Here is a 57,671-nt window from a genome sequence, read left to right as displayed (position 1 = left end):
CGAGAAGCGGAGAGGCTCTTGGTCCCGCTGGTTTCGGAAGCATCCGGCGGCATCGGTGGCTGCTGTCTTTTTCGTCGTGATGATGGGCAGCTTCCTAACCATGTGGGATAATGACCAAGAGCTGATCGTGAAGGGAACAGATCTGCAATCCGTTGTCATTCAAGGGGATACGGTATATGTTCCGGCAGGTAAGACCGTTGCAGGGAATTTGACGGTCGAGAACGGAAAGCTGGAAGTAGAGGGAGACATTCGTGGGGACATCACAGTGATTGACGGAAGAATGAATCTGGCCTCGACGGCTCATATCTCCGGACAAGTAACCCAGATCGACGAAGCCTTCAGCTGGCTGTGGTTCAAGACGGGGCAATTGATTACTCAACTTTCCCAAACGAAATAGGTCGAGCGACCCAATTTTCATAAACTCTCCCTAAACTATGGTAGAAAGGGAGGGTTTTTTGTTGCATTTATGGTATGATGAAGGGAGCACTTTCGAAAGATAGAGAAAATACACCGCGAAATGCTGGGGGCGGCGCGATGGACTGGCTGACGGAAATACGAATTACCGATATCATCGATATAATAATTGTTAGTTACGTGATATATAAGATGATTTTACTGGTCCGCGGAACGCGGGCTATCCAATTGCTGAAAGGCATCTTGGTCGTTGTAGTGACATGGGCCTTGAGCTCCTGGTTTAAGCTGAACACGCTGCAATGGATGATGAACCAAATGTTCACGTTCGGGCTGGTTGGGGTATTTATTATATTTCAGCCTGAGCTTCGACGGGCGCTGGAGCAGCTTGGCCGCGGCACGCTGTTCAGCCGAACCACAGTAGAAGAGGATCAGGAAATCAACCGCCGCATCAATGAGGTGCTGAAGGCGGTAAATTATATGTCCCGTCGTAAGATCGGAGCTCTAATGGTGTTCGAACGCGAAACCGGACTTACGGATTACATCGAATCAGGGATTTCCATTGAATCTCACATTAGCTCGGAGCTGCTCATCAATATTTTCATCCCGAATACGCCGCTTCATGATGGTGCGGTCATTATGAGGAAGCATCAGCTGATGGCGGCGGGATGTTACTTACCGCTGTCGGAGAATCCTTTTATCAGCAAAGAGCTGGGGACACGGCATCGCGCGGCGATCGGGATGAGCGAGGTGTCCGATGCCCTGTGTGTGATTGTGTCGGAAGAAACGGGACAAGTATCGCTGGCGCTGAACGGACACATCCTCCGTGATGTGAAAGAGGATACGCTGCTGGCTAAGTTGTTTGAAGAGCTGAAGCCGAAGGTGAAATCAAAAGAAAAAAGCTCCATTTGGAAATGGAGGCTGCGCTAAATGGATCGTTGGCTCCGCAATACGAATGTCGTTAAGGTGATTGCATTAATTATCGGGATTCTGCTATGGGCTGTTCTGCGGATGGATGGCTCTACCTTGTCGGGCTCGAATAATACAGGTATTAAGGATGAGACGATCTCTAACGTAACGGTAACGCCTATTTATGATGCGAACGAGTTTTTCGTGCAATCAATCGAGCCTGCTCAAGTGTCGGTGACGCTGTCAGGGCGGGATTCGGTGCTGAAGAAAGTGCTCAATACCGCGGAATATTCTGTGGAAGTGAATTTAACCAAGGTAGGCAAGGGTGAGCATATACTGGCTGTAACACCGGTTAATTTCCCTTCGAATGTCACGGTCAAGGTAAATCCGGGAACGGTGAAGGTTGTTGTCGATAAGAAGGAAAACAAATCGATGCCGGTTACTGTGAATGTAACGGGTATTCCGGGTGTTGGACTAAAGGCCGGGCAGCCCGTTGCTAAGCCGAACCGGGTGACGGTAACGGTTCCTAGCGACAGTGCGGACACAGTGGAATCGGTACGGGCCGATATCAGTGTGGAGAAGGCTACTACGCCGGTTTCGAACAAGGTGCGTCTTGTAGCATACGATAAAGACGGGAAGCCGATGGACAAGGCCGTCATCAGTCCGGCTGTCGTTGATGTCGAGGTGCCGATTACAAGTCCGTTTACCCTTGTGCCGCTGCAGCTGAAGCTTGTTGGGGAGCCTCCTCCGGGGTTTGCCGTCGGATCGCTGCGCCAAAGCGTAGATAAGGTAACCGTCTATGGACCGCAGAGCGTGCTGGATCGTCTGGAATTCTACGAAGGACCACAGGTGAACTTAGCGGAGCTTAAGGAGGATAAGGAATTTACTCTCGATATCCCGCTGCGCAACAAAGCAACCCAGCTCGATCCCGGAAAGGTTACGGTTACGGTGGACATTGTTCCTTCCGTTACGAAGACGCTGGCTGGAATTCCAGTTTCGATTATCGGTCAAAACGATGGGTTTAATACAACTGTGATTTCGCCGCAGCAGGGCCAACTGAACCTTACGGTGGAAGGTGCGCCGGATATTCTAGGCATGCTGAAGCCGCAGGATATTCAGGCGATTCTAGATGTGAGCAACCTGCCTCCCGGAAGGCATGAGGTTCCAGTAACGTGGAATCTTCCGACCTTCGTGAAGAAAGGAACGCAGCAGGAGCTTAAGGCTACCGTAGAAATCAGCGAGAAGCAGCCTAAGGCGGCTGCAACTCCGGCGCAATAATGTGTGTTGACGAGCACGTTTTGAAGAGAGGATAATAAGGTAATATATGCTCAGCGGGTTCTTGGAGCCTAGCTGAGCATCATTATGATAGATGGTTAGCATCTAGGGGAGAGGGAAACATGGGGAAGTATTTTGGAACGGACGGGGTACGCGGCGTTGCCAACGCCGGTCTGACACCTGAGCTGGCATATAAAATCGGCCGCTGCGGCGGTTATGTATTAGCAGGGCAAGTAGAGAAGCCGGTAGTTATTATCGGTCGGGACACCCGTATTTCGGGTCCGATGCTGGAAGCGTCGCTGGTGGCGGGCCTCTTGTCGATCGGAGCCAACGTGGTTCGAGTGGGTGTCGTATCTACTCCGGCGGTTGCTTATTTGACGCGTAAGCTGAAGGCGGATGCCGGTGTTATGATCTCTGCAAGCCACAATCCGGTGGAAGACAACGGCATTAAGTTCTTCGCGGGTGACGGCTATAAATTGTCGGATGAGACAGAGCTTGAAATTGAGCGGCTGATGGATGCGGAAACTGATGAGCTGCCTCGTCCGGTTGGCGGGGACATCGGAACCGTTACGGATGATGAAGAAGCAAAGCAGCTCTACTTAGACTATATCCAATCGACGGTGAAGTCGTCTTTTGAAGGCATGAAGGTGGTTCTGGATTGTGCGAACGGTTCGGCTTATGAGCTTGCTCCGAAGGTATTCCGCGCACTAGGCGCTGAGGTTGTGGAGATAGGGTCGGAGCCGAACGGCCGCAATATTAACGACCACTGCGGATCGACGCATCCTGAGAAGCTGCAGCAAAAGGTGCTTGAAGTGAAGGCGCAGCTGGGCCTTGCCTTTGACGGGGACGCGGACCGATTGATTGCCATTGATGAAAAAGGCGAGGAAGTCGACGGCGATTACATTCTGAGCATTTGCGGACACGCGATGAATCAAGCAGGTCAGCTGAACCATTCGACGATTGTAACGACGGTCATGAGTAATATCGGCTTTTTCAAGGGAATTGAGAAGGTAGGACTCAAGGCTGCTAAGACAGCCGTGGGCGACCGGTATGTAATGGAAGAAATGCGTAAGGGCGGCTACAATCTCGGCGGCGAGCAGTCGGGGCATGTTATTTTCCTCGATTATAATACGACGGGGGACGGCATCCTGACGGCGCTGCAGCTGGTGGATACTTTGGTGCAGGCCGGGAAGAGCTTGAGCGAGCTGAAGCAGATCATGCGCAAATATCCGCAAACGCTGGTTAACGTTCGTGTAGTGGATAAGAGCAAGCTGAACGGTAATGCTGCAGTGGAGGAAGCCATTCGCAAGGTGGAGGAAGAGCTGGGCGACAACGGTCGTGTACTGGTGCGTCCGTCAGGTACGGAATCTCTCATTCGGGTTATGGCCGAAGGTCCGGACAAGGAGCAGGTTGAGGCTTATGTTCGGGATATCGCAGCAGTGATTGAACGCGAGCTGGTATAGCAAATACAGATAAATCCCTCAGAACCTGAGCCGGTTTTGGGGGATTTTGCATTCATGGCAGAGATTGTCTGAAAATATCATGAAAATATCAGTTGCACTCGATAGGCAAAATGAATAAGATGGTTATATGTCAAAATGAAACGAAAGGTGGGAAGAGGTTCGAAAATCACGACTAGCGCCAGAACTTGAAGGTTTATGCTTTGAAGTTGACGGTGAATGCCGATTCGGTCTATAGGTCCTATGTGGGTAGCTTGTGCTGCTGGACCTCACTTTATTCCCTAGACACGGTGCTCATGGAAAACGATAGCTGATCTTGAAGTTGACGAGGTGAAGGTGTTCGAAATATTCGGCGGGGACCTTCCGGTATGATCCGTACCGTAAATTCGAAAATCAAAACGTCCGGGTGACTGGGCCGACAAGTTTTCGAGTGGGGTTAGCTTTGTGCTGCACTTTTTTCAACTTGTGCTATTCGATTTACATTTCATTCAAACATTCGGAGGTATTTATATATGTGTGGTATCGTTGGTTATATTGGGAAGCAAAACTCCCAGAAGATTCTGATTGAAGGCTTGAAGAAGCTTGAATATCGCGGTTACGATTCTGCCGGTGTAGCTGTCTACACACAGGAAGGCTTGCAGGTGAAGAAGTCGAAAGGGCGCCTGGCGGTTCTGGAATCGAAGCTGGAGGAGCAGCCGCTGCAAGGTACGGCAGGGATTGGTCACACTCGTTGGGCGACTCATGGTAAGCCATCTGATGTGAACTCTCACCCGCACACGGATAACTCGCAGAAGTTCTCTGTCGTTCACAATGGGATCATCGAGAACTATATTAGTCTGAAGGAAGAGCTGGCGGAGCAAGGGCATGTCTTCGTATCGGAAACAGACACAGAGGTAATCTCGCACCTGGTAGCGAGCTTGTATGAGGGCGATATTGTTAAGGCCGTACAGAAGGCTGTACAACGTATGAAAGGCGCATTTGCTCTGGGGGTACTGACGGAGTATGAACCGGATCGTCTGGTAGCGGTACGTTACTTCAGTCCGCTGATCATCGGTGTTGGCGAAGGTGAGAATTTCATCGGTTCGGATATTCCGGCAATTCTCGAATATACTCGCAATGTGTATATTCTTAACGATGGCGAGATGGCTGTTCTGACGCGAGAAGGCGTGGAGCTTATGACTTTGGAAGGGAATTTTATTTCCCGGGAATTATTCCATGTCGATTGGGATATTATTACGGCAGAAAAAGCCGGATTTGATCACTTTATGCTGAAAGAAATTCATGAGCAGCCAAAGGCTTACCGCGATACGATGGGAAGTCGGATTGATGACTCCGGTCGCCGTGTTGTATTGAACGAAGTGGGCATGACACCGGAGCAAATCAAAGGCATACGCAATGTTCACATTGTTGCTTGTGGTACAGCGTATCACGCGGGTCTTGTTGGGAAGGCTGTTATTGAGAAGCTGGCTCGCATTCCGGTAGAAACGGACGTGGCTTCCGAATATCGCTACCGTTCCCCGATCATTACTCCGGAGACGCTGGTTATCGTGGTGAGCCAATCCGGTGAGACTGCGGATACACTTGCCGCTCTGCGTGAAGCGAAGCGCTGCGGCGCACGTGTCGTTGCGATAACGAACGTAGTCGGCAGCTCTGTAGCCCGTGAGGCGGATGATGTCATCACGACTTGGGCAGGTCCGGAAATTGCCGTAGCTTCAACGAAGGCATATACTTCGCAGCTAATCGCATTCTATCTGTTCGGACTGTATCTGGCACAAACGTTGGGTACGCAAGAAGAGGCATATATTGCCGAAGTGATTGCTGACCTGCAAGCTTTGCCTGAGAAGGTGGAGCAAATTCTGGAGCAAGCGGAAGTTATTAAGGATGTTGCGGAGCAGGTATCAACGCACGACAACCTGTTCTTCATCGGCCGCGGCTTGGATTATGCGGTTGTGATGGAAGGCTCGCTGAAGCTGAAGGAAATCTCGTATATTCACTCGGAGGCGTATGCAGCAGGAGAGCTGAAGCACGGCACGTTGGCTCTGATTGAAGAGGGAATTCCTGTGATTGCGTTGGCTACCCAGGACGACCTGTTCGAAAAGACGGTGAGCAACATTAAAGAAGTCAAAGCGCGTGGGGCACATGTGTTCGGTATCCATGCGGAGGGTGAGACGGAGCTTGCGAAGGTCGTTGACTACACGTTCGCGATCCCGGCTACCCATCAGTTGCTGACGCCTGCGCTGTCCGTAGTGCCGCTGCAGCTGCTGAGCTACTACGCTTCGCTGGCTCGTGGTAACGATGTTGATAAGCCGCGGAACCTCGCGAAGAGCGTGACGGTGGAATAAGGAGAGGGCGAAAGCCCTCTTTTTTGAAGGATGATAAAAAAGTCTGGAACCAGTAAAGAAACTGTGGAACCAGCAAAAAATGTATGGAACCACTAGAATAGTCCCGATGATGCTTAGTTAGGTCATCGGGATTTCTTTTCCGGGAAGGGGTTTTGGGTAATGTTAGGGGACCGAATTAAGGAAATTAGAAAAAAGAATCGATTGAGCCAAATTCAATTTTCGAACATGATTGGAGTTTCACAAGGAACCCTTAGTGAACTTGAACAAAACAAATATAATCCCTCGTTAGAAACGATTCTTGCCATCATTGAAGGGTTTAACGTAAACGTAACTTGGTTTTTGTTAGGGAATTCCAATATAGGTAGTTTCGGGGAAAACGAGGAGCTTAGTCAGATGGAAAGTACTCTGATTATGGAATTTAGAAAGTTATCTACATATGGCCAAAGTGAGATTCTAGATATTATCGGTTTGAAAAATAAAAGAAATGTTAGACGTTAGAATAACATGATTATATTAACAATTCTCAGACCGTCGATTCCTTCGACGGTCTTTTTGTTGATCGAATGAACTAGCACAGAAACGGATGGTTTCTAACAAGATCCCCCAGTTAGGAACCCTCCGCCAAAAAAGGCTAGTTCATGAAATACTTTATACCATCCCTCTATAGGGCCGCCTCCTCCATTGCCTAGACCCGGACGATTTACGAAATGCTTTGATTTATTTGTGTGAGAGATACAACCATTTTACTTACGATTCTCCCAGGTTTCTTCAAACCGATCTAATTCAAGTAGTGCCGCTTCTTCCGTCACCGCCGGTATCGATTTACACGGTAATAAAGACGTATTCGGCATTTGGATTGGAGAAAACGAATCGGCGAAGTTTAATTATGGCTGGGGACTCCTTACCGGAGAGAGAATATTCAAAGGTTGTTTCGATTTAGGCGTACAATTTCAACTATTTCGTTTTTATGGTAATCATCAAGACCTCTAAACACATTTATCAAATTTTTCTTGATCTCATCCTCAGCAGTCAGGGAAAGATTACAAGATGTAGCCTTTATCTGGCAAAGGTAGGTTGGTTAAACCAACAGTCTTTGTCAGAGCGAGACCGGTCGGGTCATAATAGCCTTATTTTGCTCATATGTATTGACAGTCGATATATCGTTTGTTAGTATATCGTCATACGATATAATTAAAAAGAACGGAGACAGCCCGATGGAGAAGACTAGGGATATGCTGCCTTTGACCGAAGCATTTTATTACATTTTGGTTTCGCTGTATGCTTCTTCTGCGCATGGATACGGCATGATGCAGGATGTGGAGAGGATGAGCGGAGGCCGCGTCAAAATCGGGGCGGGAACATTGTACACTGCGCTCAACAATCTGATGAAAAAAGGACTGATCGTCCCTTCGGACGAAGTTGAAGCGGATTCGCGCCGCAAAACCTATGCAATTACTCCGCTTGGTAAGCAAGTCGTGATGGCGGAAATGGAGCGAATGGAAGAACTGTTGCGTAACGGCCGAAAGGTCACACAACTTTAGGGAGGAATGATCCACATGAGAAAGGATGCTGGGAGCGCCAAATCAGTATACAAAAGCCGATATTCTTTCGTTTGGAACTATAAGAACGATGAAGTTTGGTTGACCGACTTGTCGACGGGCGGGCTGCATCTGAGCTGTCCGGGATTTATTCGTTACCGCTTCGATTACGATCCGAGTGTCCGGTACGAGTATCGGATGGATTACCAAGACACGATGAACTCCAAGCAACTGGAAGATTATTGCGATTTGTATGCGGATGCCGGCTGGGAGTATGTAGGGACTTGTGTCAACTGGCGATACTTCCGGAGGCCTTATCTAGAAGGGGAGACGACCGAACTATATAGCGACAAGGAATCGATTCGATCGTTTTATCGGAAAGTCCAGAAGATGCTTGGAGTCGTAGCTTTGGCAAACCTGGCGATATTGCTAGGGAATTCCACACACTGGATCAGCGGCTGGTCGGGGGAAGGCCGAATTTCAACTTTCATAGGCGCATTGAATGTGATCCAATTGCTCTGCACGTTGCTGCTCGGCTATGGGGTGCTGAGATTTCAGAAACTTATCAAGCTGCATACCGACTAAGACGATCATATAAGACTTCAAATCGCTGAAATAACGGAAGAACTATAGCTAAAGACATGAAGGCAGCCGCTTCAGAAAGTTCGGCTGCCTTCGTTGCGCTAAATGGTCGTTTAAGATCTTTCGCGCTGAACCATATCATAAGTAACGGCAAGTTATCAATTATCAGGACTATCGGATGAACTTTCTGTCGCCCGTGAAACTCTTATATAGGAGCGAGGTGAAGAGATGAGGGTTGCCCTAAGGGTCAAGCAAGCACAAAGAGGGAACAAAGAAGCGCTTCTTCAATTGATTCTGGCCGAGAAGGATGTTTATTACAGGCTTGCTCTTGCTTACATGGGGCAAGAGCACGATGCGATGGATGCGCTGGAGGAAATGATCGTCATCTTATACGAGAAGATCGGTCAGCTGAAGAAACCGGATTCGTTCTACAGTTGGAGCCGAACCATTCTGGTAAATCATTGCAAGGCCGTGCTGAAGAGGCGAAACAAGGTGATTCTAATAGAAGATTGGGAGAACAGCAATGGCATGGAGCCCGAGACTGTCGTAGTAAGCGATCCTTACGAACAACTGGACCGGCACATGGACATTCGAAGTTCGCTCGAACGGGTCAACCCGGATCAGAAGGAAGCTATCGAATTGAAGTATTTTCACGATCTCGATTACGAATCAATCGCGAGAATTATGAATGTATCGGTTGGAACCGCAAAATCGAGAGTATTTAATGGGTTAAAAAAACTCAAGGAATGGTACGGGGGGGAATAGGATGAAACGAGTTGAGCGGTTACTAACGGACGAAAGAGAGAGGATAGGTTCCATAACCGCGCCCGATGGCTTGGAAGAGAGGCTTCGGCATGCATTAGCTCGAACACCGGACAAGCGGAAGCGCAGTAGAGCTCCGAAGCTGACTGTCGCCGCGATGGCATTGGCCCTACTGGTATCCACCGTTGGTTACAATTATGAAGGCTTCGCTTACTACGGTCAGAGAATCCTCGGGTTTGACGAAGTTATGACAGGCACTTTAAAAGAGTTAAACGCCGCCGGCCTAGGGCAAACGGTCAACCGGCATGCGATCCTGCAAGACGGAACAGAACTCATCGTCAGTGGTGTGATAGCCGATGCGAACCAGATCATACTTTACTATGCGCTTCGTAATCCGGAAGGGATCAATGAGCGGACTCAGCAGTTTTTTCGATTATCCCGCCTCACGGGCTTCTGGACGAATTCTTTCGCCGATTGGGGAACGACGACGATGAATGATGAGCAGACGGAATTGGTCGGCACCGTGAGCTTTGAATCGGTAAGTCCTTTTGCCAAGAAGCTTACGCTGCATTTCTCTGAGCAGACGGAAGATCATCGTGTAATCGAGGGCAGCCTGACTTTCCCTTATCATCCGGATGAGGCGATCCAGGCGCAGATTAGGCAATCTCTTAAGAAAGAAATTGCTGTGGACCAAGGGACGATCACGTTCGGTTCTATTACCGCAACTCCTCTCTCCACCGTGATTAAAGGAACCTGGAATGTCAATGATCTGGATCGGATTCGTTTGCCGTTCGACGGCATCGAACTGATCGCCAATGGCAAGTCTGTCTTGATGGAAGGGAGCGGGTTCGAACACTCGATGAAAGGTAAAAGGTTTGAGCTTCGATATGACGCGTTGCCCAAAGAGTTGGAGTCTCTGCAATTGGCCGTTAGAGAGTTCCCAGGTTATGAGAAGCTGGCCGAGAAGGTGAGTTTGAAGCTTGTCTCTCCAACGGAGACAATATCTTTGGCAGGCAGGGAGCTATGGATCCGGGATGTCAAGACGAACGGAAAAAGCGCCGAGATTACCCTTGCGACGGATGTTGATGTTCTTCTTGACGGGGTGTCGCTGGAGACGACGTTGGGAACGACCGAATTGCGCACGACCATAGGCCAGAAGGAGAAGAAGCGGGAGGATGGCCGAATTCTTAAGGAACGAACGCTGTTGTTCGATTCGACCGGGCAGCCGGAGTATTTGCAAATCCAAGGGATTCATTATAAGAAGACGTATGATAAGTTCGTGGAGATCCCGCTGGATTGAGCAACAATAAGGGGGGAACCAGGTTAAACAGAGATCGCCAAAACCGTACAAAGAAAACCACACCCAACAAGGAGTGGTTTCTTCGCATTCTAGCACAGCATTCGGTGAAAAAAGCTATAAGCGGGTAGGCGTATTACAATCCGTTATTCGATGGGAAGCCTTTATGATTACTGCCCCAGTCTCGCGCGCGGCAGTGTACGTACTCTTGTCATTTCCGCGCAATGATTTCGAGAATAACGTGGGTTCGACCGACCGCCTCTCCGAACTGAAACGCGTTTGGGAGTCATGCGCGTTCAAAAATATTCCTTCATGGATCAGTGGAAATTGCAAGGCGACGATGGATAAATCTAGGTCAAAAGGCTCTCCGATGAAAGTGACTCCTGTTGAATCCGAATACTCAATCGCTTCATCTACGTTGTTCACGGTCATGCAGAGGTGGCGATAACCGGCTTACCGACCTCTCAATCCACAATAATCTCAAAGTAAAAGATGTCATCATGTGTCGGAGCGACATAAGCAAGTTTTAAGTCTCCGGAGAACCAATCTGTATGAAGATAGCAGAGATAAAACAGGAAATGACTGTACTTACCTGCTCGCACCTTACCTTGCAATACGCCTGCATTTTCCTAACCGCGGGACTCTTTTTAACGCTTGGTGTCTATTAATGTCCTATCATCTGAAAAGAGAGAAGGCTGCCGGCGAACGGCAGCCTATCCTTCCAACTAATCAGTAATATTCCGTGTATAGTATTCGATGATATCTTTGCGGCGAATAATCCCGAGGAACACCCGATCAGCGTCTACGACCGGAACGAAGTTCTGGTCGGCCGCCAACGTCAACATATCGTCCAGATCGGCGCCGATTGCGACGCATTCGACTTTCATCCGTCTTTTTATGGATACGACAGGAATTTCGTGCATTGTATCGAAGTCAAGGCCGGGCGTAGCTTTAAGCTTCCATAATAAATCTCCCTCGGATAGCGTGCCGTAATATAAACCATCATCGTCTAAGATCGGAATGGCCGTATAATTGCTCGCTTCCAATTTATCCATGGCTTCTTTCATAGTAGAGGACGTCAGAAGATAAGAAACCTCTTTTTTGGGATATAAAAACGATTTGATGTCCATCGAATCACGCTCCTTTGGTATATTAAAGCATATTTTTTCACGAGGCGCATGTGGGAGTAAATGGGACATTCGTCGTTCTTGGTCACCAAACCGAGTTGGTTACTGCTTTAATAATAATGATTCTATACTTGGCACTATGTCAAATGGTTCTGTCGTCGATTCGAATCGATTGCATACATTGCCATTTCGGTCGACCAAAAACTTGGAAAAATTCCATTTGACCCCGTCACCGGCGTAGATGTCCGGATACTTTGTTTGCAGAAACTCCTTCATCTGTTTACCACTCGAGGTCTGAGTATCGAAACCTTGAAAGGGTGCTTGCTGGGTGAGATATTGATATAAAGGGTGAATAGCCGGTCCCCTAACCTCCAGTTTTTCAAATAAAGGGAACTTCACTCCAAAGTGGCTTTCGCAATATTCATGTATATCCCGGTTACTCCCCGGCTCCTTCTCGTTGAATTGATTGCAAGGAAAGCCGAGTATTTCCAACCCCTTCTCACGGTGACTTTCGTAAAGCTTTTGGAGATCGGCGAATTGGCGAGAATAGCTGCATCTGCTGGCAGTGTTGACAATAAGGAGAACTTTCCCACGATATATTGATAGTTCAACAAGCTTGCCGCTAATTGATTTGACTTGTATATCGTAGATAGACATCGGATTAGCCCTCCTCGTTCTTGTAATAAATACATAATATGAATACAGATCATTATTTGTCTAATATATAATAAACATAATAGTCATAGGTTAAAACAATGAGTAAGCGGGATCGATACGGGGGCCTCGCTCGAAACGAGCCGATAGTTTTTATATAAGGAAAACTTTACATTTTGGAAAATAGTGAACACATATAGAATGGAGTGAATACAATTCCATGCCAAAGTAGGATGATATGTGGATTATCGCGAAGATGGAAGTGCCGTATGGGAAAGAATTGTAAGGAAGCTGCGAGCTGCCGGTTGTGTTTTTGCCGAGGAAGAGGCCCGGTTGCTTATGGCTTCTTCACGGAATGATAGCGAACTGGCACAGCTGGTGGATCGCAGAGTTGCCGGTTATCCCCTGGAACACATTGTCGGATGGGCGGATTTCTGTGGGATACGAATTGAATTGGATCCAGGTGTTTTCGTGCCTCGGCAACGAACCGAGTTTTTAGTTCGCCAGGCTGTTGCCCTCACTCGACCGGGCGACGTGGTAGTTGATCTGTGCTGCGGTTCCGGAGCTTTGGGCGCGGCCTTAGCCGCTTTGGTGGGGCGTATTGAATTACACTCGGTTGATATCGACCCTGCAGCAGTACAATGCGCCCGTCGTAATATTCGCTTTGACAAAGGCTTGGTGTATGAGGGGGATCTGTACGATCCCCTGCCTGTGCAGCTTTATAACCGGGTCCATGTTATGATAGCCAATGCTCCCTATGTGCCTACGGGGGCCATTCCATTCATGCCAACGGAAGCCCGCGACCACGAGGCGAGGATTGCGCTTGATGGAGGAACGGATGGACTTGACGTCCAACGAAGAATTGTAGCGGAAGCTCCACATTGGCTGGCAAAAGGGGGCGTTCTACTAGTCGAAACTAGCGAAAAGCAGGCGCCGCTGACTGCCGATCTTTTTACTCAATTCGGATTGATTCCCAAATGGGTTCGTTCCGAGGAACTGGACGCCAACGTTATCATCGGAGTTCGAATTGATTCATAGACGTGTTTCTCTTAGCTGGTGCCATTCCGTTTGACTACAACAACAATTTGATTGACAATGTTCGTGAGGATGTCATTTAGTATGTAAAGCGCAAATAAGGAGTCGAAAATCACAGATGCCCAAAGTATCCGTATGTAATCGAATATTTGATGCCGAAGAAGGTACAAAATTAGTTCTGGCTCTCGAGGATCACGGTGTAGATATTATGCATATGTGTGGAGGTCATGCGCAGTGCGGGACCTGCAGGGTAGAAGTGCTCGAGGGCGTTCTGCCGGCTGTTTCAGCACTGGAAACGAGATTGTTCCAGAACAAAGGAATCGAACCGGACGGGCATATTCGGTTATCCTGCCAAATACGGGTAACCTCCGACCTGGAAGTGAAACCGGTACTAACCGTAACTGAAGCGGGGATGGGACCCGGCCCAAGACCAAGAGAGTAAGTAGGGATGATACCATGGATGCTAAGAAGATAGCAGGAGAACAAGCAGCTGAATTCGTGAAGGATGGAATGACCGTAGGACTTGGTACAGGATCAACAGCCTACTGGGCCATCATGAAGGTTGGGCAGCTGGTCAAGGATGGATTGCGAATTCAGGCCGTCTGTACTTCAAGCAATACGGAACAATTGGCAGCTCAGCTCGGAATTCCGATCATGGATATCAACGAAGTCGACAGGGTTGATCTAACAATAGACGGGGCCGATGAAGTCGATCCTCAGTATCAATTAATCAAAGGGGGCGGCGGAGCGTTATTTCGTGAAAAGCTGGTAGCATCAATATCCTCCCAGTTTATTGTTATTGTGGATGAATCCAAGTGTGTCTCCAGCTTAGGCCGGTTTCCTTTGCCCGTCGAGGTGGCTCCGTTCGGGTGGAACATCACAAACAAGCAGCTGATCCAGCTTGGTTGTCAAACCCAATTGCGCCGCGCGGAGCAATCGCCGTACATAACAGACAATGGAAATTATATTATCGATTGCCGCTTCGGAGTCATCTCCAATCCGGAGGAGCTATCCATAAGGCTGAATGGAATCCCGGGCGTTGTAGAAAACGGCTTATTCGTAAATATGACGGATATACTCATCGTGGGGAGTCAAAGTGGCGTGGTTCGGACGAAAATGAAATGAGGATGATGAAAGAACCGAGGGGAGTCCGGAGACTTCCCTCGGTTCTTTAATTCGGCCGGTCCAGCTCAAACAGGTCGCCCAGCTTAGCATAGCTGCTGCCGGCTAAGCGGCTTACCGCCAGTAATTTATTAGCATGTATGCGCCCATTTTCATACAAATCCTCTGCGATATGTAAGTAAACGACCTTACCGATGATCAAATCACAAGCAGGGGCTGTGGGCGTTCCCCCAAGCTCTATTGCTTTTTCTAAAACACACTCCATACGGATTTTTGCTTCTGCAACCCCCGGTACGCCTATTTTTTCGCTGGGAACCGGGGTAAGCTTGGCAAGAAAGACTTCACTTTCTTCCGGCGGAAGATTGGCTGCCGTTTGATTGATGGCTTCGATGTTTGTTTCATCCGAAGCATGAACGACAAAAGAACCGGTTTCCAGTATGTTTCGAGTGGTGTCCTTGTATAGTCCGTTCTTCCGTTGAATCGAGATGGAAATCAGCGGTGGATTTGCGGTAACAATATTGAAATAACTGAAAGGCGCCGCATTCAATACCCCATTACGGGAAAGGGTTGTGATAAAGGCAATAGGCCTTGGCACAATGCTTCCCGTGAGCAGCTTATAGATGTCCCTTTCGCTTTGTAACTCCGGATCAATTCTTAGCATCGTCCGTTCACCTCGATCCCCAATGACTCTGGAACCAAGCGGCCGCGGTGTTCACTTCGGAATGGGTTAAGCGGTGCCCGAATGACTCCCAGGAAACCGTTATGTCGCCCCCGGCGTCGCGAAGGAGCTGCTCCAATTCCTCCGTCTCCTGCGGGGTACAGATCGGATCATTCGTTCCTGCACCGATAAAAATGGGGGTCCCATTCAGCTTCGGTATTTCTATGCCCCTCCGCGGGACCATCGGATGATGCAAAATAGCACCCTTCCATGCCCCCTGATGGTGAAACAAGAGACTGCCGGCGATATTCGCACCGTTGGAATAGCCGATGGCTACGAATTGAGTACGGTCCAGCCCATAGGCAGCCGCCGCTTCACCAAGAAATTCATGAAGCTCATTGGTTCGAATGAGGAGATCCTCCTCATCAAATACACCCTCGCTAAGTCTTTTGAAAAAACGCGGCATTCCATTTTCAAGTACGTTCCCCCGGATACTTAATACCGATGAGGCCGGTGACACGATTTGTGCCACCGGAAGCAGATCTTGCTCTGTACCTCCCGTACCATGGAAAAGAACGAGCGTAGGAGCTTCAGGGTCCGAACCCTTCTGGAAAATATGCTTCATCGTTACTCGACCTCCAGTTCACGAACTTGAATAGGCGGCAGCAGCTTTTCAATTTGTGCCCGATGCGGCTCATACTGTTCGGGAAGCTTCAACCCTTTGCCCAGCTTATCAAAAGCCTCGTCTCGGGTGAACCCCGGCGGGTCGGTTGCAATTTCAAACAGGATGCCGCCCGATTCGCGGAAATAGATCGCATTGAAGTACTGTCTGTCTATAATCGGCGTCGGCTGATATCCATTTTGCGCAACGTGGCTTCTCCATTCCTCGTGATCGGCAAAGTCATTGGCCCGCCAAGCAATATGATGAACGGTTCCGTATCCTCCTGACCCGTGTTCTGCCGGGGTCACATTCAGGTCGATGATATTCCCGACTTCCGCGCTTCCCTTAAACCGGGTCCAGCTCGCATCTTCCGCTATTTTTTCAAGGCCCATGACATTCTCCAGTAAAGCGGAGGTTTCTTTGGGTGACGTGCTATAAAGAACCGCACCTCCGAAGCCCTTGATCGCTTTGTCCACGGGGATGCCGCCAAATGACCATTCACTGTTCGCGCCTTCCTGACGCTCCGTGATTTCAAGCTGTAATCCGTCATGGTCCGTAAACTGCAGATACGTTTCACCGAATCTTTCGGTAAGGCTATAAGGAACATTGAATTTCTGCAGCCGGTCCTCCCAGAAATCCATCGTACCGGCAGGCACAACGAAAGTGGTGATGCCAACCTGTCCGCCGCCGATTCGTCCTTTCCGTCCTGTGGCCCACGGGAAAAACGTCATGATAGTACCCGGACTCCCGGATTCATTACCGAAGTAGAAATGGTACACTTCGGGGGCGTCGAAGTTGATCGTTTTTTTGACAAGACGCAGCCCGAGCACACCGGCATAAAAATCAAGGTTTTCTTGAGCATTTCTTGCAAAGGCCGTGATGTGGTGAATTCCGGTAGTGTGTTTATTCATATGAATGGCTCCTTTTCCGATGGATTATTTATGATTCCCTCTACTTGGCAGACCATTCCTCCGCCCATTTTTCACATTCCTTCATCATGGGTTCTAACGCGCGGCCCTTCTCCGTTAACTCGTATTCGATTCTAACCGGCGTTTCGTCATATACCCGACGGACGACGATCCCTTCTGTTTCTAACTCTTTGAAGCGTTCGGACAGCATTCGATCACTCATCTGCTCAATCATCTTGGAGATATCCGTAAATCGTTTATGCCCACTCAGAAGCGCGCGTATAATCAGTCCTGTCCATCGTTTGCCCAATAATTCAAACGCGGCTTCAAAGCTAGGACACCGTTTGTAATCGAGCTCCATCCGTATCACCTCCAATCTGATTAATAGTAAGTGACTTTACAATAGTAAGTATAACACAAAGTTTTAATAAATAAAAGTAAGTGACTTCATAAAAGTTAGAAAATTATTTTGCCCGACAAGGAAGGACTCTCCGCCCCAAGTTGGCGATAACTGAAGGTGTCCTCTGCGAAGGCAATGAAGCTGTAGATAAGAAACGAATCTGTGATATGATTAGAGTTGCTTGTCAAATTCGTAAGGCAGCCGCGGAATACATTTCTACATAAAAGGATGATGGTAAAGTGATGGAAAGTATCTATAGAGAATGGCCGGCCCGCAGTAAGGTTCATCGCGCGCTGCGAGCTCGGGCCGATCGGGGGGCAGGGGAATGAAAAGTCGTACATCTGTTTTGATCAGCATCGTCTTGGCCATGCTGGTGGCGTCGATGGACTCGACCATAATGAACACGACCATGCCTATCGTTGCCGAAGAACTGGGGCGTTTCGATCTGTATGCCTGGTCGTTCGCGGCTTATATGATCTTCAATACAGTGCTGGCGCCGGTGGCCGGGCGGATTTCCGATCTGTTCGGACGGAAGCGGGTGTTTGCTTGCGGTATCCTGCTCTTTCTCGTCGGATCGCTCTTGTGCGGATTGTCACAGTCCATGGTACAGCTCGTAATTTTCCGGGCGGTGCAGGGGATAGGAGCGGGCGTAATGATGCCGTTCCCGATGATTATCGCAGGGGACTTGTTCTCGGTGGAAAATCGGGGGAAAATCCAGGCGCTGTTCACTTCGATGTGGGGCCTCGCGGCGCTGCTGGCCCCGATGCTTGGCGCCTTTTTCGTGGAATACTTGAACTGGCGCTGGATCTTCTACGTGAACCTGCCCATATGTGTGCTGGCTTTTCTTATGCTGCTTCCTTATAAGGAAGTGTACGAGCCGAAGCCGGCCAAGGTGGACTACATCGGTGCGATCCTGTTTACGATCGGGGTAAGCTTGCTGCTGCTTGTAACGGTCCTGGAGGAAAATCGGGCCGTATTCGGAGTTGTCGGTGCCTTATTCCTCATTTGGTTCTATTTGTTCGAAAGGAAGCAGGCGTCCCCGCTTGTGCCGCTCGGCATGCTGAGTGACCGAACGATTCGGTGGGTCAACATCAACGGCTTCGTCGCTTGCCTTGCACTGTTCGGGGTAGGCAGCTTCATTCCGCTGTTTCTGCAGAGCTTTGCCGGAGCCAGCCTATTTATGAGCGGCCTTCCTCTACTCGGTCTGGCGGCCGGTTGGATGGTCGTGGCGGTGCCGGCCGGTAAGTGGGTGCTGAAATACGGCTTCCGTACGCTGCTTATCGCGGGCAACGTGCTGCTCGTCCTTGCCGGCGGACTGCTTACGCTGATCAATGCAGAGTCGGGGGTCGGCTTCGCGACCGTTTGCCTTACCGTCGTCGGTCTCGCCTTCGGCCTGACGTCGACCGTAGCGATTATTGCCGTACAGCAGCTGGCCGAGCCGCATCAACGGGGAATATCCACCTCGTTCCTTATGTTCTGCCGGAATATCGGCACGGCCGTAGGGGTGACTATCATGGGGGCGATTGTAACCCACACACAGGGCATCGCAGGCTTTCACGGTTTGTTCTTATTTGGCTTTGTCAGTACGCTCGCGGCGCTTGTCACCGCGCTCTTTATCCGTAACCGCGGGCTCGAATCGACCGCGCCGGGTGGGACCGGATCTTAATAACGACAAACAAAACAACGGCTGTCTCCGGCGGCCGTTGTTTTTTCATGCTTAGCAGGACCGTAAACTACAAGCCGACATCATGGAAGAGCTCGTCAAGCTTAAGGAAGGAAGAAAGCAAGCCTAGCTGCAATCGCTCAACGGACGAACCTCTTCTGACAAAGAAGAGGTTTTTCTTACGATGACGGATAAGTTTGGTAGACAGCAAATGAAAAGAAACAGGTCCCTCTGTATATGCTATACTTTGGAAGGAAGACAAGCTGAATCATTATTTATATTCAAAGGAGAGGGAACTTATGATTACCAAACTCGGTCAAGTGATGCTGTACGTCAATAACCAGGATGAGTCGAGAAACTTCTGGACGGAAACCGTAGGCTTTCAAGTCATTTCCGAGGAAAGCAACGGGGACATGAGATGGATTGAACTCGCTCCCTCTAAGGATTCGGAAACGAGCATCATTCTTCATAATAAGGAGCTTATAGCGAAGATGTCCCCGGGCTTGCATCTCGGTACCCCTTCTTTAATGTTTTTTTCAAACGATCTCGATCAATTGTATAACGACCTAAAAAATAAGAATGTCACCGTCGGGGAAATGGTAAGCCTTCCTTCCGGTAGAGTATTCAATTTTGCGGATCGTGAAGAAAATTACTTTGCCGTCATAGAGAAAAAGTAAAACTCGTTGCCCAATAACGAGCGCCCAACTCGGAAGTAGGGGGAAAATCGAAATGAAAACGCATGAGCAATGGATGAACGAAACGATTCAGATGGCGGTGCACAATGTGGATCGGGGCGGCGGTCCGTTCGCAGCCTTGGTCGTACGGGGAGATGTCATCGTCGGTCAGGGGGTCAATACCGTACACCTGCAATCCGACCCGACCGCCCACGCGGAGCTGCTCGCCATCAGGCAGGCATGCACCGCCTTAGGGACAACGGATTTAAGCGATTGCATCGTCTACGCCAGTGGCGAGCCTTGTCCCATGTGCATGGGGGCTATCTACTGGGCGAAGCCCAAAGCGGTCTACTATGCCTGCAGCAAAAAAGAAGCGGCGGCCGCGGTTCAGTTCCCTGATCCCTTGAAAAGCTTCTGGGAGGAAATGAAGCGGCCCGCCGAGCAAAGGAGCATTCCGCTGGAGAAGCTAAGCCCGGCTAGCAGCTTGGCTCCCTTTCAACGCTGGAGCGAGCGAAGCAATCAAAGCTAAGCCCTACAGCGTTTGTCCGCTGTCTACAGTAATGATCTGGCCTGTCATCGCTTCCTGCTCCAAAGCCGTACAGATCAAGGAAGCGATATCCTCGGGCGCTGCGATGCGCTGCAGCAGCAGCTGAGGCGCCAGCCTGTGCATCTGCTCTTCTCTACCGGCCCACCACCTTGTCGCAACGGCCCCCGGTACTACGCAGTTGACCCGTATATCGGGAGACAGGGCCCGGGCCAGCGATTTCGTCAGACCGTGCACAGCCGCCTTGGATACCGCATAGGGGAGAGAAGAGCCCAGGCCGGTTTGCCCCGCGATGCTGCCGAGATTGACGATCGCTCCTTGCTTGCTCTTCTTCATGTAAGGGGCGACAGCGCGCGCGCAATAGAACATTCCTTTGACATTCACATCGAACAGCTCATCCCATACCTCCTCCGTTGCCTCTTCCAAATCGCCAAGCGGGATATGCCGGGTCACGCTGGCATTATTCACAAGCAAATCGATCGTCCCGAATTGCTGCGCTATCTCTTCTACCATTCCCTTAACGTCGCTGTCCCGCGAAACGTCCCCCTGTATGGCTATGGCGCGACCGCCTTGCCGCTCAATCCATTGTACCGTCTCTTCCGCTTCCGCTTGGGAGCGCGAATAATTCACGGCAACGAGGGCTCCTCTTTCAGCAAGTGCAAGGCAGGTGGCTCTGCCGATCCCTGTCCCTCCGCCGGTAACTAAGGCTACTTTATCTTGTACCTTCATCTGTGTTCATCCATCTCCTTTAGCTGAATTACTAATAAGCATGATTGTACAGCGAAGATATGTATTTGTATAATTGAATTAAATGAATACTTAGTTCAAATAAAATGAACCTTAATCAAAGGAGCCTGCCGATGGATCTGAAGACAGTAAAAACATTTCAAATGATTGTGAAGTACGGAAGCTTTCACCGTGCGGCGGAAGAAATGAATTATGTGCAATCCACGGTTACGATGCAAATCCAGAAGCTCGAATCCGAATTGGGTGTCACTTTGCTCGAACGGGGGAAAAAAATCCGATTAACGGAAGCAGGGAGACTGTTCTACGAGCAGAGCCTGCCTATTGTCAAGCAAATGGAACAATTACAGACGAACATGTCGGACCTGCTGTTAGGGGAGAGCGGGAATATCCGTTTGGGGGTGACGGAGCCGACAGCCAGCTACCGTCTGCCTTGCATCTTGAAGAAATTCATGGCGCAATATCCGAACATTCGTATCTCCCTGGAATTCGGGAATACACCGGGGCTGACCGCGCGGCTTCTCCAAGGGGAGCTGGATTTGGCGTTAGGCTCGGCGCCCGAGCTGGGGTCCGAGATCTATTTTGAGCCCTTGTTCCAAGAGGAGTTTGTACTCCTTATGCCGGAGGATCATCCGCTTGCCTCATTACCCGTGATTGTGCCGGAAAATCTGCGGGATGCTCGTCTGCTCATTACTTCAGAAGCTTGTCCGTACCGCAGAAAGCTGGAGATGGTGCTGCAGGAAGCGGGAAACATTCCCATAGATACGATGGAGATCGGCAGCATGATCGCCTTGAAGTTTTATGTGGAAAGCGGACTAGGGATCGCTCTTGTGCCTAAGATCATGGTGGAGCCTGTTCCGGCAGGGACGACGATCCGAGCCTTAAGCGGGAGTCTGATCTCCATGAATTTCGGCATTCTCTCCAAGCCGTTGGAATACCCGACGCATCAGGCCGGCTCCAAGCTGTACCAATATCTGAAGCAGGAGCTGCTTGCCTAAACATGTCAGGGCTGATTTCGTAATTTAGCGTAGCTTTATCATAAAAAAACACATTGTGAATGGAAGGAACAAGGTTTAGGATAGATTTAGAAACGTTTCTGAAACAATTCTTCCCATATGTAAGGAGGAGAGAGGCGGTACTTTGAAACGAAAAATGTAAGCGGTTTATTTGTTCGTTCGATTCTACGATCAGAAGGTGAGGGAGGCTGTTCATAATGACCATTGGAAGAAGGAGCAAGACGATTGCCGTTATTACCGCTATTTCGTTCCTGCTCGCGATGCTGACCAGCTGCTCGAAAGGCAACGGCGCCGAGGAAGCAGCCCCGGTTCCCGCTGTAGAAGCATTCGATACGTCCAAGCCGGTGCATTTGAAGTTGTATATGGGTCTTCTTCAGCCGGACGAATGGATCCAAAGGCATATTATCGTACCGGTTCAAAAAAAGTATCCCAATATCAGCATTGAAATCGTTAGAAGAGGAAAGGGCAGCAATCCCGATGAGCTCGTGGTTGCCGGGAATTTCCCCGATCTCATCTATGAGAGCATTCCCCGTTATGCTGTATACAAGGATCTCGGACTTCTATACGATATGAACGACTTCATCAAAAAGTACAAATTCGATACCAGTAAGCTGAATCCGCTTGTCGTTGATGCTTTAAAGGTATGGGGTGAGAACGGTGAGCTTTATCACATGCCGCTTTGGATGAATTTTTCGGTGTTATATTACAACAAAGATATTTTCGATAAATTCGGCGTAGCTTATCCCAAAGACGGTATGACGTGGGATGAGGCGATAGAGCTTTCTAAAGCATTAACAAAAACACAAGACGGAATCACTTACCACGGGATTGACCCTAACAGTATTACCGGAATGGCCCATCAATTATCGTTGAATTTCGTGGACCAAAAGACGCACCGGGCGTTGCTCGAGGACGACGGTTTCAAGCGTATTTTCCAAACGTTTCTTTCCGCTTATAAGATCCCGGGAAATGAGAATCGCAGTAAAGTTTCCAGGGATGCCTTCCTTAAAGACAGGAAGCTTGCCATGTATCCTTTCTATGCTGACATGGTGACGCTGCTCGCAGATACAGCGGCCAAAGGAACTCCTCTGAACTGGGATATGGTTTCGCTCCCGAGCTTTCCTGAGCGCCCGGGGATGGGATATGAGGTTGATTCCCATAACTTATCCATAGCAAGCAGCAGTGCCAATAAGGAGGCGGCCTTTTTGGTCGTATCCTATTTAACCTCGCATGAACCGCAGCTTGAATTGAGCAAGGCCGGCTATTTGCCTGTTTCCACAGACCCGGAGCTTCTTAAGAGCTTCGGAACGAACCAGCCCGAGCTGAAAGGGAAGCATGTGGACGCCATCTTCAAAACAAAGCCGTCCCCTTTCCATAAATTCACCCTATACGATTCCTTGGCGACAGGGAAGCTTAGTCCGGCATTAACCGAGGCGGAAAAGGGAGGAAAGGATATCAATACGGTTCTAAGAGAAGCGAGTGAGGCAGCCAATAAAGCCATCGATGAGAAAAAGCTTGGCTCTTCAAGTAAATAACAGGTATGACGTAAGGATAATGGAAAGCCTGCTTCGTTCGTAAGCAGGCTATTTCTCATACCTGCCGTATGATTCTTGATTTACAGCCTGCTCCATGCTAGAATTACCTAACGACCGTTAGGAAGGTGGCCATTATGACAGTACAACGTATTAAAGAAGCGGCCCTCATTCAATTTGCTATCCATGGCTATGACGGGGCGTCGTTAGCGGATATTGCGAGTGAGGTAGGCATCAAGAAGCCGTCCATCTATGCGCACTTTAGCGGGAAGGATGAGCTTTTTCTCGAGGTGTTCCACGACGCGCTAGGCAGAGAATTGGATTTTGTCCGGCATTATTTTCATCGAACGCAGCAGGAACCGTTTAAAGAGGTTCTGTATGGCTTCCTGTTGCAGTATCTTGATCGTTATGTAAAGGATCGCAATACCAACTTTTTTCTCAGAACGGTATTTTTTCCGCCCGTCCATCTGAAGCAGCAGACGGTCGACAGCGGCAACGATTTTGTCGATCAGCTGGAAAAGCTGCTGGTTCCCATATTTCATAAGGCGATCGCGGACAAAAGCATCAGTCCAGCCGTGAATGAAGAGATCGCTGCTACGGCCTATACCGCTGCTCTGGACGGATTGTTCGTGGAATTGTTTTTCGGCGGCGCAGAGCGTGCTTTGAAACGGGCCCAAGCCTCCTGGCTTGTTTATTGGCGCGGCATTCAATCGCAACCGGAGGTGACTTGAAATGAACAAGGGATGGGTTTTTGTATTTATCGGCTCTGTTATTGAGGTGCTTTGGGTTACGGGCTTGAAGCATTCTCATCATTACTTGGAGTGGACGGGGACGGTGCTGGCTATCGCTTTATCCTTCTATTTATTAATCCGTTCGATTGGCTCCGGTTTGCCGGTGGGCACGGTGTATGCCGTCTTTACCGGGCTTGGGACTATGGGCACGGTTCTGACGGAAATGATCGTGTTCGGGGAGCCCTTTCGTGTGCTCAAAATCGTACTTATCGTGGTTTTGGTCGCCGGCGTAATGGGGCTAAAGCTGGTAACGAGTAACCCTGAGCCTAAAGGCGGTGCTGTATAATGGCCTGGATGTTTCTTGCTTTTGCCGGCTTATTTGAGGTTGTAGGTGTGATCGGCATGAATATGATCACCCGGAAAAAAGCAGCCGCCTCGTTTCTTGTATTTATCGTAGGGCTGATCATGAGCTTCTCGCTCCTCAGTTTGGCCATGAAAAGTATTCCTATGGGGACGGCCTACGCCATCTGGACCGGCATCGGCACCGTCGGCTCCGGTATCGTCGGCATCTTGTTCTATGGAGAGTCGAAGGATTGGAGAAGAATATTGTTCATGTCCATGGTACTAAGCGCCGCTATCGGCCTCAAATTCATGAGTTGATATGGTACGGTCCCAGACCTAATTGGTCATGGGACCTTTTTTTCGCTGCAGCATTCAGCCCGCTTTCAGCGGATTCTCACCTAGCCTTCAGTTCATTTTAACCCTGGTTTAAGCATCGGCTTCTATACTGTTCCTTGTAAGGGCGATAAGCTCAGTCCGCAATGACTTCACGATGGAGGTTCAGTATATGAATAACGATACAGAGCACAATAGACCAAGATCCAAATGGAAGAGCACGTTTGCCGCATTTATGGCAGGGACCGTCTTGACAGGAGGCTTAATGCTGGCCTCGGACGAATTGAATTTATTTACATCGCATAACTCAGCGGCAGTAGCTGCTGTAAGCAGTGCTTCGGCCGGTAAGCCGGCTGCAGCGGATTCGAAGAACAGCGGCGGGGTGGAGAGCGCCTCCCTAAGCTTGAATTCGACGGGGAATATCTCGCAAATCGTTAAGCAATCGAGTCCGGCTGTGGTGAAGATCGAGACGAAGGTAAAGGCGAGCAGCAGAGCTTCGGCAGCAGATCCGTTTTTCCGCCAGTTTTTCGGAGGACAAGCGAACGAGGGCCAGGGGGCTCTGCAGGACGGAGGCATGGGGACCGGGTTTATTTTTGAAAAGACGGGTTATATTCTTACGAATGAGCATGTGATTGAAGGGGCCGAAGAAATTTGGGTGACGGTACAAGGATACGAGAAACCGTTCAAGGCGACGCTGCTTGGCAACAGCTACGAGCTTGACCTTGCGGCGCTTAAGATCGAAGGTGAGGCGGACTTCCCTTATCTGCAGCTGGGAAATCCGGATGATTCGAATATCGGGGATTGGGTTGTTGCGATCGGGAACCCGTATGGATTCGATCAAACGGTGACCGTCGGCGTCTTGAGCGCCAAGGAACGGCCGATTACCATTCCTGATGAGCAAGGCACGCGGCAGTATAAACACCTGCTGCAAACGGATGCGTCCATCAATCCCGGTAACTCAGGAGGGCCGCTGCTGAATCTGGACGGTGAAGTGATCGGGATCAATACAGCGGTCAATGCCGAGGCGCAGGGGATAGGCTTCGCGATACCTACAACTACGATAGCGTCCGTCTTGGATAACTTAAAAAATAACGTAACGATTCCTAAGGAGCCGGTGCCGTACCTTGGTATTGCGATGGAAGACGTGAATGCCGAATGGAGCAACGACCTTCGATTGAACAATGCGACAGGCGCCGTCATAGCGCAAATCGATCCGAAGGGGCCTGCCTTCGCAGCAGGGATCCGGACGTATGACGTGATTACCGGGATCAACGGACAGGCGGTTGCCAATGCTTCCGAGGTCAGCGCTAAGGTGAAGGAGCTGAAGGTGGGGGATCAAGCCGTGATTTCTGTGATCCGCAATGGACAGAAGAGCGATGTTACTGTTATTGTCACAGATAAAAATGCTCAAAAACAGTAGCCCGAAAAGATGCCCGCGGGTTGAAATCCGCAGGGCGTCAGAGCCGAAACATGATGCGGAGGGCCGACCCGGGGAAGGTCGGCTTTTTTTCTGTTACGTCCTTGTTACGCACGGGTAGGAATACCCATGACTAAGTCACTGATCCCGGTCATACTTGTCACAAACCGTCTCAAGTTACTGTCGCATTCATTCAAAGCGCGTTATACTTCTTATTAATATAAGTTGTATGGAAGCGGGAGTGATGAAGATTGAAGGGATCAGGGAGGCCGCCCTTGTTGTCTGTGGTAAAACCGCTTCGTAACACGATACTTACCGTTATGGCATTACTCCTGTATACGGTCATGGTGTTCGGCATCGTAGGCGCATCCGACAGGTTGGACGCTGGGGAACGGATTCTGGATCTGCGCAAGGACGGACGCTGGGAGGTCTTCATGGGAGAGGTGCCCGTCCGAAGCGGTATACCGGAAGAGAGTTCCGTTGCTTGGAGGCCGATCGACGAGCTGCAGGATACGCCGGAGGGGTTTCGGAACACCGGCGAATTCTGGGTGAAACGGTCGCTGCCCGGCAAGGAAGGCGGCTGGCGGGACCCCCATTTGTGGATCAAGCGCCAGCAGCAGTACACCGTTTATGTCAATGGCGCTTTACTAGGTGAGGTCGATAGGCAGGGAGACAATCGATACGATCATCCGGGGTATATGTGGCGGATGTACGAGCTGCCGTCAGGCGGGAAGCCACAGACGCTTCTTGTACGAATCGATCCGGCGGTACCGGGATTGAAGCTCGGGCAGTACATCCTGGGAGAAGGAACGGCCTTGCAGTCAGAGATGCTTCGGTACGACACGATGGGTCTGATTTATTCTCTGCTGTTCGGCATGTTAGGTTTGGTTTCCGCTATCGTATATCTTCGCGCTCCCAAAGATTACGCGTACTTATGGTTTGCCGTCATTACCTTTTGTGGGGGAGCCGCGTATTTACTGCGCACGATGAGCATCCAACGATTCCCTGTGCCGGATATTTTGCTTTATTTTACCGATATGCCGGGGGTGATAGCGACAGGGGCCTTTTTGATGTTTCTATATCATTTTTTAAGCGGTCCCAGGAATAAGCTTCTCCTTTGGTTTGCAAATATTACCTTTTCCCTAAGCGCGGTCTGCATCGGTTTGGGCATCGCTGCAGACTTCGGCACGTACCGGGCCGTATACGATGCTTTGTTCTTGCCGTTGCTGGCAGTGGAAGCGGTCGTGGCGGTCGTTCCGCTCATCAAGCGCATTCGATCCGATGCGGACCCGGAGACCGGATGGATTATCAGCGGCATGCTGTCAGCCGTCCTTTGCACGATCATGCATACAGCGGGGTTGATATTGGTTAGCTCGCCGGGCACGTTCCGTTTCGCCACGACGCCTTATCTTTATTTTTTCGAGCATGTAGCGGGTCTAGGAGTCCTGATCTTCGTCGTTTCTCTTGGTATGGCTATGGTGACGAGGATGGTCCGGATTCGGCGGGAGCATCACCAATTTACCGTAGCGCTGGAGCATATGGTTAAGGAGAGGACCTTAGAGCTGGAAGGGGCCAACCGGTTGCTCCGGCAGTCGATTCGGGAGCGCTCCGAGGCGCTCGCAGAAATGGCTGTGCTGGAGGAGCGCACTCGAATCGCCAGGGATATTCACGATGTCGTGGGCCATACGTTGACTACGACGCTCGTGCAGATTGAAGCCGCCAAGAAGCTTCTGGCCCGGGAAGTGGAGCAGGGCCTGAGCAGGCTTGACCTGTCCATGGAGCTGGTTCGCAAGAGCCTGCAGGATATCCGGGAATCCGTTCACCGCATGCAGTCGGCGGGAGTGGAGTATGATCTGGAGGAGGCTATGCACGAACTGTCCTCCCTCACGGAAATGGCCGCAGGGGTAGAAGTGAATGGAACCATAGGTACCATGCCTCATCTGAGTCTGCTTCAGAAGAAGGTGATTTTTCACACGCTGCAGGAAGGGATGACGAACGGCATTCGTCACGGGAAGGCGAAGGCGTTCCGTTACGAGCTGTGGCATGACGGGAAATCCGTGTTCTTCGAGCTGTGGAACAATGGAGAGCCCTTCCGTCAGGAGGTGCCCATGGGATTCGGCCTAACGAACATGCGCGAACGGATCCAGCAAATTGGAGGCAGTTTGGAGATAAGCTCGCCCGAGGGAGACGGGTACCAGTTGAATATCCGTTTTCCGGTACGATAAGCAAGGCTGCCACGGGCGTAGTGGCGGCTTTTTTCATGGCACGAAAAAAGTTCTCCTACATGTCGATTTATGCTGATTGTTAAAAGCAACGGAATCCGAGGCCGGAGTCATGGAGCGGTACGAGGAGGCATGTGTAGAGTGGGAACGGCCCACGGCCATGGCATTACTAAGCCTGTAATAGAGGACAGCGTTCTTTCGAGATACGCTGTTTTTTGTTGTTTGGTTTAGGACTAAAGTTTCATATCTTGTAATCAAAAAGGACTAAAAAATGAATGGGAAGATGCCGATATAGAAAGCATCACCAACGACATACTTCGACAGTTTACGGCAGGGAAGGAGTAGTGGTTGTCCTAGTTGAGGGCTGGTTTGTTGGATTTTAGGAAAAGAGGATGGTAGTGAACAACATGTTTCATCGCTTGATGTCTTCTTTGTCGAATGGTAGGAGAATGAAAAAACAGTGGAACACCCGAGTGGCCAAGCTGTTGGTGGCCGCCCTGCTGCTGCAGTATTTCCCTCTGCTTCCCGGAGGGCTAGGCGGAGCTCAGGCCGAAGGAACGGTTACGCAGCAAACCTATGGCGGCGGAAGCACCGTTGGGTCGAATACATACACGACGGATCATCTACAGGATTATACTTGGACTTTAAAGGAAGAGGCTAAATTTGATCCGGCAGCAAGACATGCCGCAGTGATGGCCTATGATGAAAACGCAGGAAACGTGGTTATGTTTGGCGGACAAGGGGTTAACGATGCTCTGCTCGACGAGACCTGGCTTTGGGACGGGGATCAGCAAACGTGGCAGGAAGTATTAAACCTGACCCCGAAGCCGTCCAAGCGGAAGGGTGCCGTTATGGCATATGACCCGGCAAGCAAGAAAGTAGTGCTTTTTGGCGGGGAAGGACCGTCCGGCGTACTTCTTGGGGACACCTGGCTGTGGAACGGCCAAACGGCCAAATGGGAACAAGTTACCGGTTTATCAACGGCCCCTTCGGCTCGCGGAGGGTCGCAGATGGCCTTTGACGGCACACAGCTCGTCTTGTTCGGCGGATATACGTTATCCGGACAAATCAAGAACGGTTTGAACGATACCTGGACCTGGAACGGCACAAGCTGGACCAAGCAGTCTCCGCAAACAAGCCCTCCGAAGACACATTCCGCCGGGATGGCGTTCGACGGAACGCAAGCAGTTATGTATGGCGGTAACTTAGGCCCGGTTACCCGTGAGCATAGCGGACAATCATTTACATATGATGATGCCTCCAACAGGCTCTGGAAGTGGGATGGCTCAAGCAAAGAGTGGACGCTCGAGCCTACGCTGGCAGCGAACCGGTTCCCTTATGACGGACGGTGGGGGCATGCGATGGCCAATGACGGCCGGAGAGTGGTCTATTACGGCGGGGAGTTCCATTATGTGATTTATAATGGCACGACGCCAAGTCTGCAGAAGACAAACAAGCGCCCGATCAATCAGTCATGGGAGTATTTCGGGGGGAAAAGCCCGGCGGCTTACGGCTGGCAGAACGGTAAGTGGGAGGAATGGCTGGGAAGCGGTTCGGCACCCCAGGGCGACGGCACGTGGCCTAGGGTCGGAAGCTATGCGAGCATGGCGTTCGACGGAACGAACTTCGTGTTATTCGGCGGTTGGCACGAGTGGAACAAAAATATGGGAGAAACTTGGGTTTTCGGGTATAGCGCGCCGAGCGTGCCGACTGTGAAGATCAATAGTGATCCGATCGTGGTCATAGATAAGGTGACCAAGAATGACCGGGTCAGTATCATCACGGACGTGACATCGACAGGCAATAAAGTGGTCGTGGAGCGGGGAATCGAGTATCGTGAGCGCCGTGAAGCCGGACAAGAACCGGAACAGTGGGCACGGAAGCCGATGAGCGGGACGTTAACCCAGAAGGGTGCAGTGACACTGGAGATCCTTCAACCGAAGTGGCAGGTTACTTATGAGGTTCGGGCCTATGCTGTCAATGAAATCGGCACCGGCTACAGCGATACGAAGACGTTCATCCTTGATAATGATACGAACATGGTTCCACCCGATGTCGATTACGATCGCGTTGGGGCATCGGTCCTACACGTTAAGGACAAGATGCGTCTGGTTGCGGTTGGCACAGGGGTCACCAATTTGCTGCGCAAGCCGTTGGAGGGAATTCATTACTTCCTGAAGAGTTCCACGGGTACCGAATATCCGCTGGCTTATAATATTATTAATGACCGCCAGCTGGAGCTGACCTTGCCGGATTCTAAGGCGGTACTGCCTCCGGGAAAATACAGTGTGCATTTGGAGCATGAATTCTATGAAGACTACGTATTCACGGATGCGCTGCTGGTAACGGCGCTTGACTTCTACAAGCCGCGCAACTTTGCCAAGGTAGAAGTACCGAGCACGTCGACAAGCAACGAAGTGGACAGCTTGGTGGTACAAGGGCCGTTTACAGAAGATCCGTCCGCACCGAGTGTCTATGTGCTCAATGACACATCCGAACCGGTGACGATCAACGAAACGATCCTGTTCAAAGGCAGCAGGCTTGTCGTGGACAAGAGCGGCGTGAACGGAAAAGCTACTATCAGCGGAGAGGGCCGTCTTTACGTCAATGGCGGAGGCTCCGAAGGGGCGAACGTGTCTTATACGCTCATGGAAGGTCCGTTTACCATCACGTCGGACAGCTTCTCCTTACCTTTGAACAACAGTGAGGCAACGGATTATTTAAACATGAACATGCCGGTGAAGGCTAGCTCTCTTGTTTTCACCAAGGATGGCCTGCGCCTGACGGGGCAGCTTTCGGTCGGTATGCAGCTCGGAAGTCAGCGGGTTGCGGAATCCGTACCGGTGGATAGCCTCCGGTTCTCGGGTGGCCGGTTCGATCTGTCCGGCGGCTACACAATGAACAATAGCTTTAAGGTAGGTCCATTCACGGCAAAGGATACCAAATTTGTCGTAGAGAGCCGCATCCCTTATGTGGGCGTGCAGGGCAAGGGCAGCCTGCCGGGTACGGATCTTAGCTTTGATCTGTATATGAAAACAAAGCAGGGCCGTCTGGACAGCGTCAGCTTCGGCATGTACCGCAAGGCGAAGCTCGCTTCGACGGGACTGCAGGTAAATTACTTGTACGGCAATGTAGACAAGCTGGCGGGAAAAACACAGGTTCCCCAGAAGTTCGACGTCACCGGCTCCGTCATGGACGTGATTGTGCCTGAGCTGAAACACCCTCAGGTGAATTACAAGTTCAACCTGGTAGGAACCGACGCCATCGATATGGACGTATCCTCCTACGGCTTTAACGCCAGCGGGATCGAATATTATTACTGGCTGCCTGTCAACAACATGAGCATGACAGCTGTGACGGATTTTAAGGCCGCAGGAATCAAGGGCTTCTCGTCACCGGGCTTTGCGGCGAAGGGCGACATCAATGTATTTGAAGTGGTCAAGGGAGCCATTACTTCGTACTCCTTTAATCAAAAAGGCTACAACGGCGTAATCAAGGGAACCGTTTATGTTCCTAAAGGGATTCCACGCATCGGCGGGGCTACGGTAAATAACGTTACGCTGAGCGTAAATGAATCCGGAATCGTCGGGACCTTCCGTCATAACGGCGTAGGGGCGAATGTCAAGTATACCTTCAAAAACAACACCATCCTGTTCGAGGTCGAAGCAGAGCCTCCGAAGAAATCCTGGTGGGAGAAGGGTCTGGACTTCGTAAACAATGTTTCCGACTTTATGGAAGCGGCGGAGCCGTGGCTGGATCTGGCGGAAGAGCTGCTGCTGAGCAAGCCGGATTCGGGCAAGCAGGTCAAGGTGGCTTCGGCATCCGCTTCTTCGGCGGCACTGAAAAGAGCCTATGACTTAAAGCCCATCAGCCTGGCCTTCCAGCCGGAAGATACCGCGAAACCGGGTGTGCCGGCGCGAATGGTCGAGGGACAGCTGACGACGCTGGATAAGACACCGCCGATGACCTCGGAGGTTAACGCGGCGAGCGGACAGGTAAGCACGGCATTTGCCGTAGACCGTCCTTTCCAAGCTTTGATTGCCATTTCGGGAGACCATTCATCCGCTGTTCTTACCGGTACGGCTCCGGGTCACACCGTGGGGAAAGTCGCAACTCCAGATGTGGCTTACGACCAAGCAGCGAACGTGACCTGGATGCGCATATCGCTTTATCCGGGAAATTGGAAGCTGACGACAAGCGGCGGTACCCAAATCAGCATCCATGAGCTATTGTTCGCCAACGCAGCGACGCCGCTCAACCAGTTGATTGAGCTTTGGGGCCAAGCGCCGGATAGACCTGTCACGTCACTTTCGATAAAGGAACGTGGAAGCTACTTGCTCCAAATCGGCGCGGCAACCGGAGAAGTCATCGTATATAAGCCGGACGGACGGCCTTACAGCCTGCATGCCGAGCAAAGCCAGCCGAACTGGAACGCCTATCGCGATGCGGGAGGCAACCTGTACGTGCTTCTCAATGCCGTGGAAGCGGGCACTTGGATGATCAGCGCGGGCAATAGCCCCCAAGCGGCTTTAAACCTTGCACCGTCGCAAACGACAATGGCCGATGTTGTACAATGGGTTCAAGCTGAGGCCTATCCTACGGCATTTGCATTGGATAACACGTCTTTAGGGCAAGCCATCGTTGAGATCTATGGAGCGGATGCACAGACGAAGGTGTACACTCCGGGCGGTGAGCTTTATCCGCTGCAGCTTGATCCGAATCAAGCCGGCATGAACGCCTTGCTGGATGAGTCGCAGCAGAAGCTGACTCTTCTTCTCGAAGGAGCGAATCTGAAAGGCGAATGGAAAGCGACTGGCAGCCGTTTTACCAGCGTAATCGCCTATAAGAACAGCCGGAAATTCAAATCCATCAAGCCGCTGCTTATGGAAGGGCGTTACAGCAAGTATTTCGAGCTGGCGGAATCCGGCAATTACCTTCTTACGTTGAGCGGTGGTAATGAGGAAACGGTTCTCATTTCTCCGAGCGGCGAACCGTATACACTGAATTTTGATGCTCCAGGAGGCAACGCCTACCTGCAGCCGGCATCGGACCGGATGCCGAACGCAAGCGTGAGCGGAGATCCGCTGCAGCAAACGCAGATCTCTACCCCGACCCCTGCTGTGGACGGACGGGATACGCTGTATGTTTCGCTGCTGAACGCGCCTTCGGGCAAATGGACAGTCAAAAATATTAAGAAGGTCGACCTGCAAATTCAGAAGCTGCTTCCTGCGCCCGCCGTCAAGGCTTCGGTAACGCAAGCCGGTGGAGGAGATAACCGGATTCAGCTAACATGGTCAACGGAAAATGCCGCACCGGATACGAAGGTAACGGTCATGCTTACCGACAACGCCGATCAATATATCGGTGAAGTGATTGCGGACGGCTTGTCCGCCTCCGGAAGTAAGGTGCTGGCCATTCCTGCAGAGACATTACCAGGAGCTTATCGTGTCTCTGTAGCGGCGGTTCATGCCGATAAGGCCCCTGTCTATGCCGTTGCGGAAGGGACCGTTCAGGTAACGGCTCCTTACACGCTTCCCGCACCGGGGCGCCCTGAGGTCATTTCTACTGGGAACGGGGAAGTATCGCTTCGGTTTTCCGCGGTGTCCGGGAATGTTACGTCGTACCGTATTTGGGGAGCTGATGCTGCAGGCAATCAACCTCTCGTTCCGCTGATGGACGTAGCTCCGGTTTCCGGGAGCGAGCAGGCTGCTGTTGTGACCAATTTGCCAACAGGTACATCCTATATCTTAAGCGTGTCGGCTATCGGACAGGAGCAAGGACGTATCGTTTGGAGCCCGCAATCCGAGACAGTCACTACGGAGCTGCCTGCTCCTCTGCCGGCGGCGTTGGCTATATCGCTTGACGCAGCCTCCCAACCCGTTGCTCAGCGTACCTATACGGCGCTTGACGGAAGTGTAGAAACTATGCTGCTTACCTCGGCGGAGCAGGCTTCCTTACAGGTAGGAGCGGATCAGAACGTTTCGCTTACGCTCTCGGTTCACGGTCAGCAGGTAGGCAGCGGAATAGTAAGCGCCGGCGGTACTTACGCATTCAAGCTGCAGGAGCTGCTCAACGTCAGCGTGCTGAAGGAGCGGGAGTACAATCTGCTGATCGAGTCGGTCAACGAGCGCGGTGATCGAAGCACCGCTTACCGCAAGCTGGTCATCGACCGCACCGGACCGTTATTGATCGCGTCCGCAGGGGATGACGATCAGGGCCGACCGATCGCATTAAACGGCAAAGTAGTTGACGACAGCAAGGTTTACATTATCGGACAAACAGATATCGGGGCGAAGCTGATCGTCAACGGAGTCAGCGTTCCTCTTGATGATGAGGGTCGATTCGCTTACTATGCCCCGCTGGATTGGGTGTCGAATGCGGATCGCAACCAGATCACCATGACGGCAACGGATGAAAGCGGAAATAAGACGGAATATGGCTTTGAAGTGCTGCGTGGCTTGGCAGGAGCTATGCCTAGCTCTCCTGAGGGTCTGTCAGCTCTTACGACAGGCAATGCAAAGATGAGCATGCCTTATCAATTTGGCACGACCTCGTATCAAGCGGTGGCCAATTCAGATAAGGTACGTATTTACGCAGTGCCTATGGCTGCGAATTCCGTAGTAACGGTAGACGGACAGCAGCTTACGGCATACGGCTATGTGGAGGTAGAAGTGCCTGCGTCCGGCCGCAATGTATCGATCCGTGTTCAGCCTGTTGGCGGAACGGAGAAGCTGTACACGCTGCAATTGACGGGTACAGGCTCCGATGCAGCGGTGCTGCGTACACTGAAGCTGAAGGACGTAACGGCTTTGCAACCGGGTAAGGAGCTCGCCGCTTCGCCGTTCACAGGAACGGAGGACAGCTATACCGTTTATGTAGATTATGCGGTAGAGAGCGTTACCTTGACTCCGGGGGCACTGAAGGCCGGTTCCGGCATTCGGGTGAAGGGACAATCGGTACCAAGCGGGTTAGCCTCCCAGCCGATCCCATTACAGGTCGGCGAGAATGCGATTCCGGTTCTCGTTACTTCGCTGGACGGTACGCAAACGCGCACCTACAATGTCGTCGTATGGCGTAATCCAAGCAGCAACGCTCAGCTCAATCAGCTGAGTCTGATCTCGGGTGGTGCGGAGCTGCTCTCCGCCTTCACACCGAATACAAGCAGCTACCAGGTATCCGTGCCGCATAGTGCCGCGGCCATTACGCTCCGCGCGACGGCAGCGCAGCCGGATGCTTCGCTTCAAGTCAACGGTCAAGCCGCATTGAGCGGTTCGGCAGTATCGATTCCGTTGGTTAAGGATGCGCAGACGCTTACCATTGAGGTTCACGCTCAGGACGGCAGCAAGGTTGTGTATACCGTTTCCGTACTGCGTCAGCAGGCAGTGCCTGCTGAGCCGCCGTTACTGTCGAGCCTTCAGGTAGATACGGTGCTGTCTCGTCCTTTCAGTCCGTATAAGCTTTCGTATGGCACAACAGGACAGACGACTAGTAATAGAGTGAATTTAACGGCAGTGGCTAATGATCCCCAAGCCGTGGTTACCGTGCAAGGGACACCTCTAAGAGGGGGAGGCAGCTTCCAGCCGGCCATTATCCCCGGGGTGAATACCTTGATCGTGAATGTGGAGTCCGCAGACCGGACCGCTTCGCAGACGTATTCTGTCGATGTGGTAGGGCTAGAAGAAGACAACTCTTCGCCGCCGATGCCAAGCAACCTTCGTCAAGCGCCGATTTCGGGTGGCGTCGGTGGCTGGGCTGAGCAAACCTCCATCGTTCGTACACGTACGGAAGAGGGGCGGACGCTGGATACGGTGAAGCTGGATGCGGGGACAGCGAAGAGCATTGTTGAGAAATCCATACAGAACAAGGATACAACTGCCCGTATCTACGTGACGGATCTTCCTGACGCACCTGCCGATGAGAGAATCGTCAGCTTAAGTGCCGAGTCCGTGAGCTTGCTTGCTCAAGGCGGCATGTCCATGCAAATCCTGCTTCCGGACGCGCAAATTTCCTTACCGGGAGCATCGCTGCAGCAGCTTAGTAAAGACGGCAAGGATGCCTACTTCCGGGTAGTTCCGATTCGGGAGCAAACGGAGCGAAACGACGTAACGACCCGCGTTCAGAACGCGGAGCTGGTGAAGCAAGCGGCAGGGGGGCAGCCGGTCAGCGTGATCGGTCAGCCTGTCAAAATCGAAACGAATTATGCCGGATATACAACGGAGCTACTGCTGCCGCTGAATCATTTAGTTTTGCCGGCCGATGCGGCAGCAGCTAAACGGATCCTGTCACAGCTCGCCGTATACATCGAGCACAGCGATGGAGAGAAGGCGCTGCAGCAAGGAGAAATTCGTTACGATGCGGACGGCAAGCTTGCCGGTATTGCGATTCAAATCAATAAATTCAGTACGTTCACCATTATTCAAAAAAATGCAGACGCGCTAAAGGTGCTGGAGCCGTATTTGTCCGGTTACCCGGACGGAACGTTCCGTCCTTCGAAAGCCATTACGCGCGCGGAGCTGGCAACGATTGTGGCTCGCATTCAGGGAAGCAGTGCCAAAGGGGAGCCGCTGCCAATCCAAGCTCAAGGCTATCCTGACGTAACACCGGGCTATTGGGCTGAGGAAGCCATTGCTCATATGCAGCGTACAGGGCTGATGCTTGGCGATAATAACGGGCTATTCCGCCCTGAAGACGCGATTACCCGCGGGGAGCTGGCCAGCATCGCAGCAAGACTGCTTTCCAAGTCTGCAGGCGCCGCACAGAGCGGGGGATATTCCGATACACGGGAGCACTGGGCTTTCGATGCGATCGAGAAGGTTTCCCGCGCCGGCATTCTGCAAGGGTACCCGGACGGCTCGTTCCAGCCGGACAACCCGTTGAACCGTGCGGAAGCAGTGAAGGTGCTGAACCGACTGTTTGAACGTCCCGCGGCGGCGGTGACAGCCTCCAGCTGGCCGGACGTAGCGCAGGATCATTGGGCGATTCAGGAGATCGAATCGGCATCCGCTGCATTGAAGCTGATGACCGATGGCAGCGTATTGATTCTGCCCAAGCAATAGAAGCTAATAAGAAGAAGCAGTCTATGCCTTATCATGGCCTAGACTGCTTTTTTCATGCCGAGAGGCTACATAATCTTCCCGGGTTGGAGAAGAATACAATTGATTCTATCGAGGAAAGTGCTTGACGATTATGTTTAAACAGTTTAATATTTATATCATTGAAACAAAGCAATCGCGATCCTATAGAAAGGGGCAGGTCATTGGAAGAGCATCTCATTGAACGGTTTCAGACAGCCATATTGGCGCTAAGGCGTGGACTGGAGTCCGAAATTCTTCGAGACTCCCCCATTACCGGCCCGCAAATGTTCGTGCTGTTCTACATTCACGTCAAGAAGAAGTGCAAGATCACCCAGCTTGCAGAGAAGCTGGAGGTCAAGCCAAGCGCCGTCACGGTCATGATCGATCGGCTGGAGAAGTCCGGATATGTGAAACGGGGAGATGATCCTGTGGACCGCCGGGCTATCTTGGTCGAGCTTACCGAGGAAGGGAAGGAAAGGGTGGCGTTGATGATAAGGAAGAAGAACGCCATCTTAAGCAGTTATTTATCCAGACTCGAGCCGCAAGAGAGAGATTCGATCACCGCGATGCTGGAGAAAATGATAAAGACAGAAATAAAGGAGTGAATCATACGTGGAGGAATTATCCCATAAACGAAAGGTAACCATCATGGTTGCCATTGTCACGGCCATGTTTTTCGCCGCGATCAATCAAACGATTGTCAGCACCGCGATGCCAAGAATTATCGCTATTCTCGGCGGGATGGACTATTATACCTGGGTTATCAACATTTACATGCTGACTTCAACGATCGCTACCGTGCTTGTCGGCAAGCTGTCCGATATTTACGGCCGGAAGCCGTTTATCCTTACGGGGATTGTTTTATTTATGATTGGTGCCTTGTTGACCGGATTCTCGAAGGATATTTTTCAGTTGATCACGTACCGGGGAATTCAAGGGGTCGGTGCCGGCATTATCATGTCGTCAGTGTTTACAGCGGTGGGCGATTTATTCGCGCCGCGTGAACGAGGCAAATGGACGGGAGTCATGATGGCGGCGTTTGGTTTCTCCAGTGTGCTGGGGCCGACACTCGGCGGCTGGCTCGTTGATCATCTCGAGTGGAAATGGTTGTTCTGGATTTTCCTTCCGCTCGGCATTGTCGCTTTCTTTATGATTCTAATGCTCTTCCCGAAGGTAGAACGGAAGCCTTCCGAGTCGATCGACTATTTAGGCTCGCTCTTCCTTACTTTAACGATTGTCCCGCTGCTGCTCGGTTTTTCATTCGCGGGTACCAAGTATGCTTGGGGCTCCACCGAAGTGCTTAGCTTGTTCGGAGCCGCGGTGGTATTCCTGATCGCCTTTATCTTTGCGGAAACCAAAGCGAAAAGCCCTGTGCTTCCGCTGTCCTTATTCCGTAACGATATCGTGACGATTTCGAACAGTGTCGGCTTCCTGATGAATGCCGGTATGATGGGCGCGCTGATCTATCTTCCTTTCTTTGTGCAAGGGGTAGAAGGCATCTCCCCAACCTATTCCGGTTATGTGACAATGCCGATGTCCATTGCGATGGTCGTGTTAAGCACCATTACGGGCAGATGGATAAGCAAATCGGGAAAATATAAGCGATACGCGCTGCTGGGTCTGCCGATTATGATCATCGGAATGATCATTATGGCATATATGAATACAGTATGGCTGGCTGTGATAGCCATGATTGTTTTTGGTTTTGGTTTAGGCGTAGGGATGCCGGTATTCTCTCTTACCGTGCAAAACGCAGTCAGCCCTAAGGACCTCGGGGTCGCTACGGCATCCTCGCAGCTGTTCCGAAACCTGGGAGGAACGATCGGGATTGCCGTCATGGGAACGATCATGACGACCAGCCTAAAGAACAACCTGACGAAGGCTGCAGCTGCCCATCCGGGCTTCAACACTTCTACGATGGATCCTCAGCTGGCGCAGCAGCTGGCTCCGTTTCAGAATCCATCCATGCTGCTCGATCAGCCGCGGCTTGCTCAGCTGATGGACTCGATGCCGGCTAACGTCAAGCCGATCATTGTAGAGATGGTCGCCATGCTGCGCGAAGCGCTTAGCACTTCACTTACGACGGTGTTCCTGGCCGGTACCGCGCTAGTCGTCGTAGCATTCGTTCTTACTGTGTTCCTGCGGGAAATTCCGCTTCGTACCTCGAACAAGGTACCTTCGGAGGGCGAGACGGAGAAGGCGCAAGAGGCAAAGCCGGCTTTACAATAACAAATAAGATGCGATGAATGAAACGATGCAGATCGAAGGCGGTCTGCATCGTTTTCCTATGGGGAGGAAGCAGGAATGCAAGCTCATGAAATTATGATCAGTCCGGTCTATAAGGTGAAGGTAGATGATACGGTCAGGTCTGTTGTGGAGAAATTCATCAAGTACCGGATCAGCGGAATGCCCGTGGTAAATGACCGCAATGAGATTGTCGCTTATATTAGCGACGGAGACATTATGCGATACATCGGGAAGCATGAGGATCAGGTGGTGGATTTCTTCTTTTATATGGGAGTGATCCACGGGGATGATGAGCAATATGAGGAGAGGGCTAAGCGGATTTTGAATGTGAATGTGCTGGCAATAGCCCAGAAGAAGGTTTACACCGTGGCATGGGATGAGGATATTGAGAATATTGCGGCCCTCCTCGGCAAAAAACGGATTAAGAAGCTGCCCGTAGAACGCCGCGGCGTGCTGGTAGGCATTATTAGCCGAGGGGACGTCATTCGTCATTCCTTCAAGTCGCTCTTGTAGGATCGCAGGATGGCTCCCGCCGTCTTATTTCCGAAAGGTTCGGTTGAACTTCACCAGCAGCCTTCCGAAGGTTTCCTGCTCCTCCTCGGTAAATTCCTTCATCAGCTCGGTTATTCGGGCTAAGCGCGCCTGTCTAGTGTTCACCAGCTCCTGCAGGCCGAGCTCCGTGATTTGAAGGGAGTAAGCCCTGCCATCCGACGGATCGGGAATGCGGGTGACATAGCCCTTTTGCTCCAGTGCGGAGGTTTGCCGGCTCACCGTAGAGATGTCCAAGTAGAATTCATCGGCCAATGCCTTCACTCCGGCCGAGCCGTGCGAAGCGATTTGGTGCAGGAGCAAGTAAGCGGATCGATCAAGCGTGCCTAATTGCTTATTGGTGGAAGTTACCCGGCGAAGCAGGATCGCAAGCTCAAGCTCAACGGTTTCCAGGGAAGGCTGATTCATAACGATAGACACCTCATCGATAGCTAATTTCTATACAGCTTATGGTAGCATATGCACTTCATTTTTAAAAATGGACGGGACGGTGTCCGTACACGCGATTGACATCACGCTATTTAGTTGTATAATACAACTAAATACTTCGTGATACAACTATCTTCGGAAAAGGGGAAGGAAGGTTTCGATGTCGAATTCAAATTCAAATTCAAATTCAAATACGCCCCCATTCTGGAGCATCATAGCCGCCATTTTCTTCGGGAATTTCATGGCTGTACTAAGCACGACGACCATCAACGTGGCTTTGCCGGTGTTCATGGACGATTTTCAGGCGCCGCTTCATACCGTCCAATGGATGATTTCCGGGTTCATGCTGGCGACGGGGGTCATTGCCCCGGTCATCGGATTTCTTGGAGATAAGCTGAGCTATAAGCGGCTCTATATAGGGGCCTTAGTCGGCTTTACTCTAACCTCTGCGCTGTGTATGTTCGCTTGGAATGTGGAATCACTGATTGCCTTCCGAATCATTCAAGGCTTGTTCAGCGGCATCATCATGCCAACGACGATGACGATCATTTACCAGGTCATCCCGAAGGAGAAGCAAGCGCTCGGCATTAGCTTGTGGAGCGCCTCCGCCATGCTGGCTCCGGCCTTTGGCCCAACGATCGGGGGATGGCTGACGGAATATTGGGACTGGAAGGCGCTGTTTGCCCTAAATATCCCAGTCGGACTTATAGCCATTGCGGCAGCCGCAAGGAATATTCCGTATTACCGTTTAAGCCGCGGCGTTACTCTCGATGTGCCGGGTTTTGTGTCCGTGATCCTCGGCACCAGCTCATTACTCACCGTATTTAGCCAAAGCGGCAGCTGGGGATGGACCTCGTGGAAGACGCTGACCCTCCTGGGAGCGGGCCTTCTCTTGATCACGTACTTTATCGTGCGCAGCCTCAAGGTAAAGCAGCCGCTGCTGCAGCTGCGATTGTTTCGAATTCCGCGCTTCACGTACAGCTTGATTCTCAATTGCATCATTACCATTTCACTATATGCGGGGACGTTCCTGGTTCCCATCTACATGCAGAAGATTCAGCACTCGACGACGCTTCATACCGGTCTGGTCATGCTGCCGGGGACGCTGGCTATGGCGCTCTTTTCCTTCGGGGTCGGCAAGGTGTACAACAAGGTAGGCCCGTTCCGGCTCATCCTTAGCGGTGCCGTGCTGATGGTCATCTCTACCTGGGCGCTGAGCCGGCTGGATCTTGCCTCCGGGACCTTCTTTATTGCAGCCTGGATTGCGGTCCGGTATATTGGGATCGCCCTTAGTAACATGCCGGTAACGAATGCAGGGATGAGCTCCGTGCCAAGCGAGCTGTCGGGGCAAGCCTCGGCGCTGATGAACTGGATTCGCCAGGGCTTGGCGGCGCTATCGGTCAGCATTTTCAGCTCCATCCTGACCACAAGAACCTCGACACACCTCAGCAAGGCAGGGGCGACGGACAGTAAAGCAGCGGTATGGGCCCTTTCGGTGAGCATCCAAGAGGTATTCTTAATCAGCGCTCTGCTTGTTGTTGTGGCGCTGCCGCTTACCCTGGCCCTTCGACATAAGAAAGTACCGGCCCAAGAAGGGGTACAGGTGCTGGCTTCCAAGCCTGCTGCTAAATAAGTGCGGCAGGCTTTTTTGCGTGTTTAGCAAAATACAAGAAATGGAAAAGGGGGGTTTGCGTTATAATGAGAAGGAATCCTGTTGATGGAGGGGAGTATAGAGCATGACCATGTTGACACAACAGCCGGTAGTCAAAGCGGAGATGCTGATAAGAAAGCCCGTGGAAGAGGTGTTTGAAGCTTTTGTCGACCCGGCCGTAACGACCCGGTTTTGGTTCACCAAGAGCAGCGGCCGACTGGAAGAGGGGAAGCAGATTCGTTGGGATTGGGAGATGTACGGTGTAGGAGATGACGTGTACGTGAAGCAATTGGAGCCGAACCGTCGGATTCGGGTTGTGTCGTCGGATCAAACGGAGATCGAATGGGTTTTTACTCCGCGCGCGAATAACGAAACCTTCGTCACCATTACGAATTCCGGGTTTACGGGTACAGGGGACGAGATCGTGGGACAAGCCATCGATTCGATGGGCGGATACACGATGGTGCTTTGCGGTCTTAAGGCGCTTCTCGAGCATAACGTTGTCTTGAATCTTGTAGCGGACAAGGCTCCGGATTTTCACGTCAACCGGTAAGGGCAGACTCATACCATTTAATGAAAAAGGGGAAATTGAACATGCAACGGGTGATTCCATCCTTTCGCATAACCGATTATGCGAGAAGTAAACCGTTTTATGTGGAGGGCATGGGCTTTCATATTGACTGGGAGCATCGGTTCGAAGCGAACTTCCCTGTTTTTGCTCAGTTAACGAGGGATGACATGACGCTTTATTTGACCGAGCATGCGGGAGACTGCCAGGTAGGCGGATTGATTCATTTCTTCGTTCCGGATGTCGATAGCTGGTATGAGGAAGTAAAGGAGAAAGCGCAGGTCCGTATTGCGGAGGCTCCGAATGAGAGCCTGGAAGGGCTTCGAATGATGACGATCGTTGATCCGGACGGCAATCAGCTGCGCATTTGTACTCGTATTGCGGCGAATCAATGAAAATAACATATTTTGCACAGCTGCCATGCTTACCTATGTTCAGTTCAATTCATGAAGTATAGGGGGCATGGTGTTTTTTTTACTTAAATATACCTTTACAGGAATATTCTCAATATGGTATATTCTAATTGTGGAAAATAAACGATGAGGTGATAGGAAATGGCATTCCGGACGAAACAAATTTTTGTGAATTTGCCCGTGAAAGACGTTAAGAAATCGATGGAGTTCTATACGAAGGTAGGCTTTGAATTTAATCTTCAATTTACCGATGAGAAAGCTGCATGCTTGGTTATTGGGGACAATATTTTTTCGATGCTGCTTAGCGAGGAATTTTTCCAGACGTTCACGAAGAAATCCATTGTCGATGCTAGCCGGTCCGCCGAGGTGATTCTGGCCATCTCCGCCGACAGCAAAGAGCAGGTTGACGAGATCGTGAATAAGGCGATCGCAGCGGGCGGGAAGCCATCGAACGAAACACAGGATCAAGGCTTCATGTATTACGGAAGCTTCCAGGATATTGACGGCCACTTGTGGGAAGTGGTGTATATGGATCCCAGCGCGGTACCTTCGCAATAAACGGAAGTGTTCTACAAGACCCGCGAGTTCCAATAGTGAATGGACCGCCGCAAGCGTTGAAGCTTCGGCGGTCTTTGCGCAGCATTGCTTAGCCCTATCTGCGCACAGCAATATACTGCCGTTCCTCCCAATGGAACTCATCCTCTACTCGGAACGTTGTCAGGTCAATCATAAGGTCCAGCTCTTTACGCCGCGGCTCCAGGAAACGATCTCTTCCATGCGCCCAGCAGGAATAGAGCTCGACCTCCTCGCCAGGCTCCATCATCCGGTACAAATAGCTGAAAAGCTCGGATACACATTTCCTTGATTTCCGGTAGGAGTCGGGATATTGCTCTCGCATGTCAAGGCTGATGCGGAAGGCTCCCCCTTCTGGATTCACCTGGTACACGAAAGGAAATCGAAAGACGCGGCAGGAATCTTGGCCCTGCATCGGACCGGTAACGTACAAACCTGCCGAATCCTCTTCCGTTTCATAAATGTCGATATGGAGATCTTCAGGAGAGTGTTTCTCCAACAGTGCTTGCATGGAGAGCTGTTCTTTAGCGGAAGGATTGATGTCGGTTAAATAATCGATCAGCTTCATTGTCGTTTTCTTCTGGCCGAAGGAGCCGGTGGGAAGTTCTTTGGTCGAAGCCATATAGTAAAATAAGGTCATACATCCACTCCCTTCTATTCTTTATAGGGGAAGTATACCACTGGGCCGTTCAGGGAGGAAGGCACCTCTCGTCTGCAAAGGTATAGCCGCCTTCGGGTTTAAAGAGTGCCGGAAAGTCCTTTTATAAATAAACGCTCCCTTGTGACCCCTTAAGCAATTGGATTATCATAATGATGCAGGATACATTTAGGAGGTACATGACGATGGGGATCGGGTACATTCGTTTACGTTAGGATAAGAAACCATTGTAACAATAAACGAATGGATGAGGTGTATCGGTGATGACAATTAACCATCAAACGAATTCAGTACAACATATACTCGAACTGGCCCGGAATCACGGAATTGAAGTTGAGCCATCTACGGCCACTAGCAATGAATCGGGTTTGGATTTTTTCGCCGTCTTCGCAAACGGCAAGGAAGGCGCTCGCTGGGTGCTGCGCTCACCCCGTCGAGAGGATGTTATTGAATCGGCGGCCTACGAGCAGAACGTGCTGCGCCTTGCAGCCGGCCGGCTGCCGGTATCCGTGCCGAACTGGGAGGTTCATACGCAGGAGCTGATCGCTTACCGCATGCTTGAAGGAACTCCAATGGCTACCATCAACATGGAAACCAAGAGCTACGATTGGCATATGGACCCGCAAGCCATCCCCGAAGCCTTCATCCAGTCCTTGGCCGAAGCTCTGGCGGCATTGCATGGGATCCGTTCCGACGAAGCTCTACGGGACGGAGTACGTGTGAAGGAGCCGGCTGAGGTGCGAGCTGCAATGGCGGAGCAAATGAACGATATCCGGCACGCCTTCGGAGTCTCCCGAGCCTTATGGGACCGCTGGCAGCAGTGGCTGGCCGATGAGACGTACTGGCCGCCTTACACGGGCCTCGTACATGGCGATCTTCATCCGGGACATATTCTTGTCAATGCCGAGGGCAAGGTAACGGGGCTATTGGATTGGACCGAAGGGGAGGTCGCAGATCCGGCTGCGGACTTTACGATCTACTATGCCTTGTTCGGAGACGAAGGATTGGCGGATCTGCTGGTTCGGTACGAGAAGGCAGGGGGCCGCGTATGGCCGTGGATGCACGAGCATATTGTGGAAAGACTGGCAGCCTATCCCGTACTCATTGGCTTATTCGCTTTGAAGTCCGGGCTGGAGGAATATAAGGTCATGGCCCGACATGCGCTGGGTGTGAATGAGCAGGGAGAAGAGCTCCCGGCTCCGGCAGAGGCGTAATAATAACAGAAGCAGTCCGGGAACCTGTGTCCCGGGCTGTTTTTGCGAGCTTTTATAGTGACAGCCGCCTTTATGATGGAAGGGGATCAAAGCTGCGGCCTCGGCTTAACCGGTCGGCAAGGAGGTAAATGATCAGGTAGATAGGGAAGGAGTACCAGATTTCCCAATGAATCGTGACATAGAAGCCAAGCCACATGAAAATCGGCTCCCCGACAAAGGCGCATAGGGATGCAAAAATCAATCCCTTCAGCAAGGGAGACCATCGAGGCTTAGCTTGGATCAGCAGCATAACGCCGACAGGCAGGAGACTTACATCCCATGGCATATAACTGGGCATAGTCGGGACAAGCTTACCCGTGTAGAACCATAAACCTAGAGTAATGCCGACGAAGTCCAGCCAGGAGGAAACAATGATGACAAAAAAGCCGGCGTATAGGAGCCGGGCGGTGCTGCTTTTGTGCCTATAGCGGATCCACAGCAGCCAAGGAATGATCGTTAGGGCCAATGAAGTCCACCAGTCCCAATGAAGGAAGGTGTGCGATTGCCAGTATTGTATAAAATCTTTATTGGCGTCCGTCACCCGCCGATAAAATTGGCCCACTTGCTCCATTTTTTGCGGATCTTGCAGAGAAGGCATACATACCCTACTTTCCTAATCTGGGAATAAGAGCACTGACTATTGTTCCCAAGTTCCCATAAACACATGCAAAAGGAAAAAAGCAGGCCCAAGAGCCTGCTCCATTGCGTTGCCTTATTTCACTGTCACATAAACGCTCGTCTTCTTGCCGGCGTACGATATGGTAACCGTAGCCGTGCCTTTCCCCGTGGCCTTTAAGATCCCGTCCTTCACGTCGACAACCCGAATGTTCGAGGTACTCCATAAGCCGTCGATCGAAACGTCGGCCTCCGTTTGATCGGAGAAGGTAGCCGTCGCCTTTACCTCGGCGGTTTTCCCTGTCTCCATAGTTAAGGTGACAACGTCAGTCTTTAAATACTTCAGTACGTCGATCTCTACCGGGATCGATACGGTCTTGCCTCCGAACGTAGCGGTGATGGTAGCTTTGCCTGAGCTTACGGCGGTAATCATTCCGTTCGATACGTCGGCTATCTTATAAGCGCTGGATTTCCATTGAGCCGAGGAGGCAAGATCCTTCTTGCTTCCGTCGGTCAGGGTCGCCAGCAGCTCGAGCTGCAGCGTCTGGCCGGTGCGCATAACGGCATATTTCTTATTGATTTCCAGCATATCCACAACGCCGATTTCTACGGGAATGGTGACCGTTTGGCCGCCGTATTTGGCAGTGACGTTCACTTTGCCGCGCGCGACAGGGATGACGAGACCGCCGCTAACTTCGGCAACCTGAAGATTATTGGAGGTCCACTCCGCGTCACCGGTTACATCGATGGTTTGACCTGCACCATCCTTAGCCTCCAGCTTGAGCTGTTTCCTCTCTCCCAAATCGATCGAGACATAGGAAGGAGTCGCCGTGAGCTTATCGGCCAAATCGACACGAATCTCGAAGGTTAACGTTTTACCGTCAAATTCCGCCGTCACGTTAGACTTACCCGAGGTTAATGCCGTAACAACACCCGCATCGACCTTCACGACTTTCGTATCGGAACTTGCCCATGTCGCTTCGTTCGTCACCGTCTTGGTCGTCCCGTCTACATAAGCCGCGGTTACCTCCAGCGTTTGCTTGGCTCCCTTTTTCAACGAGAGATTGCTTTCCGCCGTACTGGTCAAGCTTTTCAATACACCTACCGAAACCTGTACCGTCGTTTGTCTGTTTCCGTACTTGGCCGTTATGGTGACAGCCCCTGTGCCCACGCCGGTAATCAGCCCTTTGCTTACCTCGGCTACCGAATCGGAGCTGGAGATCCATTCAGCCTTGTCCGTAACGTCCGGCTCGCGGCCGTCCGAATAAATGGCTTTCAGCGTAATCCGCTCACTGCCGCCGGATGGGAAGCTGACGGCTTTCTTGCTTGCGACCAGGGCGATAGGAATATCGACTGCGATTTTGGCAGTGGCTGTCTTCCCGCCGTATTCGGCTGTCACCGTAGCTTCGCCGGCGCGGTAGGTCGTAACCTTCCCTTTCGCTACATAGGCGATCTGCTCCTTATCGACAGACCATACGCCAAAGGCGGTCACATTCTTGGAAGTTCCATCCGCATAGGTGGCAGTTAATGTAAGCTGCTCGGATTGCTCTGTCTGCAAATAGACGACTTCCTTGTTCAACTCCAGGCGCCGCGGAACCTCGACGTCAACCTGAAGCGATGCGCTTTTGTCCCCGTAGTTGGCGGTAATGATCGCTTCGCCGATAGCGTGGGCAACAATGCGGCCGTTTACTACACTAGCCACCTCTTTGTTGCTGGATGTCCAAACGGCTCTTTCGGTGATATCCTCCGTGCTGTCGTTGCTGTAGGTAGCTGTGAGCTTTGCCTGATACGTAGCATCCTTGTCCAGCAGCAGGCTGCTTTTGTCCAGCCCGAGCTTGATCGCACGATCGACCTCTACGTTGATCGTGGTCGATTTGGTGCCGTAAGTAGCCACAATCTCCGTCTGACCCGGGCCGTAGCCTGTAATGGTCCCCTTCAACACATCGGCAATCGAGGGATCGGCGGACTCCCAGTCCGCTTGATCGGTGACATCTTCCTTCGTGCCGTCGGGATATGTGGCTTCAAGCTTGATAGTCTCCGTGCCGTTCAAGAGCAAGGAAACTTGGCTTAACGAAGGATCTACTCTTTTGACGATTTCGATGCTGACAGGAATGGATACGCTTTGACCGATGTACTTAGCTGTAATGATCGCCGTACCGGCTCCCTGCGCGGTAACCAGACCGTTAACAACGGTGGCTACCTGGCCGTTGTCAATGTTCCATTCGGCCTTCGAGGTGACCTCCTCGGAGGTGCCGTCGTCATAGTAGGCCGTTAGCTTAATTTGCTCGTCCTTGCCTTTACGCAAATCGATCTTCTGCTTATCCTTAATCAGGGAACGCACCTTCTTGGTGACGGTAACGTTCACGATGACCGTTTTGCCCATATAGGTGGCTGTAATGACAGCCTTTCCTTCCTTCTTTGCCGTAACGGAGCCGGCGTACACGGTTGCTATATCAGGGGCTCCGGAGTTCCAGTCCGTCTTAATCGTAACCGTCTCCGTGTCGTTGTCGGCATAGATTGCGGTCGCTGTAAGGCTCGCGGTGCCTCCTACCTCCATGGTGAGCTCGTTCTTGTTCAGCACCAGCTTGGATACTTCTTCCGCGTATGAGACGGTGCTGCCGAGAAGCCCGGAAGAAGCAAGCAGGGTCACAAGTAGAATCAGAAGGAGCTTTCTTGTTCCGGAAAACATGAGTTGCGGATCATCACCTTTCTTTTTTTTGACAGAATATATATTTTATCGACAGAAAGCTCTCTATTTTTTAGCATGATTTTCCACATAGGGAGTGGCGAGGAGGCGGGGCCGAATATTGGATCGTAGAGGGGCATAAAAAAGCGGAGAATCTTTTTACAGATCCTCCGCTTGCGTATCATCCTAATTATTTCAATGATTCCAGCAGCTCGCTCAAGCGGTCCCATGTCTCGGTAACGCCCTGCAGCATGCCCATATCCATCACCTTTTGCAGTTCTTCCGCAGATTGATATTCCCCGCGGCTGATGAGCTTCGTCTTACCCTCATAGTCCTCGAAGATGGTGGTAATCAACGAGCCCGGCATGCCTTCGGCAATATTCCCTTCCTCATCGGAGAACCAGTCGGTCTGAACGATCCGCTCGTCGTGGACGATGTCTTTGTATTCGGACTTGCCCCAGGACTCCATCCCGTAGAAATCGCCTTGATTTTTATCCAAACATTTCATGCAATAGTGCCAGAACCCGCCCACGCGGAAATCAAGGTCGCAAACCGTCAGCCCCCAGCCGCGCGGACCCCACCAATTTTTCAGATGCTCCGCTTCCGAGAACGCTTGATATACAAGGGAGCGGGGAGCATTGAAGACGCGCTCCAGCACAAGGGTCTGGCCTTCAATTCGGGACATCATAGGGTAAGAAGTATGGTTTGACATGGATATGATTCCTCCTAAGCCATTACGGCATCATTTATATTCGTTTTCATAGCAAAAGCTACATGGTCAGCTTGGCAAGCTCCGCTTCCAGACGATCCAATGTCTGCTTCGCGCCTTCGATGGCGCCGTATTGCTCCACGGCCATCTGCAGATCCTCGGCGGACGGGAAGCGGCTTAGCATGGTCAGCTCCGTTGTGTTCCCTTGAGCGACGAAGGTGACCGTTACATGAAACTGCTCTTCATTCTCGGTATCGCCGTGGTTGTAGACGAGCCTCTCCGGCCGGACGACCTCCAGGTAACGGATGACATTGTCGTAGTCCGTCCCGTCCGGGCCGTGCATGATGTAGCGCCAAGCGCCGCCCGGTTTTACCTCCATCGAATGAATCGTAATCGTGAACCCGCTCGGTCCCCACCAATTCGGCAGATGCTTCGGGTCAGTCCATACATCGAACACGAGTTCTTGAGGAGCTTGAAACGTGCGTTTCACCTGAAGCTCCCGTCCTTGTACGGATGTTTGTGCATTGCCTAGGGAAGGTCCTTGTACCATCGGTTATTCCTCCTGCTTTTGCTCTTTTTGGAAAAGCTGCTGCAAATAATGATTCAGGTTATCAAAACGATTCTCCCAGATGTCGCGATAGCCCTCCAGCCAAGCGTTCAGCTCCTTAAAAGGCTCGAGCCTCAGCTTGTATATGCGCCGGTTGGCGTCGGCTTCGACCTCGACAAGCCCGGCTTCCAGCAGCACCTTCAGATGCTTAGAGGCCTGCGGCTGGCGAATGTGAAGCCGATCTGCGACCTCTCCAACCGTGAGAGGACCGCTGCATAACAATTCTACAATCTGCAATCGGTTCGATTCGGCCAATGCGCTTAACATGATTGTATTCATAGCATGGAGCAGATACCTCCTTGGATGCCGTTGTGTTATCGCGGCTCTCTTTGATGAACTTAATATACCATATTAGGAATATTCCCGTCAAGGAATATAAAAAGTTTATTCCCGGAATTTTTTTATCCTATGTTAAAATGATTAACAGCTTAATTAAGAGGAGAGCCTTATGATGGAAAATATAAATAAAAATACTATACTCATTGGTAATAAAATCAAATTGGTTCCGATGGAAGCGGGTCATGATGAAGGAATTTATGAAGCCGGAAGGTTCCCGGAGATTTGGGAGCTCACCCAAGGACGAATCGAATCCCTAGATGATGCACGGGCTTACATAGCGAAAGCACTCGAGCAATCCAATGCCATACCCTTCGTCATCTGCGAGCTGTCGTCTCACAGAATAGTTGGCAGCACACGACTATTTGATTTTTCGCATGCGAATCGAGGGGTGGAGATCGGCTCCACCTGGTTAACCCCGGCCGTTTGGAGAACCTTCGTGAATACAGAGTGCAAGTATCTGCTGCTGAAGCACTGCTTCGAGTCGCTGGGAATGATTCGGGTACAGCTCAAGACGGACAGCCGCAACCTCAGATCGCAGCGGGCGATCGAACGGCTTGGAGCGGTGAAGGAAGGAATATTGCGCAACCATATGATTTTGCCCGACGGCTATGTGAGGGACTCCGTCTACTACAGCATTACGGACAAGGAGTGGCCTGAAGTCAAACAGCGTCTGGAGAAATCAATGGAAGACTAATCGACGGAACAGCTCACCATGCCGGAATTGGAGGTGGGCTGTTTTTGGATTAACAAAAAATTTGTCAAATCCTATCGGAAAATGTGGTATCTTAATATCATATGAGTCTAACAACCTAATACTAATTACACTCAGAGGTGAGATCCTGCTTGAAGAGCCTTCATCTGCGCATTACGCTCGTCTTTTCCCTTATCCTGCTATTATCCGGTTCACTCGTAAGCTATCAGCTTTATACCTCCTCCGTCGATCTGATTACCCGTTCCGTTGGGGAACAAGCCAGAAGCATTGCCGAATATGCATCCAAACAAATTCAAATTGAGAAATACCGGGGGATTACACCGGAAACGGGAGAGAATGCCTATTACCGGGAGCTGAGGCTTCAGCTGAATCAAATCCGCGAGGCCAACCATCTGAAGTATTTGTACACAATGGCCGAGCGCAAGCAAGGGGATCGTTCGGAATACATCTATATAGTAGATGGAATGCCGCTGGATGCCCCAAGTGATGACTTCTCCCCGCTCGGCTCAGTGGAGGAGGAGATGGGCAAGGAGCAAATTGCGGCGTTTCATGAGGGCAAGGCTCAGGTGGGCGAGCTTATGGAGACGGAAGCCTACGGCGCGGTGCTGTCGGCCTATGTTCCGATCGTTACCCCCTCCGGCGAAATGCTGGGCTTCGTCGGAGCGGACTTTGATGCATCGGGCGTATATGCCCTGCTTAAGGAGAATAAAAGGAAAACGCTCTACACGATGGTAGCGGTTCTGTTGGCATCGATGGTTATTACCTATATCTTCTCGAGATTGATTGTTGCGCCGGTAGTAAGGCTGATCCGGGACATACAGAAGGTACAGGACGGCGATTTAAGAACACGTGAGGAAGTCAAGGGTCAGGACGAAATTCATCGCCTGGCCCAAGCATTCCGGACGATGGTTACCGTGCTGAGAGAAATGATACAAGAAATCCAAAGAAGCGTGCAGGATTTGCGGCAATCTACCCGCGTGCATGCGGAAAGTGCGGAAGCGACAAGCATATCGAATCAGAGGATCAACGCTTATCTTGCGGAAGTCGCCGGAGCGGCGAAGCGCCAGGTCCAGTGCAGCGAAGAAACCGTCAAGTCGATGGGTGAGGTAGGAGCGGGCGTTCAGCGCGTGGCAGACTCCTTATCGCTCTCCGCGACGGCAGCCCAAGAGGCGTCCGCTGCGGCAAGAAGCGGAAACGGGCTCATCCGGGAGGCTGTCAGGCAAATGGAGTCGATTCAGGCTTCGGCTCAGGGGATGGCTAAGGACGTGGAATACTTGACCGAGCATTCCGGTCAAGTAAGGCAGATCATAGACGTTATCAAGGCCATTTCGACTCAAACCAACTTGCTTGCGCTTAATGCGGGGATTGAAGCGGCGAGGGCGGGAGAGCACGGCAAAGGCTTCGCCGTTGTGGCGGGTGAGGTGCGGAAGCTTGCGGTGCAATCGGAGGAATCGGCGGCTCGGATCAACGAATTGATCGATGCGATTCTGACCAGCACAGAGAAGGTGGTGAAAGGCTTCAACGCGGAGACGCAAGAGGTGGAGGCCGGTCTGGTTGTCGTAGCCAAGGCGGGAGAGGCGTTCGAGCGGATTGTCAGCGAAGTGGACAAGGTAGCGGCGCAAATTCAAGAGGTATCCGCTGTTTCCGAAGAGATTGCCGCGGGGACCGAGCAGGTTCTGGCTTCTGCAGATGAAACCGACCGTTTGATCCGTTATACGTCGGAGCAATTCCACGGCATTTCCCAAGCATCGGAGGAGCAGCTGGCGGCCATGCAGCAGATGACCGACTCCACAGAACATCTCAAGATGTTGTCCGAGCGGTTGGAGCAGCTTACGAGAAGATTTACCTTATAACTGGTATTAGGAGAAAACCCGCAGCCGGCTGGCTGCGGGTTTTCGATTATCCATGTGCCTGAGCGGGCTTCGTACCGGTACCGGCGGCGCCGTCTTTCTTATGCGTAAACAGCTTGTGCAGCGCCGGGAGCAAATAGTAGTCGATGCCGAATCTGCCGGCGTTGGCACCGGCCAGGATCACGATACCGCCGATCAGGACCAGCCATGGGTTCGTGCTTACCGTGCCGGCGAACATGAACATGAAGTTCATCAACAAACCGAAGAAGGCTGCGGCAGCGGTTAAACCGCCAAGGATCAAGCCGAGGCCAACCAGGAATTCGCCGAGCGGGATCAGGAAGTTAATGATTTTTACGTTAGGCAGCGCGAAACGATCAACGAATGCGGTGAAGGTCGGATAAACCAGGTCGCCCGTCGCTTTATCGACGATCGGTTTGGCGACGGCATTTTTGAGGAATCCGCCGGCATCGAAGCCGCCTGTCAGCTTGTGCCAGCCTGCCGTAAGCCACTGATATCCAAGGTACAGCCGGACGAAAAGCAGAAGCCCTGCCGCATATTTATTTTCTCTGAGCCATTTTGCCATCATGACCATCATCTCCTAGGTTGAGTGGTGAAAGTTTTCACATAATATTCTGAAATAAGTTAACCAGGATCGTTTAGTGGAACGTTTTATTATGTTCATAGCTCCTGTTCCTTTCCAGTGTTTCTCTACTTCTTCCTTACATCTATACTTTATCATGCCCGGGGGCTTAACGATGTGACAGGCGTCACAGGCATGCGCCAAAAAGCTATAGTCAAACAATGACTATAGCTTATTTCATGATGACTATACCCTAGGAAAACCCTTGATTTATCAGGGGTTCGGATGTTAGGGGGAACTCGTGCAGGAATGACTATGGACGGCAATGGAGAGCCTCCCCTATGATGCAGGAGTAGCAGCCGGAACCGATCGGCGGCACGATCATTCGATGCAAGAACAGAAAGGAAGGAACACGATGCGCACGGAAACGGCCATAGCCGCCCAGGTCCCGGAAAGCAAAATATATCGAAAGCAGCGTACAAGACGTATGCTCCGCAATCGGTGGCTGTATATCATGCTGCTCCCCGGCGTCCTCTATTTTCTCATTTTTAAGTATTTACCCATGTACGGAGTGCTCATCGCCTTCAAAAATTATCAGCCGTTCCTTGGCTTCTGGGATAGTCAATGGGTAGGGATGAAGCACTTTAACCGGTTTTTCGGCGACCCGCTGTTTTGGCAGCTGCTGAAGAACACCTTTATCTTAGCGATTTACAATATTGTGTTTTTCTTCCCCTTGCCGATCATTATGGCCTTGATGCTGAATGAGCTGCGTATGGAGTTTTTGAAGCGCACGATTCAAACGGTCGTCTACGTACCGCACTTTATGTCGTGGGTCGTTATCGTATCGATTGTGTACCTGTTCTTCACAACCGAGGGAGGGCTGGTCAACGAGGCGATCGAGTCGCTAGGCGGGGAGAAAATCAATTTCCTGCTTAGTGCCGATTGGTTCCGTACCTTCATCACCGCCGAGGTGATCTGGAAGGAGACCGGCTGGGGAACGATCATTTTCCTCGCTGCCTTGGCAGGCGTCGACCCGCAGCTCTACGAAGCGGCGCGCATGGATGGAGCGAACCGGTTCCAGCAGCTGCTTCATATTACGATACCGGCGATCCGCTCGACGATTGTCATCCTGCTGATTCTAAGGCTCGGGAACTTCCTCGACACCGGCTTCGAGCAAATTTGGCTCATGCTGAACGCGATGAACCGCGAGGTGGGCGAGGTGTTCGACACCTACGTGTATTCCACAGGGATCTCCGAGGGGCAATACAGCTACAGTACGGCTGTCGGCTTGTTCAAATCGATCGTCGGCTTGGTGCTAGTCGCGGCATCCAACTATATCGCCAAAAAAATGGGCGAGGAAGGCATAGTGTAATTTTACATGGAAAGGAGGCTGTCCCATGGTTAAAGACCGTTCCTTAGGCAGCAGGCTATTCGATACCGTCAATATCTCGCTGCTGCTTATTTTCGCGCTCTCGACCCTGATTCCGTTCATTTATATCATCGCAGGCTCGTTCGCTACCCAGAAGGAGCTGCTGGAGAGAGGCTTCATTCTGTTCCCTACCGAATTTACGCTGAGCTCGTATGAGTACATCTTCTCCACCGGCACCTTGATGAAAAGCATGGGAGTGACCGTTTACATTACTGTCGTAGGTACGCTGATCAATATTTTCATGACGTGCCTGATGGCCTATCCGTTGGCCCGAAAGGATCTGGATTACCGCAGACCGATCCAAATGGCGGTTATTTTCACGATGCTGTTCAGCGGAGGGATGATCCCGACGTTCCTGATCGTCAAGGAGCTCGGCATGATCGACACCTATTGGTCCTTGCTCATTCCCGGAGCTATCAGCGCATTTAACCTGATTATTTTGCGCAACTTCTTCCAGCAGATGCCGGAGGGCCTGGAGGAGTCGGCCAAGATCGACGGCTGCAGCGACCCGGGCATTCTGTTCCGCATCGTCATGCCGCTCTCGCTGCCGGCTATCGCGACCTTCTCGCTGTTCTACGCGGTAGGTCATTGGAACACCTTCTTCAGTGCCGTGCTCTACATTAACGATTCCACCAAGTGGCCGATTCAGGTGCTGCTGCGGCAGATCGTCATCATGTCCGACGGCGGCGGACTCGGGGACTCCACGGCGCTTGAGGCCGACTTCGTCCAGCCGCCGGAGCAAAGCATCAAGATGGCCGTGATCGTGGTCTCCACACTGCCGATTCTGATCGTGTATCCGTTTCTGCAGAAGCATTTCGCCAAAGGCGTCTTGCTCGGTTCCGTCAAAGGGTAAGCTGTTTACACAGTTTCTCGATAACTATATCATTGAACAAAAGGGAGGACTTCAAGATGAAACAAAAGAAATCCGAAACGCTTTGCAAATCCGTTCTCATGGCTTCCGTACTGACGCTGACCGCAGGTGTTGCGGCCGGCTGCGGCGGCGGGGCCGCTGCGACGAACGACGCAAGTAAGCCTGCGGCCGGCGGCGATGCTTCCAAGCCTGCAGCGCCTTACAAGATGTCGATCATGCTGCCGAGCTTCAATCCGGAGCCGATGTCGACCGACGGAGAGATTTTCAAGAAGATCCAATCGGTTACGAACACCGAGCTGAAGTTCAACTGGGTGCCGTCCGCCACGTATTCGGATAAATTGTCCGCAACCGTTGCTTCCGGAGAGCTGCCTAGCGTCATTACCGTACTGAACCAGAAAGCCCCTTTCATTGTAAACTCGGTTCGCTCCGGCATGTTCTGGGAGCTCGGACCTTATTTGAAGGAATACAAAAACTTAAGCCGCATGAATCCGATCGCCCTCAATGCCATTTCCATCGACGGCAAGGTGTACGGGATTTACCGGGAGCGCGACCTCGCCCGAGACGGAATCACGCTGCGCAAGGATTGGTTAGATAACCTTGGACTCAAGGAGCCGAATACGATCGATGAATTTTACAACGTAATGAAGGCGTTTACGCTTAACGATCCGGATAAGAACGGCAAGAACGACACGATCGGCCTTGTAGAGCAGCAGGAGCCTGCAGGCTGGAGAACGATGCTGGCATGGCACGGCGGACCGGCGGACTGGGAGATCAAGGACGGCAAGGCAAGCCCGGCGCACCTGTCCCCGGCATATATGGAGACGATGAAGTTCTATAAGAAGCTGTATGACGAGAAGCTGATGAATCTCGATTTTGCCGTCGTGAAGGACGGCCGTCAGGTGATGAATAAGGGCACGGCGGGCGCGTGGGTAGCGAACCTGAACGATGCCAACGGAATCGAGGAGCAGGCGAAGAAGGTAGATCCGAAAGCGAAGATGACGCTGATCGGCGCTTTGGAAGGGCCGAAGGGCAAGCGAACGATTGCCGGCTCGGGCTCGTACGGGATCTTCATGATCCCGAAAACCTCGGTGAAAACAGAGGCTGAGGTGAAGCAGATTCTGAACTATTTTGACAAGCTGTCGGACAAAGAAATGCAGAATATGCTCTATAACGGTATTGAAGGACGCCAATACACCGTAGAGAACGGAGAATACAAGAAAACAACCGATCCGAAAATGCTCGTGGAATACGGCATGGGCGATTCCTCGCAGCTTGCGGTGCTGAGAGACGAGGTCACCACGTACGGCTCCGAGCTGGTCCATCAGCGTGACAAGGTATGGAAGGAAAATGCCAAGATCGCCATTGAGAATCCGGTGAATGCGTTTATCTCCGACACCTACAGCGAGAAGGGCAAGGAGCTCGACAAGCTGATCGCCGATGCAAGAACGAAGTTCATTATGGGTGCCATCGACGAGAATGCTTGGAAGAAGGTTACGGAG

52 protein-coding genes (2 of these 52 only partly in view) are annotated in these 57,671 nt (G+C 51.4%); 37 read left to right on the top strand and 15 right to left on the bottom strand.

Going from position 1 to position 57,671, the window contains the following annotated elements; translation table 11 throughout:
- The 10 genes from RAC89_RS10140 to RAC89_RS10095 form a co-directional block, all read left to right on the top strand.
- Window positions 1–397: the 3' portion of a zf-HC2 domain-containing protein gene (locus tag RAC89_RS10140; protein WP_306613358.1), read on the top strand. It extends 218 nt beyond the left edge of the window; the window shows 397 of its 615 coding nt (coding positions 219–615); the start codon falls outside the window, past its left edge; the stop codon is at window positions 395–397.
- Window positions 398–534: 137 nt separating this feature from the next.
- The gene (gene cdaA / locus RAC89_RS10135; protein WP_284642566.1) at window positions 535–1,341 is read left to right on the top strand and encodes a diadenylate cyclase CdaA; all 807 of its coding nucleotides are present in this window, start codon (window positions 535–537) and stop codon (window positions 1,339–1,341) included.
- Complete coding sequence (locus tag RAC89_RS10130) at window positions 1,342–2,598, top strand: CdaR family protein (protein ID WP_306613356.1); 1,257 nt, start codon at window positions 1,342–1,344, stop codon at window positions 2,596–2,598.
- A gap of 119 nt (window positions 2,599–2,717) precedes the next feature.
- Complete coding sequence (gene glmM / locus RAC89_RS10125; protein ID WP_306613355.1) at window positions 2,718–4,058, top strand: phosphoglucosamine mutase; 1,341 nt, start codon at window positions 2,718–2,720, stop codon at window positions 4,056–4,058.
- 509 nt (window positions 4,059–4,567) lie between these two features.
- The gene (glmS, locus tag RAC89_RS10120; RefSeq protein WP_306613353.1) at window positions 4,568–6,397 is read left to right on the top strand and encodes a glutamine--fructose-6-phosphate transaminase (isomerizing); all 1,830 of its coding nucleotides are present in this window, start codon (window positions 4,568–4,570) and stop codon (window positions 6,395–6,397) included.
- A gap of 159 nt (window positions 6,398–6,556) precedes the next feature.
- The gene (locus tag RAC89_RS10115) at window positions 6,557–6,895 is read left to right on the top strand and encodes a helix-turn-helix domain-containing protein (protein ID WP_306613352.1); all 339 of its coding nucleotides are present in this window, start codon (window positions 6,557–6,559) and stop codon (window positions 6,893–6,895) included.
- Window positions 6,896–7,611: 716 nt separating this feature from the next.
- A complete protein-coding gene (locus tag RAC89_RS10110; RefSeq protein ID WP_306613351.1) occupies window positions 7,612–7,938 on the top strand; it encodes a PadR family transcriptional regulator in 327 nt (108 codons plus the stop codon).
- A gap of 15 nt (window positions 7,939–7,953) precedes the next feature.
- Window positions 7,954–8,520: a DUF2812 domain-containing protein gene (locus tag RAC89_RS10105; protein WP_306613350.1), complete on the top strand. Its 567-nt coding sequence runs from the start codon at window positions 7,954–7,956 to the stop codon at window positions 8,518–8,520.
- 225 nt (window positions 8,521–8,745) lie between these two features.
- Entirely contained in the window at window positions 8,746–9,282 is a 537-nt protein-coding gene (locus RAC89_RS10100; RefSeq protein ID WP_306613348.1) for a sigma-70 family RNA polymerase sigma factor, read from the top strand.
- A 1-nt stretch (window position 9,283) separates the two neighbouring features.
- A complete protein-coding gene (locus RAC89_RS10095; protein WP_306613346.1) occupies window positions 9,284–10,579 on the top strand; it encodes a DUF4179 domain-containing protein in 1,296 nt (431 codons plus the stop codon).
- A 722-nt stretch (window positions 10,580–11,301) separates the two neighbouring features.
- Here RAC89_RS10095 and RAC89_RS10090 read toward each other — a convergent pair.
- Window positions 11,302–11,706, bottom strand: coding sequence for a CBS domain-containing protein (locus RAC89_RS10090; protein WP_306613345.1), 405 nt, complete (start codon window positions 11,704–11,706; stop codon window positions 11,302–11,304).
- 99 nt (window positions 11,707–11,805) lie between these two features.
- Window positions 11,806–12,360: a glutathione peroxidase gene (locus tag RAC89_RS10085; protein WP_306613344.1), complete on the bottom strand. Its 555-nt coding sequence runs from the start codon at window positions 12,358–12,360 to the stop codon at window positions 11,806–11,808.
- Between the two features lie 237 nt (window positions 12,361–12,597).
- Here RAC89_RS10085 and RAC89_RS10080 point away from each other — a divergent pair, with 237 nt between their 5' ends.
- The 3 genes from RAC89_RS10080 (at window position 12,598) to rpiA (ending at window position 14,517) form a co-directional block, all read left to right on the top strand.
- Window positions 12,598–13,395 carry a putative protein N(5)-glutamine methyltransferase gene (locus RAC89_RS10080; RefSeq protein ID WP_306613343.1) on the top strand — a complete coding sequence of 266 codons (798 nt, stop codon included), beginning with the start codon at window positions 12,598–12,600 and terminating at the stop codon, window positions 13,393–13,395.
- A gap of 115 nt (window positions 13,396–13,510) precedes the next feature.
- Window positions 13,511–13,834 carry a 2Fe-2S iron-sulfur cluster-binding protein gene (locus RAC89_RS10075; protein ID WP_306613342.1) on the top strand — a complete coding sequence of 108 codons (324 nt, stop codon included), beginning with the start codon at window positions 13,511–13,513 and terminating at the stop codon, window positions 13,832–13,834.
- 14 nt (window positions 13,835–13,848) lie between these two features.
- Complete coding sequence (rpiA, locus tag RAC89_RS10070; RefSeq protein WP_306613341.1) at window positions 13,849–14,517, top strand: ribose-5-phosphate isomerase RpiA; 669 nt, start codon at window positions 13,849–13,851, stop codon at window positions 14,515–14,517.
- Window positions 14,518–14,563: 46 nt separating this feature from the next.
- Here the strand turns inward: rpiA and RAC89_RS10065 are convergent, their stop codons facing one another.
- The 4 genes from RAC89_RS10065 to RAC89_RS10050 are packed head-to-tail and all read right to left on the bottom strand — an operon-like array spanning window position 14,564 to window position 17,102.
- Window positions 14,564–15,175 carry a flavin reductase family protein gene (locus RAC89_RS10065; protein WP_306613340.1) on the bottom strand — a complete coding sequence of 204 codons (612 nt, stop codon included), beginning with the start codon at window positions 15,173–15,175 and terminating at the stop codon, window positions 14,564–14,566.
- Between the two features lie 7 nt (window positions 15,176–15,182).
- On the bottom strand, window positions 15,183–15,797 hold the full coding sequence (locus RAC89_RS10060) for an alpha/beta hydrolase (protein ID WP_306613339.1): 615 nt from the start codon (window positions 15,795–15,797) through the stop codon (window positions 15,183–15,185).
- 2 nt (window positions 15,798–15,799) lie between these two features.
- On the bottom strand, window positions 15,800–16,744 hold the full coding sequence (locus tag RAC89_RS10055) for a ring-cleaving dioxygenase (protein WP_306613338.1): 945 nt from the start codon (window positions 16,742–16,744) through the stop codon (window positions 15,800–15,802).
- A 40-nt stretch (window positions 16,745–16,784) separates the two neighbouring features.
- On the bottom strand, window positions 16,785–17,102 hold the full coding sequence (locus tag RAC89_RS10050; protein ID WP_306613337.1) for a winged helix-turn-helix transcriptional regulator: 318 nt from the start codon (window positions 17,100–17,102) through the stop codon (window positions 16,785–16,787).
- Between the two features lie 364 nt (window positions 17,103–17,466).
- Here RAC89_RS10050 and RAC89_RS10045 point away from each other — a divergent pair, with 364 nt between their 5' ends.
- The 3 genes from RAC89_RS10045 (at window position 17,467) to RAC89_RS10035 (ending at window position 20,007) form a co-directional block, all read left to right on the top strand.
- A complete protein-coding gene (locus RAC89_RS10045) occupies window positions 17,467–18,807 on the top strand; it encodes an MFS transporter (RefSeq protein WP_306613335.1) in 1,341 nt (446 codons plus the stop codon).
- A gap of 296 nt (window positions 18,808–19,103) precedes the next feature.
- Window positions 19,104–19,481 carry a VOC family protein gene (locus RAC89_RS10040; RefSeq protein ID WP_306613334.1) on the top strand — a complete coding sequence of 126 codons (378 nt, stop codon included), beginning with the start codon at window positions 19,104–19,106 and terminating at the stop codon, window positions 19,479–19,481.
- A 52-nt stretch (window positions 19,482–19,533) separates the two neighbouring features.
- Window positions 19,534–20,007 carry a nucleoside deaminase gene (locus RAC89_RS10035; protein ID WP_306613333.1) on the top strand — a complete coding sequence of 158 codons (474 nt, stop codon included), beginning with the start codon at window positions 19,534–19,536 and terminating at the stop codon, window positions 20,005–20,007.
- A 3-nt stretch (window positions 20,008–20,010) separates the two neighbouring features.
- Here RAC89_RS10035 and RAC89_RS10030 read toward each other — a convergent pair whose 3' ends face one another.
- Complete coding sequence (locus tag RAC89_RS10030) at window positions 20,011–20,751, bottom strand: SDR family NAD(P)-dependent oxidoreductase (RefSeq protein ID WP_306613332.1); 741 nt, start codon at window positions 20,749–20,751, stop codon at window positions 20,011–20,013.
- A gap of 131 nt (window positions 20,752–20,882) precedes the next feature.
- Between RAC89_RS10030 and RAC89_RS10025 the strand changes: the two genes are divergently transcribed.
- The 11 genes from RAC89_RS10025 (at window position 20,883) to RAC89_RS09975 (ending at window position 40,193) form a co-directional block, all read left to right on the top strand.
- Entirely contained in the window at window positions 20,883–21,764 is an 882-nt protein-coding gene (locus RAC89_RS10025; protein ID WP_306613330.1) for a LysR family transcriptional regulator, read from the top strand.
- A 215-nt stretch (window positions 21,765–21,979) separates the two neighbouring features.
- Entirely contained in the window at window positions 21,980–23,317 is a 1,338-nt protein-coding gene (locus RAC89_RS10020; protein WP_306613328.1) for an ABC transporter substrate-binding protein, read from the top strand.
- Between the two features lie 134 nt (window positions 23,318–23,451).
- Window positions 23,452–24,045 carry a TetR/AcrR family transcriptional regulator gene (locus RAC89_RS10015; protein WP_306613327.1) on the top strand — a complete coding sequence of 198 codons (594 nt, stop codon included), beginning with the start codon at window positions 23,452–23,454 and terminating at the stop codon, window positions 24,043–24,045.
- A gap of 1 nt (window position 24,046) precedes the next feature.
- The gene (locus RAC89_RS10010) at window positions 24,047–24,391 is read left to right on the top strand and encodes a DMT family transporter (RefSeq protein ID WP_306613326.1); all 345 of its coding nucleotides are present in this window, start codon (window positions 24,047–24,049) and stop codon (window positions 24,389–24,391) included.
- The gene (locus tag RAC89_RS10005; protein ID WP_306613325.1) at window positions 24,391–24,705 is read left to right on the top strand and encodes a DMT family transporter; all 315 of its coding nucleotides are present in this window, start codon (window positions 24,391–24,393) and stop codon (window positions 24,703–24,705) included. Before RAC89_RS10010 ends, RAC89_RS10005 begins: the two co-directional genes overlap by 1 nt.
- 187 nt (window positions 24,706–24,892) lie before the next feature.
- A complete protein-coding gene (locus RAC89_RS10000; RefSeq protein WP_306613324.1) occupies window positions 24,893–26,140 on the top strand; it encodes a S1C family serine protease in 1,248 nt (415 codons plus the stop codon).
- Window positions 26,141–26,421: 281 nt separating this feature from the next.
- Window positions 26,422–28,362 carry a sensor histidine kinase gene (locus tag RAC89_RS09995; protein WP_306616079.1) on the top strand — a complete coding sequence of 647 codons (1,941 nt, stop codon included), beginning with the start codon at window positions 26,422–26,424 and terminating at the stop codon, window positions 28,360–28,362.
- A 446-nt stretch (window positions 28,363–28,808) separates the two neighbouring features.
- Entirely contained in the window at window positions 28,809–37,415 is an 8,607-nt protein-coding gene (locus RAC89_RS09990; protein WP_306613322.1) for a cadherin-like beta sandwich domain-containing protein, read from the top strand.
- Window positions 37,416–37,615: 200 nt separating this feature from the next.
- Entirely contained in the window at window positions 37,616–38,038 is a 423-nt protein-coding gene (locus RAC89_RS09985) for a MarR family winged helix-turn-helix transcriptional regulator (RefSeq protein WP_306613320.1), read from the top strand.
- Between the two features lie 7 nt (window positions 38,039–38,045).
- Window positions 38,046–39,662 (top strand): MDR family MFS transporter, encoded by a 1,617-nt coding sequence (locus RAC89_RS09980; protein WP_306613319.1) that lies wholly within the window; start codon window positions 38,046–38,048, stop codon window positions 39,660–39,662.
- Between the two features lie 75 nt (window positions 39,663–39,737).
- Window positions 39,738–40,193 (top strand): CBS domain-containing protein, encoded by a 456-nt coding sequence (locus RAC89_RS09975; protein ID WP_306613317.1) that lies wholly within the window; start codon window positions 39,738–39,740, stop codon window positions 40,191–40,193.
- Window positions 40,194–40,217: 24 nt separating this feature from the next.
- On the opposite strand, the gene RAC89_RS09970 is transcribed toward RAC89_RS09975, so the two are convergent.
- The gene (locus RAC89_RS09970; protein ID WP_306613315.1) at window positions 40,218–40,637 is read right to left on the bottom strand and encodes a MarR family winged helix-turn-helix transcriptional regulator; all 420 of its coding nucleotides are present in this window, start codon (window positions 40,635–40,637) and stop codon (window positions 40,218–40,220) included.
- A gap of 181 nt (window positions 40,638–40,818) precedes the next feature.
- Here RAC89_RS09970 and RAC89_RS09965 point away from each other — a divergent pair, with 181 nt between their 5' ends.
- The 4 genes from RAC89_RS09965 (at window position 40,819) to RAC89_RS09950 (ending at window position 43,848) form a co-directional block, all read left to right on the top strand.
- Complete coding sequence (locus RAC89_RS09965; RefSeq protein WP_306613314.1) at window positions 40,819–42,291, top strand: MDR family MFS transporter; 1,473 nt, start codon at window positions 40,819–40,821, stop codon at window positions 42,289–42,291.
- A gap of 103 nt (window positions 42,292–42,394) precedes the next feature.
- On the top strand, window positions 42,395–42,862 hold the full coding sequence (locus tag RAC89_RS09960; protein ID WP_306613313.1) for an SRPBCC family protein: 468 nt from the start codon (window positions 42,395–42,397) through the stop codon (window positions 42,860–42,862).
- 20 nt (window positions 42,863–42,882) lie between these two features.
- Window positions 42,883–43,272, top strand: a complete 390-nt coding sequence (locus RAC89_RS09955) for a glyoxalase superfamily protein (RefSeq protein WP_306613312.1) — start codon at window positions 42,883–42,885, stop codon at window positions 43,270–43,272.
- Between the two features lie 159 nt (window positions 43,273–43,431).
- Complete coding sequence (locus tag RAC89_RS09950; RefSeq protein WP_306613310.1) at window positions 43,432–43,848, top strand: VOC family protein; 417 nt, start codon at window positions 43,432–43,434, stop codon at window positions 43,846–43,848.
- Between the two features lie 94 nt (window positions 43,849–43,942).
- On the opposite strand, the gene RAC89_RS09945 is transcribed toward RAC89_RS09950, so the two are convergent.
- The gene (locus RAC89_RS09945) at window positions 43,943–44,503 is read right to left on the bottom strand and encodes a hypothetical protein (protein WP_306613309.1); all 561 of its coding nucleotides are present in this window, start codon (window positions 44,501–44,503) and stop codon (window positions 43,943–43,945) included.
- A gap of 281 nt (window positions 44,504–44,784) precedes the next feature.
- Between RAC89_RS09945 and RAC89_RS09940 the strand changes: the two genes are divergently transcribed.
- Complete coding sequence (locus tag RAC89_RS09940; protein WP_306613308.1) at window positions 44,785–45,735, top strand: macrolide 2'-phosphotransferase; 951 nt, start codon at window positions 44,785–44,787, stop codon at window positions 45,733–45,735.
- A gap of 70 nt (window positions 45,736–45,805) precedes the next feature.
- Here RAC89_RS09940 and RAC89_RS09935 read toward each other — a convergent pair whose 3' ends face one another.
- The 5 genes from RAC89_RS09935 to RAC89_RS09915 form a co-directional block, all read right to left on the bottom strand.
- Window positions 45,806–46,345, bottom strand: a complete 540-nt coding sequence (locus tag RAC89_RS09935) for a CBO0543 family protein (protein ID WP_306613307.1) — start codon at window positions 46,343–46,345, stop codon at window positions 45,806–45,808.
- A 141-nt stretch (window positions 46,346–46,486) separates the two neighbouring features.
- On the bottom strand, window positions 46,487–49,078 hold the full coding sequence (locus tag RAC89_RS09930) for an Ig-like domain-containing protein (protein WP_306613305.1): 2,592 nt from the start codon (window positions 49,076–49,078) through the stop codon (window positions 46,487–46,489).
- Between the two features lie 187 nt (window positions 49,079–49,265).
- The gene (locus RAC89_RS09925; RefSeq protein WP_306613304.1) at window positions 49,266–49,787 is read right to left on the bottom strand and encodes an SRPBCC domain-containing protein; all 522 of its coding nucleotides are present in this window, start codon (window positions 49,785–49,787) and stop codon (window positions 49,266–49,268) included.
- A 58-nt stretch (window positions 49,788–49,845) separates the two neighbouring features.
- Window positions 49,846–50,334, bottom strand: a complete 489-nt coding sequence (locus RAC89_RS09920) for an SRPBCC family protein (RefSeq protein ID WP_306613302.1) — start codon at window positions 50,332–50,334, stop codon at window positions 49,846–49,848.
- A gap of 3 nt (window positions 50,335–50,337) precedes the next feature.
- Window positions 50,338–50,670, bottom strand: a complete 333-nt coding sequence (locus RAC89_RS09915; protein WP_306613301.1) for an ArsR/SmtB family transcription factor — start codon at window positions 50,668–50,670, stop codon at window positions 50,338–50,340.
- Between the two features lie 169 nt (window positions 50,671–50,839).
- Between RAC89_RS09915 and RAC89_RS09910 the strand changes: the two genes are divergently transcribed.
- Window positions 50,840–51,424, top strand: a complete 585-nt coding sequence (locus RAC89_RS09910; protein ID WP_373429900.1) for a GNAT family N-acetyltransferase — start codon at window positions 50,840–50,842, stop codon at window positions 51,422–51,424.
- A gap of 149 nt (window positions 51,425–51,573) precedes the next feature.
- Window positions 51,574–53,295 carry a methyl-accepting chemotaxis protein gene (locus RAC89_RS09905; protein WP_306613299.1) on the top strand — a complete coding sequence of 574 codons (1,722 nt, stop codon included), beginning with the start codon at window positions 51,574–51,576 and terminating at the stop codon, window positions 53,293–53,295.
- A 46-nt stretch (window positions 53,296–53,341) separates the two neighbouring features.
- Here the strand turns inward: RAC89_RS09905 and RAC89_RS09900 are convergent, their stop codons facing one another.
- On the bottom strand, window positions 53,342–53,878 hold the full coding sequence (locus RAC89_RS09900; RefSeq protein WP_306613298.1) for a DoxX family membrane protein: 537 nt from the start codon (window positions 53,876–53,878) through the stop codon (window positions 53,342–53,344).
- A 409-nt stretch (window positions 53,879–54,287) separates the two neighbouring features.
- Here RAC89_RS09900 and RAC89_RS09895 point away from each other — a divergent pair, with 409 nt between their 5' ends.
- The 3 genes in view from RAC89_RS09895 to RAC89_RS09885 are tightly spaced (at most 56 nt apart) and all read left to right on the top strand, a layout consistent with a single transcriptional unit that may run on beyond the window.
- The gene (locus tag RAC89_RS09895) at window positions 54,288–55,244 is read left to right on the top strand and encodes an ABC transporter permease (RefSeq protein WP_373430014.1); all 957 of its coding nucleotides are present in this window, start codon (window positions 54,288–54,290) and stop codon (window positions 55,242–55,244) included.
- A gap of 25 nt (window positions 55,245–55,269) precedes the next feature.
- A complete protein-coding gene (locus tag RAC89_RS09890; RefSeq protein ID WP_306613295.1) occupies window positions 55,270–56,154 on the top strand; it encodes a carbohydrate ABC transporter permease in 885 nt (294 codons plus the stop codon).
- Between the two features lie 56 nt (window positions 56,155–56,210).
- Window positions 56,211–57,671: the 5' portion of an extracellular solute-binding protein gene (locus tag RAC89_RS09885; RefSeq protein ID WP_306613294.1), read on the top strand. Its footprint extends 75 nt past the window's final position; 1,461 of the gene's 1,536 nt are visible here — the first part of the coding sequence; the start codon lies at window positions 56,211–56,213; its stop codon lies beyond the right edge, outside the window.

Origin of the sequence: Paenibacillus sp. GD4, from assembly GCF_030846225.1 — a bacterium.
GTDB lineage: Bacteria > Bacillota > Bacilli > Paenibacillales > NBRC-103111 > Paenibacillus_G > Paenibacillus_G silviterrae.
This window is presented reverse-complemented; position numbering and strand designations above follow the sequence as displayed.

Excerpts from the sequence above, each read along its gene's own strand:
- RAC89_RS10010 (WP_306613326.1), top strand. The coding sequence starts at position 24,047 with ATGAACAAGGGATGGGTTTTTGTATTTATCGGCTCTGTTATTGAGGTG.
- RAC89_RS10060 (WP_306613339.1), bottom strand. The coding sequence starts at position 15,797 with ATGAAGCATATTTTCCAGAAGGGTTCGGACCCTGAAGCTCCTACGCTC.
- RAC89_RS09900 (WP_306613298.1), bottom strand. The coding sequence starts at position 53,878 with ATGATGGCAAAATGGCTCAGAGAAAATAAATATGCGGCAGGGCTTCTG.
- RAC89_RS09950 (WP_306613310.1), top strand. The coding sequence starts at position 43,432 with ATGGCATTCCGGACGAAACAAATTTTTGTGAATTTGCCCGTGAAAGAC.
- RAC89_RS09915 (WP_306613301.1), bottom strand. The coding sequence starts at position 50,670 with ATGAATACAATCATGTTAAGCGCATTGGCCGAATCGAACCGATTGCAG.
- RAC89_RS10045 (WP_306613335.1), top strand. The coding sequence starts at position 17,467 with ATGAAAAGTCGTACATCTGTTTTGATCAGCATCGTCTTGGCCATGCTG.
- RAC89_RS10025 (WP_306613330.1), top strand. The coding sequence starts at position 20,883 with ATGGATCTGAAGACAGTAAAAACATTTCAAATGATTGTGAAGTACGGA.
- glmM (WP_306613355.1), top strand. The coding sequence starts at position 2,718 with ATGGGGAAGTATTTTGGAACGGACGGGGTACGCGGCGTTGCCAACGCC.
- RAC89_RS10075 (WP_306613342.1), top strand. The coding sequence starts at position 13,511 with ATGCCCAAAGTATCCGTATGTAATCGAATATTTGATGCCGAAGAAGGT.
- RAC89_RS10005 (WP_306613325.1), top strand. The coding sequence starts at position 24,391 with ATGGCCTGGATGTTTCTTGCTTTTGCCGGCTTATTTGAGGTTGTAGGT.
- RAC89_RS10100 (WP_306613348.1), top strand. The coding sequence starts at position 8,746 with ATGAGGGTTGCCCTAAGGGTCAAGCAAGCACAAAGAGGGAACAAAGAA.
- RAC89_RS10130 (WP_306613356.1), top strand. The coding sequence starts at position 1,342 with ATGGATCGTTGGCTCCGCAATACGAATGTCGTTAAGGTGATTGCATTA.
- RAC89_RS09990 (WP_306613322.1), top strand. The coding sequence starts at position 28,809 with ATGAAAAAACAGTGGAACACCCGAGTGGCCAAGCTGTTGGTGGCCGCC.
- RAC89_RS10040 (WP_306613334.1), top strand. The coding sequence starts at position 19,104 with ATGATTACCAAACTCGGTCAAGTGATGCTGTACGTCAATAACCAGGAT.
- RAC89_RS09910 (WP_373429900.1), top strand. The coding sequence starts at position 50,840 with ATGATGGAAAATATAAATAAAAATACTATACTCATTGGTAATAAAATC.
- RAC89_RS10115 (WP_306613352.1), top strand. The coding sequence starts at position 6,557 with ATGTTAGGGGACCGAATTAAGGAAATTAGAAAAAAGAATCGATTGAGC.
- RAC89_RS09975 (WP_306613317.1), top strand. The coding sequence starts at position 39,738 with ATGCAAGCTCATGAAATTATGATCAGTCCGGTCTATAAGGTGAAGGTA.
- RAC89_RS09930 (WP_306613305.1), bottom strand. The coding sequence starts at position 49,078 with ATGTTTTCCGGAACAAGAAAGCTCCTTCTGATTCTACTTGTGACCCTG.
- RAC89_RS10065 (WP_306613340.1), bottom strand. The coding sequence starts at position 15,175 with ATGCTAAGAATTGATCCGGAGTTACAAAGCGAAAGGGACATCTATAAG.
- RAC89_RS10020 (WP_306613328.1), top strand. The coding sequence starts at position 21,980 with ATGACCATTGGAAGAAGGAGCAAGACGATTGCCGTTATTACCGCTATT.
- RAC89_RS09890 (WP_306613295.1), top strand. The coding sequence starts at position 55,270 with ATGGTTAAAGACCGTTCCTTAGGCAGCAGGCTATTCGATACCGTCAAT.
- RAC89_RS09925 (WP_306613304.1), bottom strand. The coding sequence starts at position 49,787 with ATGTCAAACCATACTTCTTACCCTATGATGTCCCGAATTGAAGGCCAG.
- cdaA (WP_284642566.1), top strand. The coding sequence starts at position 535 with ATGGACTGGCTGACGGAAATACGAATTACCGATATCATCGATATAATA.
- RAC89_RS10055 (WP_306613338.1), bottom strand. The coding sequence starts at position 16,744 with ATGAATAAACACACTACCGGAATTCACCACATCACGGCCTTTGCAAGA.
- RAC89_RS10000 (WP_306613324.1), top strand. The coding sequence starts at position 24,893 with ATGAATAACGATACAGAGCACAATAGACCAAGATCCAAATGGAAGAGC.
- RAC89_RS10085 (WP_306613344.1), bottom strand. The coding sequence starts at position 12,360 with ATGTCTATCTACGATATACAAGTCAAATCAATTAGCGGCAAGCTTGTT.
- RAC89_RS10035 (WP_306613333.1), top strand. The coding sequence starts at position 19,534 with ATGAAAACGCATGAGCAATGGATGAACGAAACGATTCAGATGGCGGTG.
- RAC89_RS09960 (WP_306613313.1), top strand. The coding sequence starts at position 42,395 with ATGACCATGTTGACACAACAGCCGGTAGTCAAAGCGGAGATGCTGATA.
- rpiA (WP_306613341.1), top strand. The coding sequence starts at position 13,849 with ATGGATGCTAAGAAGATAGCAGGAGAACAAGCAGCTGAATTCGTGAAG.
- RAC89_RS10030 (WP_306613332.1), bottom strand. The coding sequence starts at position 20,751 with ATGAAGGTACAAGATAAAGTAGCCTTAGTTACCGGCGGAGGGACAGGG.
- glmS (WP_306613353.1), top strand. The coding sequence starts at position 4,568 with ATGTGTGGTATCGTTGGTTATATTGGGAAGCAAAACTCCCAGAAGATT.
- RAC89_RS09935 (WP_306613307.1), bottom strand. The coding sequence starts at position 46,345 with ATGGAGCAAGTGGGCCAATTTTATCGGCGGGTGACGGACGCCAATAAA.
- RAC89_RS10095 (WP_306613346.1), top strand. The coding sequence starts at position 9,284 with ATGAAACGAGTTGAGCGGTTACTAACGGACGAAAGAGAGAGGATAGGT.
- RAC89_RS09945 (WP_306613309.1), bottom strand. The coding sequence starts at position 44,503 with ATGACCTTATTTTACTATATGGCTTCGACCAAAGAACTTCCCACCGGC.
- RAC89_RS09965 (WP_306613314.1), top strand. The coding sequence starts at position 40,819 with ATGTCGAATTCAAATTCAAATTCAAATTCAAATACGCCCCCATTCTGG.
- RAC89_RS09970 (WP_306613315.1), bottom strand. The coding sequence starts at position 40,637 with ATGAATCAGCCTTCCCTGGAAACCGTTGAGCTTGAGCTTGCGATCCTG.
- RAC89_RS10050 (WP_306613337.1), bottom strand. The coding sequence starts at position 17,102 with ATGGAGCTCGATTACAAACGGTGTCCTAGCTTTGAAGCCGCGTTTGAA.
- RAC89_RS10090 (WP_306613345.1), bottom strand. The coding sequence starts at position 11,706 with ATGGACATCAAATCGTTTTTATATCCCAAAAAAGAGGTTTCTTATCTT.
- RAC89_RS09940 (WP_306613308.1), top strand. The coding sequence starts at position 44,785 with ATGACAATTAACCATCAAACGAATTCAGTACAACATATACTCGAACTG.
- RAC89_RS09955 (WP_306613312.1), top strand. The coding sequence starts at position 42,883 with ATGAAAAAGGGGAAATTGAACATGCAACGGGTGATTCCATCCTTTCGC.
- RAC89_RS09920 (WP_306613302.1), bottom strand. The coding sequence starts at position 50,334 with ATGGTACAAGGACCTTCCCTAGGCAATGCACAAACATCCGTACAAGGA.
- RAC89_RS10110 (WP_306613351.1), top strand. The coding sequence starts at position 7,612 with ATGGAGAAGACTAGGGATATGCTGCCTTTGACCGAAGCATTTTATTAC.
- RAC89_RS10105 (WP_306613350.1), top strand. The coding sequence starts at position 7,954 with ATGAGAAAGGATGCTGGGAGCGCCAAATCAGTATACAAAAGCCGATAT.
- RAC89_RS10015 (WP_306613327.1), top strand. The coding sequence starts at position 23,452 with ATGACAGTACAACGTATTAAAGAAGCGGCCCTCATTCAATTTGCTATC.
- RAC89_RS09895 (WP_373430014.1), top strand. The coding sequence starts at position 54,288 with ATGCGCACGGAAACGGCCATAGCCGCCCAGGTCCCGGAAAGCAAAATA.